This is a genomic window from Pseudomonas sp. P42 (assembly GCF_017973755.1).
Lineage (GTDB): Bacteria > Pseudomonadota > Gammaproteobacteria > Pseudomonadales > Pseudomonadaceae > Aquipseudomonas > Aquipseudomonas iridis.
Map to the genome: position 1 here is coordinate 401,353 of NZ_JACOPU010000005.1, position 57,671 is coordinate 459,023.

Here is a 57,671-nt window from a genome sequence, read left to right on the forward strand (position 1 = left end):
CATCCAGATCATGGACGCCGAGAACCGGCCGATGTTTGACTCGGGTTCCGCGCGCCTGAAACCTTATTTCGAAGACATCCTGCTGGCCATGGCCGACACCATCAAAGCGGTGCCGAACAAGATCAGCATCAGCGGTCACACCGACGCCAAGCCTTATATCGGCAGCGGCGACTACGGCAACTGGGAGCTTTCAGCCAACCGAGCCAACGCTGCACGGCGTGCGCTGATCGCGGGCAGTTATCCAGACACGCAAGTGGCGCGGGTGGTCGGTTACGCCTCGTCGGCGTTGTTCGACAAGGAAAAACCGTTCAACCCGATCAACCGTCGCATCGACATCGTGGTGCTGACCAAAAAGGCTCAGGCGGCCATCGAAGGTGCGCAAGGCCCCGACGCTGCGAAGCCGGCCGAACAAGGTCAGAACGATGCCGCGCCGGCAACCCCGGTCGACCCGAACGCCTTGCCAGCGGATCAGCAACCGGTGCCCGCGCACGAGCTGCGCGAGCGGCTGAACCTGTTCGACGACGCCGCGCCCAAACCGGCTGAGCCGGGGAGTTCGGCGCCGACAACGCCACCGGCCACTGCGCCGGCCCCCGCGCCGAAGTGACCGACAAAAAGCCACGTTGACCGTGGCTTTTTGTTTCTGCCTGCGTCGCAATGAGCAGTCGCAGTTTTCGCAATCACGGAAGATCAGTTATGGAAAGACTCAAAGCCTATTTTCAGCGGCACGGCAGCGCACCCTTCAAGTTCGGTGAGGGGAGGGTCAGCGGCTATATTTCGGCCACCCTCGGGCTATTGAGCTTGCTGGCGGTGTTATGCTTCCTGTTTCCCGAATGGCTGACCACAGCCGAATTGCGCAAGGTCTACGATGAGCAATTCGCGCGCACCACGCTGTTGCTCGGGCTGGTGGTGTCGTTCAGCCTCGGCACCCTGAATATCCTGCTCAATAAACGTAAACGATTGGGGATTACCGGGCTGGTTGCGTCGGGGCTGGCGGTGTTTCTCGGTGGCACCAATGTGCAGGTCAGCGAGATCGGGCAGACGCCGTATTCACTCGGTCTGGACTGGTTTGTCCTGGCATTGCTGGTGTCGGCCATCGTGTTCATTCCGCTGGAAAAACTTTATTCCAAAGACCCCGAGCAAAACATCCTGCGCCCGCACTGGCGCACCGATCTGACCTACTTTTTTGTCAGCCACATGCTGGTGCAGTTCATCCTGATTTTTATCACCGCCTCGTCGAGTTACATCGCCGGATGGGCGATGTCGCCGAGCTTGCAGACCAGCGTGCAAAGCCTGCCGCTGGTGGTGCAATTCCTGCTCGCCGTGATGGTCGCGGATCTTGGTCAATACTGGTTGCATCGGCTCTACCATGTGGTGCCATGGCTGTGGCGCATCCATGCGGTGCATCACTCCAGCACCCACATGGACTGGCTCGCAGGTTCGCGCGTGCACTTCATCGAAATCCTGCTGACCCGCACCGGCGTCCTGGTGCCGCTGATGCTGCTGGGCTTCGCGCCGCAAGCGTTGAACGCTTACGTGATTCTGGTCGGCGTTCAAGCGGTGCTGGCCCACGCCAATGTGCGGATCAACGGCGGCTGGCTGAATTACCTGATCGTCCTGCCGCGCTACCACCACTGGCACCACGCCCGGCACAAAGACTACATCTACAAAAACTACGCGATTCACACGCCTCTGGTGGACATGCTGTTCGGCACCTTCAAGCTACCGCCGAAAGAATGGCCAGTGCGTTATGGCGTGTTCGGCAAGGAATTGCCGGGCGGGATCGTGCGTCAGCATCTCTATGCGTTCAAGAAGCCTGAGCCGAAGTAGGGCGGGCGGATGCGAAAAAGCCGCGATGATCGCGGCTTTTTTGCGTCTGTTGTCTCGTCCTGAAAGTTGTTGTGTTCTTTCGATCTTCACGCTGCACGAAACCTGAGTTCGACTCGGTCTTTCACGTCGGCGTAACTCGAACATCCACCTCGGTCAGTCCCCTCTCCCTCTGGGAGAGGGCCAGGGTGAGGGCTTTCGAAGGCGATGCGCTTTCAGAACCCGCGCCGAATCCGGTTCTTCAATTGTTCGTGGAACATGTCGGCATCGCGTTTGTAGCTGCCCTTCACGGATTCACTTATCGACTCCAGTGACATCGACCGCTTGTTCGACACCTCCTCACGATACGCATCAATAAAGAAATCCAGATCACTTTCCGTGCTCAGCTTCGGCCATTTGTCCAGATACAGCGGCAACTCCGCTGGCCCGGTCCTGAAGGAACAGATCCGCCGGTTGCTGATGGTCGCTTCGCCGATTTCAAACGGCACCCACCACGACAACGCGGTTTTTTCCGAAACCACCGCGAGCAAGTGCGTGCATTCGGTGATGTTGCGCGTAATGACCCCGGTGATGTCATCGGTGGTCTGCGATTCCAGGTCCAGCACGTCAAGGTAGGTCTTGATGTTGGCCCTGATCAGGCGGCTGTTGATGGCCATCGCATAGGCGCGATCCATGTGGCGGTAGCTGATGAAGACTGGCATCAGAAATGTCCTTTGAGGGCGAGTTCGCGGTAATAGGCGCCAAGGGCCGTGAGGCGGCAGCCGGTCGAGTGGATGGCCGCGTAATACATATGCTCGGCGTCCATCGGTTCGATCAGGCTGTGGCGGTTGCACTTTTGCAGTTGGGCGAAGACTTCGCCGTGGTCCGGATTGAAAGTGGCTTCGGTGGGTTCGTAGCTGGGATCGAGCGGGAAAACTGACTCGGCTTCGGTAAACCATTCGGGGAGTTTGCGCAGGATTTCCTTGGGGATCAGCGGCGAGACTTCACGCAGGGAAATGAATTGCGACACGTTGGTCTTGAACACCGGGCGCTGTTCCCAGGCGTCGAGCGCATTGTCGACGAAGGAATAGAGGCTGCCGGGAGTGATCTTGCCGAGGATGTTGGCTGCGCCGCCATGCAGCGCCTGCAACAGCAGCCCGGTGAACACACCGTGTTGCGCGCCTTCCATGGCCGACTCTTCCTTTTTGCACGCGGTCAGGATGGTCATGCCTTCGCCGACCACGCTGCTTTCACTGCGCAAGGCCCGCGCCTCGCCGGCCGCGCCGCTTTGGCAGCAGTCGAGGATGATCACCTTGTTCTTGATCCTGGTGGCTTTGGTTGCCCAGTTGAGGATGTCGCTGATGCGGATGCCGTCCTTGGCGTTTCGGTAGTTCTGCGGCAACAGCATGCCTTCATCATTGTCATTGTCGAAGCCGCCATGCCCGGCGAAGTACAGCAGCGCGACGTTACAGTCGCCGGAAAACAGTTCGCGAATCTGGTCCTCGAGTTTCTCCCTGCTCAAGTGATCCTCGGCGGATGTCAGCACCACGTTCTTGAAGTTGGGGTCGCCATTGGCGTCGGTTTTCAGTACGGACGCCATGGCCATGGCGTCATTGCTGCACCCGCTCAAGCGCGGAATATGTTTGTAGTCGTTGATCCCGATAAACAGTCCCTTGCGCATGATTACACCGCCGTATGCAGACGAATCGCGCTGACAATGCTGTTGGTGTTCCACGCGCACTCGGCCTGTGCGGCGTTGCGCACCACGGTGGAAATCCGCTCGGCGCCAAACGGTTTGATCGCGATGATCACCTTGCCCATCCGCTTGGCGATCTCGATCTCCTTGTTGATCCACTTGCTGTAGGTCGAATACATCCCGGCCATGATCAGCACTGCCGAGCAGGGCCGGATCTTGTCTTCGATGGCCAGTTCAAGTTGCTTGTCGGTTTGCGCGCCCATGATCGGGTTGTGCGGCGGTACGGAAAAATTCTTGAACGTGAAATCCGCCTGAGCGCCGAGCAGGCGTACCAGATTGTCGTGGGCATGGGAGTAGTTCCACGAATGACTGATGAACAAATGGTAGGTTTGCATTGGGTTCCTCGGAGGTCGCGAAAGTGCGGACGAGGAACTGAATGTAGGCATCTGGGAGATGCCTACAAGATGTGTGCGGCAAAAGAGAAATGTCCTGCAAGCAGGCGTGTGCAGGCCTTACAGAAAATTCTGATGTTTAAAAAACAGGGGATTTGTAAGGGCGGATCCGACAACCGGCAGCACCCGAGACAGGCGCTGCCGACTTGGCTGTTTAATAGCCGCTTTCAGGCAGACTGGCGATGATCGAGCGATAGCTGTTCATCCGTTGCTGCTGCACGCGGCCATCTTCCAATGCCTTGAGCAGTGCGCAACCCGGTTCGCGATCGTGCTTGCAGTCGCGGAAGCGGCAGGTCCCGAGCAGGTCGTTGAACTCGATGAAGCCAGCTTCAACGTCGGCGCGGCTGACGTGGCCGAGGCCGAATTCGCGGATGCCCGGGGAGTCGATCAGTTCACCACCGCCGGGGAAGTGGAACAGACGCGCGGTGGTCGTCGTGTGCGTGCCCTGGCCGGAGAGCTCGGACAGCGGCCCGACGCGGGTTTCAACCTCCGGCAGCAGGCTGTTGACCAGCGACGACTTGCCGACGCCGGACTGGCCGACGAAGACGCTGATGCGCCCATCGAGCTGCTGTTGCAGTTGTTCCATGCCGTTGCCGTGGTGCGCGGAAACTTCCAGCACCGGATAGCCGAGCGTGCGGTAAACCGCCAACAGCGCGTTCAGCGCCGGGGCGTTCTGCTCGTCGATCAGGTCGAATTTGTTCAGCAGCAACAGCGGACGGATGCCGGCGTGTTCAGCCGCGACCAGATAACGGTCGATCAGGTTGGCATGCGGCTCGGGCAGCGGGGCGAAAACGATGACGATCATGTCAACGTTGGCGGCGACCGGTTTGAGCTGGCCACGGCTGTCCGGGCGGCACAACTCGGTGGTGCGCGGCAATTGCGCGACGATCACACCGATGCCCTGGTTGCCGGCACGCCAGACGACGGTGTCGCCGGTCACCAGCGCCGGCAGGTTGGCGCGTAGGTGGCAACGGAACACCTGGCCGGCGAGTTCGCCGTCCTTGGCCTCGACTTCGACCTGCACACCGAAGTGCGCGATCACCAAGCCGGTCTGTTCCGGGCCCAGGTCGCCACCTTCAAGTGCCTCGACAGCCGAGGACTCGCGTTTGGCGGCGCGTGCGGCGCGCTCGCCCTGAATTTTTTCGATGCGCCAGTTTTGACGTCGATTGAGTTGGCGTTTGGCCATGGGTGTTCCGTCTGAAGAATGCAGCGATTAGGTAAAACGGCCGCGAGTTTAGCACGCCCGGCCACCGGCCTAAGCTAAACTGCGCAGCATTGCCTAGGAGCCCGAATATGCAGAACCCGCAGAACTTGATCTGGATCGACCTGGAAATGACCGGTCTGGATCCGGAAAACGACGTCATCATCGAAATGGCCACTATCGTCACTGACAGCGACCTCAACACCCTGGCCGAAGGCCCGGTCATCGCCATCCACCACAGCGACGAAGTCCTCTCGCGCATGGACGAGTGGAACACCCGCACCCACGGCAACTCCGGCCTGACCCAGCGCGTACGCGAAAGCCGCGTCAGCATGGCCGAAGCCGAAGCCGAAACCATCGCCTTCCTCGAAAAGTGGGTGCCGAAGGGCAAGTCTCCGATTTGCGGCAACAGCATCTGCCAGGATCGTCGCTTCCTTTATACCCATATGAAGGCGCTGGAAAGCTACTTCCACTATCGCAACCTCGACGTCTCGACGCTCAAGGAACTGGCGGCCCGCTGGGCGCCGGACGTACGCGACAGCTTCAAGAAGGGCGGCACGCACCTGGCGCTCGACGACATCCGCGAGTCGATCGCCGAGCTGCAGCACTACCGCGAGCATTTCATCAAGTTCTGACATCGGAGGACTGCGCTGCTGCCCTCTTTTGGTGCCATGGCGAAGTGAGTAGACTGCGCGCCTTCCTGCAAGGATCGCCACCATGCTGCTAATGCTCTACCTCGTCGCCATCACCGCTGAAGCCATGACCGGCGCACTGTCTGCCGGTCGTCGTGGCATGGACTGGTTTGGTGTGGTGCTGATCGCCTGTGTCACGGCGTTGGGCGGTGGTTCGGTGCGTGATGTGCTGCTCGGGCATTACCCGCTGACGTGGGTCAAACATCCGGAATATCTGGTGCTGACCTCGCTCGCCGCGATGTTCACGGTGTTCACCGCACGCTGGATGCGCCACCTGCGCTCGCTGTTTCTGGTGCTCGATGCTGTCGGTCTGGTGGCCTTCACCCTGATCGGCTGCATGACCGCGCTGGAAATGGGCCACGGCATGTTGGTGGCTTCGGTCAGCGGCGTGATCACCGGGGTATTCGGTGGCATCCTTCGCGATATCTTCTGTAACGACATCCCGCTGATCTTTCGTCGGGAGCTGTACGCCAGTGTCTCGTTTGCGGCGGCGTGGTGCTACATGCTTTGTCTGTATCTAAACTTGCCAAATGAACAGTCTATTCTGATCACACTGTTTGGTGGTTTTCTGTTGCGCTTGTTGGCAATCCGTTTTCATTGGGAAATGCCCAAGTTTGTCTACAATGATGAGCATTGATGCTTGATAACATTGGTGTTGTTTTGAGTTGACAAGTAACTGCTTGTCGTTGAGTTATAAGTGCATGTTTCTTACATCTTTTGCTTTGCTGCTGATTTGACGGTCATGTTATTCCTTTGCTCAATAGCTTGTTCATTGGCTATTACGCCAAGTCACTATAACGCCAAAGGAACTGCAGCATGATTGAAAATATGGGTGAAGTGCAGAGTCAGCCAATTCTTTCGGGTGCCATGGACGGCATCACTAACTTCAGAGTTAAGTTTGACGCCGGTGAAGCCGCCCGAAGCAAGTCTCTGTTCGGCAATGGTCGTATGCAGGTGAAAGTGCAAGTTCTGGTCTCTGCAGCTGATATCAATGGCGATAGGGTGCCGGTACCGGCTGACGTAATGAATAGCATCGAACTTATTCATTACACCACTGGCAAACCGTTGCGTGATGGCTGGACCTCAAGTACTGAGCAAGGGCGCTTTACCCTTGAAGCGCCGAATTCGGGCATTATCGCGCCGGTTCTCGAGGAAGAGGAAGTGGAGGACTTGCTCCATCCGCAGGTCCGCACCTTCTGGGTTTCCTCGTCCGTTGCAGGCACGACCCAAGTGGCCGCGCGCCTGTCCCTGGCCGGGCAAACGATTCGTTCCAATGCAAGTACGCTTGCCAGTATCCACGACAGCAGCGTGACCCTGGAAGCACTTCCACCCTTGTCCTATGCCATTGAACAGTTTCGCTGGAAGGCGACCCGACGCGGTAATGAAGAGCCGGGCAATCGAATCTGGAACTATTATCTCGGACTGTATCCGCAAGGGCAGCAAATCAAACTGGTTGACTGGGTGGCCGACGTACGCGCTGATACTGATCCTCTTTTTGCTGCCGCCAACAAGCTTAATGAATATGAAACAAACTTTTTTACAGCTGTTTTGGTGCGCCCAAGAGAACACACGTTGAGTATCGGCCTGCCTTTCAATGGAAACTCTATAACTTACACCTTCACTGCGGATGCCATAACGCGGGAGAGAAAATTTTATCCCGTAACGGTGAATGATCGTGACGGCGAACTCACGGTGGTGCAAGGACTGTCTGTGTACTCGAGTTTGGAGCGCTCGTACAAAAATGGCAACGTATTCCATTTTCGCGCAATCGATCAACACGGGACGGAACATAAGCTGGCGATACGCACGGATTTCGTGACCCGTGCCTTGAATCTGGAGCGCGGGTAAGTTCAGTGTCTCTCAATTTTCATCTGATGGATGTGGTAGACAGATATACCGTTGCACAGCGTACATGCGGATAAGCTGAGCCCTCCAAACGTCAAGTATTCGATATTCGCGTACTTGTACCTATGTCATGCGTTGACCCCGTAGTAATGCGGGGTCTTTGCAATTGCACCTCAAGGATGAGAATTCATGGCTGGCAAACCGCCAAAGATCAAACCTGCACTCAGTAAAAATATCGACTTCAACGCTGGCATCCCGCATCGGCCTCCGCGTGTCGATCCGTCCTTGCCATCTGTGTCGCATCGCCCGGATCCACTGCTGTCTTACTGGAGGCCGGATTCTGCAGAAGCGGTGGAGGTCATCAGCGTAATCCCGAGCCTGATGCCGCCCGCTACGCCTGACGTCGGGAAACTCGTTGCGAAGTCGTCCTTGGAGGATTACTGGATACCCGCTTCGAATAACCTCGGCGAAGCCGACGCACTGGGCATTCGGGCGTTGAAGCAACGTCAATATGTCGCCGTGGATGAGGAGCATTTTGTACAAGTGGTCAGGGACGCCGAAAGCGGGATGTTTCGTGCGGCACTCACTCGAGAGCGCGAGGCTTCCGGCCCCTTACTCGCGCCGGACAGCGAAGGCAGATTCTGGTACCCGGTGGATAGCAACTCGGCGCATGGGCAAACGGCCGCACTGTTTCACCGCATGGGATATTCCATCTACGAGTTTTCCGAGGTCACGGTGGCACGCATTCTTGCAGTGAGTGGCTTTGATGACACGCTGGCACGCGCGGTTGACTCTCGTCTGCATCCTGGCGCGCTACTTCAGGACACCCTCCGGCGATTTCGCCTCGATCAGACAATGGGCCGCACGGAAAAACAGGATCGCGCCGCGCTCTTTCAGGCGCATGAGCGCGCATTCGAGCTCGACTGCGATGAAAACACATTGCAGTTGCGGCGAATTTTTCCTGAGTTGCCGAAAACCTTCGCCGAGGCGATATGGCGCACTACCAGCTCCGCCGAACGTTTGCATATGCACAACCAGTCAGGCATACCCCGGAGAGTGGCAGAGGAGGCGCTAATGGTCCTGAGAGAAATTCGCCTTGCCAGAGCAGTTGAAGGGATTTATTTGAACGCGGTCTCCCATCCGGACAGTGACCGGTTGGCGCTGCACATGGTCGGGCGTCTCGCGGATTGGCCGCAGCAGGTTCGAATCGAGATGCGCCAGGGCGCGTTCGGCGGACATCTTTTGAACGCTATCGGCGATGCTCGCTCGCCGGCTCGTCATGTACTGATTCGTCAGGATGCGGGTTATGCCGTGCAAAGCACGGGTAGTCCGTCACCTCAAACGGTGAATGACCTTCCCTCGGCAGTCTGGTCCGCTTTGTCGCCTTCACAGCGAAAGGCGCTGGGCATGACAGGGGGCTCGGGGGCGCCATTACTACAATTGATCCGTGCACAACCCTTACCCTCGCATCAGGCCGTAAGCGAAGTGTTGGGGTTGGCACCGTTGCCCTATATTTACGAGGCACCTTTCGCGCCGCACCGGCAGGCTGGCCATTTGCGGGGCGGAGCCGATCACCACCCGGCAGCGCCGAAGCCTGTTGCCGATCGGGTTCGTGATCTTTACCCGTCAATTTCGCAAGACGATGTGGCGACGTTTATAAATGAGCGTTTACGCAGCGATCCGCACGGCGTTTTGATTCGGCTGGAGAGAGAGCTCGCAGGGCTGCGCCAGGAATTGGCGAGGTGGAGTACCGAGGAACCTCCCCATCCGACGGGGGGCAAAGCATGGAGTGTCGACGCGCTTGCCGAGCAGGTACAGATGCGTCAGAAGTTCAGTGCGATGCTGCAAGATATCTGGCAACGCAAGTCAGTCTCGCAATGGGGTTACGGTGACTATCAATTTTTATCCTTCTTCGATTTTGCTGGTGAATTACCACGGTTATCAGCCAGATTCGAGTACGTAACAGAGTTAGTGTTGTCAGCGAAAAACCCTGGCGCGCAGATAGGTGCATTTCTCGACAGTTTCCCCAATGTTCAACAACTCATGGTCACTGGCGTCGAAATGAAGGTTTTTCCGCCAGGGATTTTTCAAATGCGTGAACTACGTCAGCTTATGCTGCGTAATTGCTCGCTCAGACTCTCTGAGGCAACGGCTGAGGGGTTGTCCAGGATAGAAACCATTACCTACCTGAGTCTTGAACATAATCCACTGACAGTTGCCCCGCATGTGGGCTACATGCACGGCTTGACGGAATTGATAATGCACGACGCCCATCTGTCGCAAATGCCTTCAGGAATAGGCGGGCTCAAGCAACTCAATGTGCTGTCGCTGGAGGACAACCTTATTACCGATGTGGGGCACGAGCTGCTCGATATCCCGGACACGCAAGCTCTATTTATCGACTTGACCGGCAACCCCTTGACTGACGTGTCGAGAAATCGCATCACCCAGTACCTGCAACAGGCCAGCATGGATCGGGAGATAAAAATCATAATCGAAGAGGTTTTTTCAGAGGCGGAGTCTGATTCTGACTCTTCAGAACGTGGATACTGGACGGACTCAGAAAGTTGACCGAGTATTAATGAAAGTAATCCCGAGGCTGGTTTCGCTAACCAGCCTTGATCAATATCCAATCGCTTTACGGTGCCCAAGGCGGAACGTCAGAAGCCTGCGATTCTGGAGTTCAAAGGTCCTGAAGACCGGCGGCATAAGCCATGCCATTAATTCTGCAGTTTTTGAATGTTTAAGCGATTGCTGTGATTCGTAAACTATTGTTTTCATATGTTTCGTAAGTTGTATTCTCTCACAGCTTGTCGAATGTCCGAGGTTCTATTGTTGTAGTCGTTGTGTGTCAATACTCCTGGCTGCCCCGAAAGGGGGCGCTTTATTAATTTATCCGGAGTTATTGTATGCGCGACGAGTCACTTAATATTTCTCGAATTGAAGTGAAGTTAGACTCCGCAAGGTCTGGCCGACACAAGACGCTCTACGCCAACGGTCGTATGCAAGTGCGCGTGTTGGTATTTATCCACGGCGTCGATAACGATGGAGACGGCGCTTCGCTGTATGGGCATCCCGCATTGCAGTCGCTGCGCTTGATTGCTTACAACGGCGGTCGGCCGCTTGACGGTGACTGGACCGCCGCCGTGCAGGAAAATCGTTACGCCCATGAAGTATCGGGTGGAGCACCGCGGGTTACGCAGATCCCGCGGGTGAGTGATAACCGCATCAGCGACGATGCTGATCCAGTGCAAATTTTTGAGTTTTGGGTTTCCGCTTCCAGGCCGGGCATTATGGAAGTGGCTGCCGAAATCGTCATTAATGGCGTGGTATTACGAAGCAATGGTGTTGGGTTTGACAGCAGCATCACGCTGGAAGCCATACCGCCGAAAGAGTATCCACTCAACAGTTTTACGTTGAATAAACACAATGATGCGCAGCAAAGGGCCCAATTTGATTCGGTTCAGATCTATCATATCGGTCTCCACGCCGAAGGCCGGCAAATACATCTCCTTGACTGGTATAGCAGTGAGGTGAAATTGCACGCCTATGATTCCGAAGATGCGGTGCGGGTTTACTTGTCCGGAAATATCCGCGGTACTGAAGATGGTCGCAGAAATATGTACGGTTATATGGCGCCGATTTATGGGCAGGTTGCGCGAGTTCGCAGTCCGCTCGGACCTATGACCGTGCCTATCAATGAAGTGCCCGGCAAATTAACGCTGATTAAATATATTTCTGCCGATGCTCAGGATGGGCGCGAAAACACCAGCGCATTTGAATTTGCAATCATCGATGAATTCGGTTCGGAGCACAGGCTGTCTCTCGATGGTGATAAAGAACTTCGCACTTTTATTCTGGGTCAATCCAAGCGATCGATGAAGCGGCTCAGCTGACTTGGTCATGGCTGATGAGAGATTTTTTCGCTGGTCAGCCTGATTGGGGATTATCCGGATATTGCAAACAGAGAGCGTTGTTCCATGAAAAGTAACTCATCTACCGCTGTTCATTCAAATGCGTTCAACTTTGGGGAGTTTGTTTCCGGAGGGGTTGATCCGCGTACCGGCATGTATACGTGCGCCCTGTCGCTGGGCAAGTTGCACTCGGCCGATCTCAATGGTCCCGCCGTAGCATTTTCACTGAGTTTCAATCCGCTCAATCAGGCGGATGTGGGTTTCGGTGTGGGTTGGTCTTTGACCATGACCCATTACGACTTGCGCAGCAAAGTCATGACGCTGTCCAACGGTGAGCGATATAAGGCTATCGAGACGTCTACCGGTCTGAAGTTCAAGGAAATGAAGCTGCAAACCGCCAAAGTATTAGTGACCGGGCCTGGACGCTACGAGGTCCGGTACAAGGACGGTCGGCGTGAGCTGCTGAAAGTAATGGCGGCCGCTCAAATCGCGGTAGTGGAGAAAATAGTCGCGGCGAATGGTGTGAGCATCACGCTCAAGCATGATGTGTTCAATCAGTTTCCCGTGTTGACCGAAATCAATGATGCAAAGGAATGCCTGCTGAGGATTGCGCGTAAGGCAGGTCAGGTGACATTGACCCGGCATCCTGATACTGCGTCCAGCTCCGATTACAAGTTGATCTTGAAAAACAGTCTGGTCACGGCCATCGAACTACCGGTCGGCAAAGGTTGGGACCTGGAATATGAAGTCATTGATGGTGCCCGTTATCTGCACCGCGTCGTCAACCCATTGCGCGCTGTCGAGATCATTCGCTACAAGCAGCAAGGTCATCACTTCGTCAATGGCGTGGAACGGACACTGCCGTTTGTCATCGCCCACGATGTTTACCCAGGGCGTGGTCAATCGAGGCTCTGCAAGGCGTATACGTACTCTGACCGAAACTTTCTCGGGCATGGCCTCATCCCCGCCAAAGATGACGACGGGGATCCGCTTTATCGAGCCCCTGGCACCTACGTCTACACCTCGGACGAGCGGTTGGTGGTCGGCGGCAAGTTGCACACGCTGATTAAACGTACCTACAACAAATTTCATTTGCTGGTCGCGCAAGTTACGACATGCGGTGACGCGCAGACCACTGTCGCCACCGAGTATCACTGTTCCGTCGTCAAGCCGTTCAATGAGCAGCCGGCGCAGTTCCGCATGCCCAAGGTCCATACAGTGACCTATCTTGATCGGCGCACCCACCAGCAGCGCAAGGAAACCACCGTCACCGAGTTCGACGGTGCAGGTAACTTGCTCAAGTATGTCGAGCCGAATGGGGTGACGACTGTATCGGAGTTCTATCCGGCAGCCGGCGGGGACAACTGCCCGGAGGACCCGCTGGGTTTCGCCAGATTCCAGAAAAAAAGTACGGTCACCGCTGCGGCAGCGGGTGGGCCCTCGACTGTCACGTACTACGACTATGTGTTGCATCCCGCACTGGCCGGTGCGGAACTGGCATCTGTCTTACCGATTGAGGAGCGTGATTTCGAGTTGGTGCAGGGCGTTGAGGTGCTGCGCTCGAAAACCGAGCGCAGTTACCTCGATACGCCAGACGATCCGCTCAAGCACGGCGCCACGAGAGAGCAAAGCGTCACCCGAAACGATAAAACAATCCGTACGGCATTTTCCTATGAGCTTGAGGGCACCAGACTGCGGGTGATTTCCAGCACACGTGGGTTTGATGATGCCCTGCAGACCAGCGAAAAAGTGCTTTCGACGCGGACCGGATTACCGTTGGCAGAAGTCGGCGTCGATGGCGAGCGTATCGAATATGAATACGACGCGATCGGCCGGGCACTGCGCAAGACGATCGCCGCCGGTACGATCTACGCCGCCTCTACCCAGTGGGCCTATCTGGCCGCCAGTAAGCAGCAGATGGCCACGATGGTGACCACGGATTCGTCTGGCGGTGAGCAAAGAGTGGCTTATGACGGCCTGGGGCGGGTTGTCACCGTTCAGGAAAAGGACTGCGACCATCCGGATAAGGAAGGGCTCATCCCGACTCGCACCCTTTATAGCGCCATGCATGATGCGGCTGGCAAGAAGGTCAGATCGACGCTGACCGACTGGCGCGATGGCAAGCAGTGCCCGGTTGTCACCCTCTACGAATTCGACGACTGGGGCCAAATCAGCAAGACGCTCCATGCCGATGGGCGCATCGAACATACCGTCGCCGATCCGGTTCTGCGCCAGCAAACGACGTGGCTGGAGGGGCTGGGCAAAACGGTGACCCTCGTCAACGAGTTCGGCAAACCGCTGAGTGTCGAGCGCTTCAGTCTCAAGGACAAGAGCCTTGGTAAAACCGTCTACACCTATGACGGGTCAGGACGCACAACCAGTCAGACCGATCCCGTCGGTAATACCACTCGATATGAGTACGACGCTTTTGACCGGTTGGTTCGCACTGTTCTGCCCGACGCAAGCGAGATGGTCACCGCCTACGCCGATCACAGCGACGAGGCGGTGCCGGTCAGCATTACTGTCGATGGTCGGGTGCTGGGCGAGCAGACCTATGACGGCTTGAATAGGCTGACGGCCAGTACCGTAGGCGGACGCAAATCCGAGGCCGGGTATGAAGCCGGTTTCACGCAGCCAAAGTGGTTCAAGGGTGCAGATGGCAATAAAACCGAATTCGGCTATCTGCGCGAGCTGGGTGGTGTGCTCATTGAGCGTAAGTCGGGAGCTCTGCTCAAGACCATGGCTTACGCCCCCGCTGATGGCCAACTCGTGAGCTGCAGCGAAAACGGCAGAAAGAATGAGTTCACCTATCATGCTTCCGGGCGCCTCAAGTCGGAAACGATTGCGTGCGGCGATATCGCCAAAACGACTTCCCATACCTATTCCTTCGCCGGGCTACCGATCAGTCATGTCGATGTTCTCGGATACGCAACCACCTCCGAATACGATCAACATGGCCGCCTCGTCGCAACCTTGCAGGGTTCGCTGAAGACCCAGTTCCACTACGGCAGCCAGACAGGGATACTGGAGTGGACGAAGACCGAAGAGACTGCACTCAAGCGTCAAGTGATCACGCGGTATGCCTATGATGATCTCGGTCGAGAAAGTTGCCGTACTGTCGAGTGCAAGGGGCAGCCAGACCAGACGCTGGCGTCGACTTATACGCTGGCCGGCAAGCTTGCGCGCAAAGTATCCAGACGTGGCACGCAACTGCTGCGCGATGAGCAATTTGCCTATGACGTGCGCGGGCGCCTGATCCAGTACGACTGCGTCGGCACCCATAAGCCGCGCGATCCCTACGGCAAGGAGATCTTTCAACAGACGTTTACGTTCGATGCCCTGGATAACATTCTTACCGTTAAAACGCGGTTTGCGCTGGGTGTGAATCTGACCACGTTCAGTTACGACAATCCGGATCCTGTGCAAGTCAGCGCAGTCAAGCATTCCCATGCCGACTATCCGGCGCCGGTAACGCTTGAATACGACGCCAACGGCAGGATGATCAAAGATGATCAGGCGCGAACCCTGGCTTATGACGCGTTTGGACGGCTTGAGACGCTGACCGACGTTCAGGGTTCGGTCATTCGTGGCTACCACTACGACGGCTTCGACCGTTTGGTTGAACTGGCGGAGCCGGGCACGCCAACGGCTCAACGTTATTACCATGGCGGGCGGGTAGCCAATGAAGTCAGTGGCCGGCATTCATCCAGCGTCGTGCGCCACGGAGGCCTGCTGGTGGGGCAGCAACAAGTCGGCCCGAACGCCGCCACGCAACTGTTCGGCACCGATCAACAACAGAGCGTATTGGTTGAGCTGGGCGATGGCGCTTTGACCGATTGCGCTTACAGCCCTTACGGGCATCGTCCTGCTGAAGGGGGGGTGTTCAGTCTGGCAGGGTTCAACGGCGAGCAACTGGATGGGGCGACTGGCCTTTATCTGCTGGGCAACGGGTACCGGGCCTATAGCCCGACTCTGATGCGATTTCTTTGCCCCGACAGCATGAGTCCATTCGGTGAGGGCGGGTTGAATGCCTACGCTTATTGCCTGGGCGATCCTGTCAATCGTGTTGACCCGACCGGGCATATGTCCTGGCAATCGATCCTGGGCATCGGCCTCAGTGTTCTCGGTGTCGTTGCGAGTGTGCTGACCATGGGCGTCGCGACGCCATGGGCACTGGCTAGCGTGGGGCTGGCCGTTGCATCTGGATTGGCGGGCATCGCCAGCGAGCTGGTCAATGAATTTGCGCCGGGCTCTCCAGCCGGAGAGGTGTTGGGCTGGGTCAGTCTGGGTCTTGGGTTGGCGTCACTGGGCACAGGTTTGACGGCAGGTGCAAAAGCAGCTGTGAATGTTGGCAGAAAGCTTTCGTCATCCTTTAGCCAGGGGCTCGCAGGAAAGGGCACCGCCAAAGCGGCAAAAGCCTGGGAAAAAGCAGCCAAGGCTGCGGCCCGCGATGCCAACACACCGGTGGAGTTGGCAGAGGATGCGCCTTGGCAATTGATCAGGGCGTCCGGTGCCGACGACGTATTGGCCGCCAACAACGCTCAAGGCAAGATCGCTCATGCGGACCGACTTTACGCGCTGATTGAAAGCGGCATCTCCCCAAGCGATGCAACCGCCCGAGTTGAAATGTTGTACACGCAGCTGAGGAGCTACGGCGGGACGAAGAGATTGATGCATGCTTATCTGACGTCGACGACGGGCCGTGGGGATCGTATATATATTCTGGAGGACAGCTCAGTAAGAGTAGCCAGAGTGCTCCAGTCAGGCGGTCATTGGAGTCCAGGCACAACCAGCAAATTTATAGCGTCGGCCAAAAACATGACAACGCCGCGCGCGTGAGCTACGAATTGAGCACTGTGCCTGCCAGTTACGCGTGCGCAGGCCTGGCGTGCTGTTCCAGCGCCCACTCCACATGCTCCCTGACCAGCTCCGACGGATAATCCCGTCGCGCCTTCAACGCTTCCAGCACCACAATCGTTGAAGGCGCATTGCCCAACCCCCCCCCCCCCCCAGATTGCGCAACCAGCGCTCATACCCGGCCCGGCGCAATGGCGAGCCCTCGGTGCTGCTCAAGAATTTCTCTTCATCTCACAAAAACAGCTCGGCCAGTCCGGCGTTGTCCAGGTTGTGCCGTGGCTTGAAATCGCTTTCCGTCGAGGGCCGCGCGAAGCGGTTCCACGGGCAAACGATCTGGCAATCGTCACAGCCGAACCCCCGATTACCGATTACCGATTACCGATTACCGATTACCGATTATCGATCAGCGGACGCAGTTCTTCGATATGGCGGTTTTCAGTTGCGCGTATTGATAATCCGTTCTAATTGGGGAATACCATGGTTTGTTATAATGATGAGGCGTAGTTAGAGGTGTTGATGTTTGTTGATAACTTTGCGTGAGTATTTAATGGCGGTCAAGTAACTGTCGAATATAATTTCTGTAATGATTGTAAGTTTGACTTGGTCTTTTTGGTGGGTGAATGTAGTTGGTATTCAGTGTCGTCAATCTAGATGGCTCTGAATTCTTAATGGTATTCACTCAAGGAACGATTATGTTTAATTCAAACGGTTGTGCTGATATTGGAAGTCCTTTTCCCTGTATTGTCAGCGATGCTTCTAGGATTTCGGCGGTCGAAGTTGGTTTTGATAATGATCCCAATATTCGAATTAAAAGCCTTTACGCAAACGGTCGTATGCAAGTTCAAGTGATCGTGCTGATGACAGTAGCGAACGATGATGGCGAACCGGTCGAAATGCCGCCTGAAGTTTTGGCATCGGTAAAGCTTGTTCACTACAACGGAGGCGAAAACCTTAAAGGTGGCTGGCGAGCCGTTGATACTGAAAACGAATACCTGCACGACCTACCCGGGAATGCATTGCTGGCCAAGACCAGTTCACACCATAGCTCCACGGCTACCACTGCGGTTCCCCGTTCGTTCGCAAAAAAAATAGTTTTCTGGGTTTCTGCCAGCGCTGTCGGTTCAACCCGGATCGCTGCACAAGTCAAAATTGGCGAAACCGTCTTCACGACCAATGGGACATCGCCAGGCCGGCATGACAAAAGCGTCACTCTTACCGCGCTGCTACCAAACGCATACTCCCGTGAAAACTTTCATTTTGATTTAGTACGTGGGGGCAAACCTTGGGATGGTGTACGTATTCACAAATACTATGTCGGTCTCTATCCAATCCGAGATGGTGGGATTCAAACAAAGCTGTTGAATTGGTCGTCTACCAATAATGCAGCGGGCGCTAGTGTCGAGTTTTTTCAAGTTTTTGACCAAGATAAATACAAGAATTTGCCCCACGCTGTCGGATTCATGGTGGATAAATCCATTAACGAGTTTTCTTGGACCAGTTTGGCCAATGGAGGGCGCTATAAGACGACGGTAAACGAGCGCGACGGTATGCTGACCGTAGTGCAGATGACTGTTAACTATGCCGGTCGAGACAGTTACAAGCAGGAGGTATTCCCTTTTTCTGTATTCGATGCTTATGGTACCGAGCATAGGTTGCGGATTCGTACTGATCTCGGTCGCGATAATGTGACGCCAGATACAGAACATGAGTATTTTGTGAACTTCATTATGGAGCGAAATTGATGTCGTTAAATACTTCAAATATCGCGCCTATTCAATCGGCTGCGTTCAACTTCAAAGATTTCATTACTGGCGGCGTAGATCCGCGCACCGGATTTTACAGTTGTGCCCTTACGTTTGGTGATATTCAATCCGCAGGACTTAACGGTCCGGTCGTGCCCATCCGTTTGCTATTCGATCCTTTAAGCCAAACCGATCAGGGTTTCGGTCGAGGCTGGTCGCTGCCGCTGACTTGTTATGACGAACGTTCGCGCAATCTGGTCCTTTCCAGTGGGGAGCGTTATCAAGCCACCGAAACTCCGCAGGGGCTGAACTTCAAAGAATTGAAACTCAATACGCTGAGGGTCCTCAAGACTGCGGCGGACCAATTCCATGTCATCCACAAAAACGGTTTGCGCGAGGAACTCCAATTCTTTGGATCGAGCGGGATCGCGGTGCCGATACGCCAAGTATCGCCCAATGGGGCCGCGGTGAGTCTCACCTACCAATCGCAAGACGGGATGCCTGTATTAACAGGGATCAAAGACGCCGAGCGCCAATTGTTGGTAGTAGATCGTCAAAGTAGCGTTATTGTTACGCTGTACCCCGGTACGGAGTGCGAGGCGGTATTCCGTCTGATCCAGAGCAGCGGGGAAACCATCATCCGCTTGCCTAGCGGCGATGAGTGGGCTCTGGAGTTTGAGCGGATCGGCACAATGAACTGCGTGACTTCCGTGCGCTCCCCGCAGGGAGGTCTGGAAACGATAGTCTACAAAGTTGACGGGCATCGCTTACCTGAACGGGCGCCTGTTGCCACTTTGCCTTGTGTGAGCGCTCACACACTGTTTCCTCGCCTTGGCCAACCGGCCATCACCCGCTATTACGATTTCTCGGAACGGAATTTTTTGGGCGGCGGCTCAGGGCTCGAATGGTCTAACGATGGCGACAATCTCTATCGTGCCGCTGCTGATTTTCAGTACACCTCAACTGAACGGCTGGTGGCGGGTACTAATGTTCACAGTCGCACAGTACGCACCTTCAACCGTTTCCATCTGCTGCTCTCGCAGGTTACCGATTGTGCAGGGAAGATCAGCGCCCAGAAAACCGTATACCACTTGGAGCAGGGTGCCGATCTTGAGCATCAACCTGCACAATTCCGGTTGCCGAGGATTCAGACGCAGCGCTATGAAAGCCATGGGAAATGGCGCGAGGAATCACTACGCACTGAATATGACGATTATGGCAATCTGATTATGCAAGTCGAGCCCAGTGGCGTGACCACCGTTTGTGAGTTCTATGCGGCTTCGGGCGAGCAAGGTTGCCCGGCTGATCCGCTCGGATTCAAACGGTTTGAAAAACAGCGAACGGTGACTGGTGCGGCGGGTTTGCCCGGCGCTGCGAGCACCGTCACCCGCTACCAATATCAATTGCAGAGAGGGCTTGAAGGCGCCGCCACCGCTGACGTTGTGCTCAGCCGAGCGGTGATGCATGAGATGACGTCGAGCGAATCAATCCTGCGCTCGACAACCGATTCGACTTATTACGACATGCCACTCGATAGGCTGCGGCATGGGCGGTTGAAGACGCGGACAGTACTCAACACGAACCTGTCGACATGCAGCGAGTTTATATATACCCAGGAGGGCACAGCGCTTAGTCAGCGGACAATTGTCAGCGGCTTTGATGGAACGACCAAGACTTCCAGGCTGGACCTGTCGATTATCAATGGCGCCAAGCTACGCGAAGAGAATGAAGATGAAGGGACGCTTGTATTCAAGCACGATGCGTTGGGTCGTGTGCTCAGTGAAGTAGTAGCGCCCGGCACCAGGTTCATGGCCGAGCGCGAAACCCAGTATCTGTCTGCCGACATGGCGAAAGCGCAACCCGCCGCTGTGATCACTACTGACGTTAATGATCGCAAGCAGAAAACTGTCTACGACGGCATGGGTCGAGTGATCGCAATTGAAGAGCTGGGCGGCGACGGTGCGTTCTGCCAAGTTTACGCAGCGCAACATGATGCATTGGGTCGCAAGGTCCGCGAAGTACGCACCGACCATTGGCCCGGCCAGAAGCGCGAACTCACGACCACGTTCCTTTTCGATGAGTGGGGAGAGGTCAAAACCACCCGCCATCCCGATGGCCGCGTGGAACATCGCAGTTACGACCCGATTTCCTTGACAGAAGAGAAATGGATCGAAGGTATGGGCAAGGTCGTTACGGTCAATAACGACTTTGGCAAACCCGACACGGTCGAAGCGTTCGATCTTGCCGGGCGCAGTCTGGGGAAAACTAGCTACTGGTACGACGGCCTGGGACGTGGATTGCTGCAAACCGATCAGATGGGAAACTCGACCTCGTTTGAATACGATGTTTATGACAGGCTGATCCAGACGACATTGCCCGACGGCCAACGCGTCCAGACCGAATACGCCGTGCACAGTACCTCGGCATTACCGGTGCAGGTTAAAGTCGGTAGCCGTAGCGTAGGTGAGCAAGCGTTCGACGGTCTGGGTCGACTGACCCGCAGCGTTGCTGGCAAGCATGTGCAGACCAACGGTTATCTCGCGGGGTTGAGTCAACCGGCATGGACTCAGATGCCGGATACAACCCGGGTGGAGTTCAGCTATGAACCGGCGCTAGGTTCCAGCATCACCCAGCGCAAGTTCGTCGGCACACAGCAAGAGCTGCGCGCCAGTTATGCCTATGATGCTCGCCTCGGTTTACCGGTCGATTGCACAGAGGCAAACCACAACCGACGTTGCGAATATGACGACTCGGGCCGTCTCATGTCCGAAATCCTGACCCAGGATGGGCAGGTACGGCGCAGCCAATATACTTACTCGCTAAGTGGCCGCCCGCTGACATGTGTCGATGTGTTGGGCAATAAACACACCACGGAGTACGATACGGTCGGTAGGCCATTGTCGTACGAGCACGATACGGTTAAAGCGACCTTTGCCTACAACAGTCTCAGCCAACTGGTGCGCGTGAATGCGCAGGACAAGTCCACCGGGCGAACACTGATCACTTTGTTGGAGTACGACGATCTGGGTCGCGAAACCTCGCGGCATTTCCAACTCGAGGATCGTCCAACCCGAGTTCTTACGTCGAGCTATACCCTGGCCGGCAAGCTGGCGCGAAAGCGTTTGGCCGAAGCCAGTTCGGTCATGCGCGACGAAGGCTTTACTTACGATTCGCGCGGTCGTCTCGAGCACTACGTGTGCTCGGGTAGTGAATGCCCGCGTGACCCTTATGGCAAGGAAATTCGCAGCCAGCGTTATACCTTCGACGCGCTGGACAACATCCTCACGCTGACCACCGAATTTCCCGGCGGCAGTAATGTGGCCTCCTACACTTACGACGGTGACGACCCGACCCGACTGATCGAAATCAGGCACAGCCACAAGGATTATCCGGCGCCGGCGTCATTGCTGTACGACGTCAACGGCCGCCTGATCAAGGATGAGCAGTCGCGGTCGTTGACGTATGACGGCTTCGGTCGCCTGACTCGGGTCGCGAGCGCGGTCGGTGAACTGATCCGTGGTTATCACTACGATGCGACGGATCAGCTAATCGCGTTGTCACAAGCCAAAGGAGCACCCGTTCAGCGTTTTTACCGCGACGGCCGAGTGATCAACGAAGTGCGTGGCGAGGAGAGCCGTACCTGCCTGCGTCAGGATGAGCAATTGATCGGCGAGCAACGCGTTGGTGCGGCAGCTGTCACGCATTTATTTTCAGCCGACCAGCAGCAAAGCATCTTGCGTTCGCTCAAGGCTGGCGAGCAGCAAAATATCGCCTACACGCCGTATGGCAGCCGCCCGGTCACGGAGGACGCGTTTGCCTTACAAGGTTTTGCCGGTGAACAGCTTGATCCGATGACAGGACTTTATCTGCTCGGTAATGGTTACCGTCCTTACAGCCCGACACTCATGCGCTTTCTGGTGCCTGACAGCCTCAGCCCGTTCGGTGCCGGTGGCCTGAATCCCTACGCTTACTGTGCAGGAGACCCGATCAACCGGGTAGACCCGACCGGGCATTTCTGGAAAGCCTTGCTTGGGGTGGTGCTAGCAGTCGTCGGTGTTGTTGTCAGTGTCTTGACCGCCGGTGCAGCAACGCCGTTGGCAGTCCTTGGTGTCGGTCTTGCCGTCACCTCGGGTGTCGTGGGCTTGGCGGATACGATTATTCAGACGGTCGCACCGCACCTGGATCCTAACGGAGTCCTGGGATGGGTAAGCTTCGGGTTTGGCATCGCATCGATGGGCGCGGGTTGGGTGAACTCTGCAACCAAAGGCACTGGGCTGTTTTTGTCCAAGGTATCCAATGGGCTTACCAAAGGTATTAGCGCAGCAGGCGGTTACAATCTTCTGAGTGCGGGCTATGCGCTGGTCGGCAGCTTGGGAGGGTTTGACGCTCAAGACTCGAGCGGTGTGAGTTCGGCTATCGGGCGAAGTCATGCGTCCCCGTCTACAGCGCCTTCGGTGGCTCTCAATGTCAACTGGTCGTTGTCTGCGCGCATCAACGGCGATGCAAGCGAAGGTCGAACTGGCGTTACGGGCAGTTCCGTCGTCGAGCGCTCAGACAATCTGAAGGTACGCATGACAATGAAAGACCGGTTAGCCGTTCGCGCTGCGTTCTAAATGTCGTGAGTCGCCTGGCGGCGGGCATGTTCATTTAATGCCCACTCGACATGCTCGCGCACCAGTTCTGAAGGATGCTCACTCCGCGCCCTCAACGCTTCCAGCACTGGAATCGTTGAGGGCGCATTGCCCAATCCTACCGCCAGATTGCGCAACCAGCGCTCATACCCTGCCCGCCGCAACGGCGAGCCCTCGGTGCTGCTCAAGAACTTGTCCTCATCCCACAAAAACAGCTCGGCCAGTTCAGCATTGTCGAGATTGTGCCGTGGCTTGAAGTCGCTTTCTGCGGTCGGCCGGGCGAAACGATTCCACGGGCAGACGATCTGGCAGTCATCGCAGCCGAACACGCGGTTGCCGATCAACGGCCGCAAATCTTCGGGGATAGCGGTTTTCAGCTCGATGGTCAGATACGAAATGCAACGCCGGGCGTCTAGCACATACGGGCCGACGAAGGCATTGGTCGGGCAGATATCGAGACATGCAGTGCAGCGGCCGCAGTGTTCGGTGCTGTGCGGCTCGTCCACCGGCAGCGGCAGATCAACAAACAGTTCGCTCAAGAAGAAATAGCTGCCCGCCTTGCGATTCAACACCAGCGTGTTTTTACCGATCCAGCCCAGCCCAGCCTGCTCGGCGATGGCTTTTTCCAGCACCGGCGCGCTGTCGACGAAAGCGCGAAAACCGAACCGGCCGATCTCGCCTTGAATCCTGTCCGCCAATTGTTGAACACGTTTACGGATCAATTTGTGGTAATCGCGGCCCAAGGCATAACGCGACACGTAAGCTTTTTCCGGTTCGGCCAGACGTTTGGCCATCTCGGTGTCGCCTGGCAGGTAGTCCATGCGCAGGGAAACCACACGCAATGTACCGGGCACCAGTTCTTCGGGATGCGAACGCTTGCTGCCGTGGGCGCCCATATAATCCATTTCGCCGTGGTAGCCGGCCTCGAGCCAGCGCTGCAGGTGCTGCTCATGCTCGGCCAGATCGAGGCCGCTGATGCCGACTTGTTGAAAGCCCAACTCCCGGCCCCAATCCTTGATCGATTGGGCCAGGGCGGGCAGGTCTGTGGTGATGGCGGACATGAGGCGAGAGAAACCGGAGCTGAGGTGCGTATAATTCTGCCAGACATCGGAGCCCGAAGACGCATGCCGCACACGAAAGATGAATTACCCGACGCGCTGTATGGCGCCGCACAGGTGCGCGAGATCGACGCACGGCTGATTGCCGCGGGCACGCCGGGCTTCGAATTGATGCAGCGCGCCGCGTATGCGACCTGGCGGGCGTTGGTGCGGCAATGGCCGACAGCCGATGAAATGACTGTGCTTGCCGGCCACGGCAACAATGCTGGCGACGGTTATTTGCTCGCCGCAATGGCCCATCGGGCGGGTTGGCGGGTGCGCGTGCTGGCGGTCGGCGATGCGCAGCGCCTGCAAGGTGATGCCGCACTGGCGCACGCCGAAGCGCTCGCCGAGGGCGTCAGTGTGCTGGGCTGGGCCGGTCAAAACGAATTGCGCGGGGTCATTGTCGATGCCTTGCTCGGCACCGGCCTGACCGGTGACGTACGCGAGCCCTATCGCACGGTCATCGAGGCGATCAACGCCAGCGGCCTGCCGGTAACGGCAGTCGATATTCCTTCCGGACTGTCCGCCGACACCGGGCATGCACTGGGTACTGCCGTTTGCGCCGACCTCACCGTCACCTTCATCGCCTTGAAAGTCGGCCTGTTCACCGGTGATGCGGCGGATCATGTCGGCGAGCTGGTGTTTAATGATTTGCAGGCGACGGCCGAAACCTGTGGTGACATTCCCGTCAATGCCAGGCGCCTGCACGCGGCTAATCTTCCTCGGCTGGCGCCACGTCGACCCGGTTCCCACAAAGGACGCTTCGGGCATGTGCTGCTGATCGGCGGCGATCACGGTTTTGGCGGGGCGATCCTGCTCAGCACCGAAAGTGCCTTGCGCAGCGGTGCCGGCATGGTTTCGCTGGCGACTCGCCCGGAACATGTGCCAGCGGCATTGACCCGCATTCCGGAAGCCATGGCCCTGGGTGTTTCCTCGGCCAATCAATTGATGGGCCTGCTTGAAAAGGTTTCCGTGCTGGTGGTCGGGCCGGGGCTGGGGCAGGCTGGCTGGGGGCGGGCGCTGGTGTCGGCGGCAGCCAATGCGCCACTGCCACAGGTGTGGGACGCTGATGCATTGAACCTGCTGGCCGAAGGGTTTGTCAGCTTGCCCAGGGATTGCGTGATCACGCCGCATCCGGGTGAGGCTGCTCGGTTGCTGGGGATCAGCACCGCGCAGGTGCAGGCCGATCGTCCTGCCGCTGCGTTGGCGTTGAGCAAAAAATATACAGCGGTTGTGGTGCTCAAAGGCGCCGGTAGCCTGATCGCCCATCCCGATGGGCGTCTGGCGTTGTGTCATCAGGGGCATCCGGCCATGGCCACCGCCGGGCTCGGCGATGTGCTGGCCGGTTTGACCGGCGCGCTGCTGGCACAAGGCATGGATGGCTTCGATGCCGCGTGCCTGGCGGTCTGGCTGCACGCCAATGCCGGGATGCACCAAGGAAAATTCGGCCGTGGGCTGGCGGCCAGTGATCTGATTCCAGCCATTCGTCAGTTGTTGGAGGAGCATGCACCGTGTCTGAAGTAACCCTGTACCTGGCCGATGAACAGGCCATGAGCGACTTTGGCACACGGATCGCCCGCGTGACCCAGGGCCATGGCCTGATTTTTCTTGTTGGCAACCTGGGCATGGGCAAGACCACGCTGTCGCGAGGGATCATTCGCGGGCTGGGCCATGTCGGAGCGGTAAAAAGTCCGACCTTCACATTGGTCGAGCCCTACGAAATCGGTGACATCCGCGCCTTCCATTTCGACCTGTATCGCCTGGTTGATCCGGAGGAACTGGAGTTTCTCGGGATCCGCGACTACTTCGACGACGACGCCCTCTGCCTGATCGAGTGGCCCGATAAAGGTGCAGGCTTTTTGCCAAAGCCTGACCTGACCATTACCATTAGCCCGCAAGACAGCGGGCGTTCGCTGAATATTTTGTCCCAGGGCTCGCGTGGCGAGGCCTGGTGTGCCGCTTTGGCATTGGAAACCAATTAGATGATGGGGTTAGGTATGCGCTTTCGCGCGTTGGTGGCTGCCGCAGGACTGATGTTGATGGCAGTAACCGTCACCGCTGTGGCCGATTCAAAGGTCAACAGCGTGCGCCTGTGGCGGGCGCCGGATAACACGCGACTGGTCTTTGACCTGAGCGGCCCGGTGCAGCACAGCGTTTTCACCCTGACTTCACCGGATAGACTGGTGATCGACATCAATGGCGCCACCCTCGGCGCGCCATTGAATGTGCAGACCGCGAACACGCCGATCACCGCGATGCGCTCGGCTCAGCGCACGCCGTCCGACCTTCGGGTGGTCATCGACCTGAAAAAAGCCGTCACCCCGAAGAGCTTCTCGCTGGCGCCCAACGCGCAATACGGCAATCGTCTGGTGGTCGATCTGTTCGACAACCCGGCCGATGCCGCTCCGCCGCCTGCACCTGCGCCGCGGGTTGCGACGGTGCCGGCCGTGCCGGTCACCCCGACCGAACCGACCATCAAGCTGCCGCCAGCCCCGGCCGGCAAGCGCGACATTATTGTGGTGATTGACGCTGGCCACGGTGGCGAAGACCCGGGTGCGTCCGGCTCGCGCGGGCAGCGTGAGAAAGACGTGGTGCTGCAGATCGCCCGTGAATTGCAGCGTCAGCTCAATGGCATGAAAGGCTTCCGCGCTGAACTGACCCGTACCGGTGACTACTTCATTCCGTTGCGCGGGCGTACCGAAATTGCCCGTAAGAAGGGCGCCGACCTGTTCGTCTCGATCCACGCCGATGCCGCGCCATCTGCGGCGGCTTTCGGTGCTTCGGTGTTTGCCCTGTCTGATCGCGGTGCGACGTCCGAGACCGCTCGCTGGTTGGCCGACAGTGAAAACCGTTCCGACCTGATCGGCGGTGCGGGCAACGTCAGCCTCGACGACAAGGACCGCATGCTCGCGGGCGTGCTGCTTGACCTGTCGATGACGGCGTCGTTGACCTCCAGCCTCAACGTCGGGCAGAAAGTCCTGACCAACATCGGCCGGGTCACGCCGCTGCACAAACAGCGTGTGGAGCAAGCCGGGTTCATGGTGCTGAAGTCGCCGGACATTCCGTCGATCCTGGTCGAAACCGGGTTTATCTCCAACGCCAACGAAGCGAACAAGCTCTCGGCGTCGAGCCACCAGCAAGCGCTGGCGCGTTCGATCAGCAGTGGCGTGCGCCAGTTCTTCCAACAGAACCCGCCGCCGGGTACCTACATTGCCTGGCTGCGTGATTCCGGCAAGATTGCCCAGGGCCCGCGTGATCACCGAGTCAATCCGGGCGAAACCCTGGCGATGATCGCCGTGCGTTATCAGGTCTCGCCGGCAGCGGTGCGCAGCGCCAACAACCTGAAAAGCGATGACCTGAAAGCGGGTCAGCACCTGACCATTCCTGGCACCGAACTGGCGTCCAAAGAATGACTCAGGTCCTGAACATGGCCCGCATCGAGCTGCTCAGCCCACGGCTGGCGAACCAGATCGCCGCCGGCGAGGTGGTCGAGCGCCCGGCGTCGGTGATCAAGGAGTTGCTGGAAAACAGCCTCGACTCCGGTGCCAAGCGCATTGATGTCGACGTCGAGCAGGGCGGCGTCAAGCTGCTGCGGGTGCGCGACGATGGCAGCGGCATTTCTGCCGATGACCTGCCACTGGCGCTGGCCCGGCACGCCACCAGCAAGATCCGCAATCTGGAAGACCTGGAGCAGGTGATGAGCCTGGGCTTCCGCGGTGAAGCCCTGGCCTCGATCAGCTCCGTGGCGCGCCTGACCCTGACTTCGCGCACCCGTGATGCCGATCAGGCCTGGCAGGTCGAAACCGAAGGTCGAGACATGGCGCCTCGCGTGCAGCCGGCCGCGCATCCGGTGGGCACTTCGGTGGAAGTGCGCGACTTGTTCTTCAATACGCCGGCACGACGCAAATTCCTCAAGACCGAAAAAACCGAATTCGATCACCTGCAAGAGGTGATCAAGCGGCTGGCACTGGCGCGTTTCGACGTGGCTTTCCATCTGCGCCACAACGGCAAGACCATCCTCAGCCTGCACGAGGCCCACGATGATGCGGCCCGCGCCCGGCGCGTGGCGGCGATCTGCGGCTCGGGTTTTCTTGAACAGGCGCTGCCGATCGAGATCGAACGCAATGGCTTGCACCTGTGGGGCTGGGTCGGTTTGCCGACCTTCAACCGCAGTCAGGCGGACTTGCAGTACTTCTTTGTGAACGGCCGTGCGGTGCGCGACAAACTGGTGGCGCACGCGGTGCGCCAGGCTTATCGCGACGTTCTGTTCAACGGTCGCCACCCGACGTTTGCGCTGTTTTTCGAGGTTGATCCGGCTGCTGTGGACGTTAACGTTCACCCGACCAAGCACGAAGTGCGTTTCCGTGACGGGCGCATGGTGCATGACTTCCTTTACGGCACGCTGCACCGGGCGCTGGGCGATGTGCGTCCGGAAGATCAGCTTGCCGGTTCGGTCACCACTGCCGTGGTCCGCCCGACAGGGCTTGATGCCGGTGAGTTCGGGCCGCAGGGCGAAATGCGTCTGGCGGCCAATGCGCTGCTGGAGCAACCGCAGGCACAACCGGCGTTCAACACGTCGTCGGGCGCCAGTGCTGGCGGCGCTTATCAGTATCAATACACGCCGCGTCCGCAATCCGCTGTGCCGCCGGTCGCTGAGGCTCAGGCCGCCTATCGCGAGTTTTTCGCGCCCTTGCCAGAAGCCAATGCCAACGCATTGCCGGCCGGTCAGGAAGACATTCCGCCGCTCGGCTACGCATTGGCGCAGTTGAAAGGCATCTACATTCTGTCCGAGAACGCCCAAGGCCTGGTGCTGGTCGACATGCATGCTGCCCACGAGCGGATCATGTATGAGCGCCTGAAAATCGCCATGGCCAGCGAAGGCCTCAGCGGCCAGCCGTTGCTGGTACCGGAATCGCTGGCGGTGAGTCAGCGTGAGGCTGATTGCGCTGAAGAACACGCTGCGTGGTTCCAGCGCCTGGGCTTTGAATTGCAGCGTCTGGGCCCGGAAACATTGGCGATCCGCCAGATTCCAGCACTGCTCAAGCAGGCTGAGGCTAACCGTTTGGTTGGCGACGTGCTGTCGGACCTGATGGAGTACGGCACCAGCGACCGGATTCAGGCACACCTGAACGAACTGCTCGGCACCATGGCCTGCCACGGCGCAATCCGCGCCAACCGGCGCCTGGCCCTGCCGGAAATGAACGGCCTGCTGCGTGACATGGAAAACACCGAGCGCAGTGGTCAATGCAACCATGGCCGACCGACCTGGACCCAATTGGGCCTGGACGATCTGGACAAACTGTTTTTGCGCGGTCGTTGATGAGCCAGCTTCCTCCAGCGATTTTCCTGATGGGCCCGACCGCTGCGGGCAAGACCGATCTGGCTATCGAGCTGACCAAAGTGTTGCCGTGCGAGCTGATTAGTGTCGATTCGGCGCTGGTCTATCGCGGCATGGACATCGGCACCGCCAAGCCCTCAAAAGAGCTTCTCGCCGAATATCCTCACCGTCTGATCGATATTCTCGATCCAGTTGAAGCCTATTCGGCTGCGGATTTTCGTCGCGATGCCCTGCAAGCCATGGCTGAAATCACCGCGCGCGGAAAAATTCCGCTGCTGGTGGGCGGCACGATGCTCTATTACAAGGCTTTGGTCGAAGGTCTGGCGGATATGCCAGCAGCTGACCCCGAGGTGCGCGCGCAGATCGAAGAAGAGGCTGCAAGCCTTGGCTGGCAAGCCCTGCACGATCAATTGGCGGTGATTGATCCGGTGTCCGCTGCCCGGATTCATCCGAACGATCCACAACGCTTGAGTCGCGCGCTGGAAGTCTATCGGGTCAGTGGTCGGAGCATGACTGCGCTGCGTGAGCAACAATCTGCGCAAAGTACTGAAGCAGCCGCTTCGGGACTGCAACAATTGCCCTATACTGTCGCGAACTTGGCCATTGCCCCGGCGAATCGTCAGGTACTGCACGAGCGCATTAAACAAAGATTCACAAATATGTTGGAACAGGGATTCATCGACGAGGTCGTAGCCCTGCGTAAAAGAAGTGACCTGCATTCGGGGTTGCCGTCTATACGTGCGGTAGGCTACCGCCAAGTCTGGGACTACCTGGATGGCAAACTGACATTGGCTGACATGCAGGAGCGCGGCATCATCGCCACGCGCCAATTGGCCAAGCGCCAGTTCACCTGGCTACGCAGCTGGGAAGATTTACATTGGCTGGACAGTCTTGATTGCGACAATCTGCCACGCGCCTTGAAATACTTAGGGACCATCTCCATATTGAGCTGAGTCCTTGCAATTGCCGTCTATCCTTGGGGGTGTGACGGCTAAAGCCATCTGAATTACCTATTTTTATTATTGAATCCTTAAAGGAGTGCGGCACATGTCAAAAGGGCATTCGCTACAAGACCCTTACCTGAATACTTTACGTAAAGAGAAAGTTGGGGTTTCCATCTACCTGGTCAACGGTATCAAACTGCAAGGCACGATCGAGTCGTTCGACCAGTTCGTGATCCTGCTGAAAAACACCGTAAGCCAAATGGTTTACAAACACGCTATCTCGACAGTCGTGCCGGTTCGTCCAATTCGTCTGCCTAGCGCAACCGAATCCGAAGCAGGTGACGCTGAGCCAGGTAACGCCTGATAGGAGTCTCCTTTGTTCTTTGAGCGCCACGGTGGTGGTGAGCGAGTAATCCTCGTTCACTTGGATGGACAGGACCCTGAGGCGCGCGAAGATCCGCAGGAGTTTCAGGAACTGGCTAATTCGGCAGGCGCCGAGACCGTTGCGTTTTTTAACGTGCCGCGTCATCGGCCAACTGCCAAATTCCTGATCGGCAGCGGCAAGGTCGAGGAACTGCGCGACCTGGTCCATGCCGAAAAGGCCGATCTGGTGATTTTCAATCACATCCTCACGCCCAGTCAGGAACGTAACCTCGAACGTGTTTTCGAGTGTCGCGTGATCGACCGTACCGGTCTGATTCTCGATATTTTCGCTCAGCGCGCCCGTACCCATGAAGGCAAGCTCCAGGTCGAACTGGCCCAGCTTGACCACATGAGCACGCGGCTGGTTCGTGGCTGGACTCACCTTGAGCGTCAGGGTGGCGGTATCGGCATGCGCGGTCCGGGTGAAACCCAGCTTGAAACCGACCGTCGTCTGTTGCGGGTTCGCCTGCGGCAGATCAAGGGCCGGCTGGAAAAAGTGCGCAGCCAGCGCGAGCAGTCGCGGCGCGGCCGTTCGCGTGCGGATATTCCTACCGTGTCTCTGGTGGGCTATACCAACGCCGGTAAATCCACGCTCTTCAACAACGTGACGAAATCCGACGTGTACGCGGCTGATCAATTGTTCGCCACGCTGGACCCGACCTTGCGCCGTCTGGAGCTGGACGACCTGGGGCCGATTGTCCTGGCCGACACGGTAGGTTTCATTCGTCACTTGCCACACAAGCTGGTCGAGGCTTTTCGGTCTACGCTCGAAGAGTCGAGTAACTCCGACCTTCTGCTGCACGTTATCGACGCGGCCGAACCGGATCGCATGTTGCAGATCGAGCAGGTGATGGTGGTGTTGGGCGAGATTGGCGCCCAGGACTTGCCGATCCTCGAGGTCTATAACAAACTCGATTTGCTTGAAGGCGTTGAGCCGCAAATCCAGCGCGATGCCGATGGCAAACCGCAACGGGTCTGGTTGTCGGCGCGTGATGGCAGTGGTCTGGAATTACTTGAACAAGCCATTTCCGAGTTGCTGGGCGGTGATTTGTTTGTGGGTACATTGCGCTTGCCGCAACAATTCGCTCGACTGCGTGCGCAGTTTTTCGAACTCGGTGCGGTGCAAAAAGAAGAGCACGACGAAGAAGGCATCAGCCTGCTGGCCGTTCGCTTGCCCCGGGTCGAGTTGAATCGACTGGTAAGCCGCGAAGGATTGCAGCCGATGGAATTCATCGAGCAACACACTTTGCAATAAAAGCCTGACAAAGCGGTTGTGCCGCAACGTCAGGCATTCTGTAGCATTGGTCGGCGCGCCGTGGGTGCGTCTTTGCTTTATCAGATGGAGAGCGCTATGGCTTGGAATGAGCCGGGTGGCAACTCGAATAATCAGGATCCTTGGGGTGGCAAGCGCCGCAATAACGGCGACCGCAAGGGGCCACCGGATCTCGACGAGGCCTTCCGAAAGCTGCAGGAAAGCCTGAACGGATTGTTCGGTGGTGGCAAGAAACGTGGTGATGACGGCGGTGGTTCGAGCAAGAGCGGCGGCGGTTTCGGCGGTCTGATCGGTATTGCCCTCGTTGTGCTGGCGGCTGTCTGGCTGTACAGCGCGGTTTACGTGGTGGACGAGCAGGAGCAAGCCGTAGTGCTGCGCTTCGGCAAATACTACGAAACCGTCGGCCCGGGTCTGAACATCTACTTCCCGCCGATCGATAAAAAGTACATGGAGAACGTCACGCGTGAGCGTGCCTACTCCAAGCAGGGCCAGATGCTGACCGAAGACGAGAACATCGTCGAAGTGCCGCTGACCGTGCAGTACAAGATCAGCAACCTGCAGGACTTCGTACTGAACGTCGACCAGCCGGAAATCAGCCTGCAGCACGCGACCGAAAGTGCGCTGCGTCATGTGGTGGGTTCCACCGCGATGGATCAGGTGCTGACCGAAGGTCGTGAGCTGATGGCCAGCGAAATCAAGGAACGTCTCCAGCGTTTCCTCGATACCTATCGCACCGGTATCACCGTTACTCAGGTCAACGTACAGAGCGCCGCTGCACCGCGTGAAGTACAGGAAGCCTTTGACGACGTGATCCGCGCCCGTGAAGACGAGCAGCGTTCGCGTAACCAGGCAGAAACCTACGCCAACGGCGTGGTGCCGGAAGCTCGTGGTCAGGCCCAGCGTATCCTCGAGGATGCCAATGGTTACCGCGACGAAACGGTCTCGCGCGCCAAGGGTGAGGCGGATCGCTTCACCAAACTGGTTGCCGAGTATCGCAAGGCGCCTGAAGTCACCCGCCAGCGTCTGTACCTGGACACCATGCAGGAAGTCTTCAGTAACACCAGCAAGGTACTCGTGACCGGCAACAAGGACGGCCAGAGCAATCTGCTTTACCTGCCGTTGGACAAAATGATCCAGAACAGTTCGGGCAACGCACCGGTAACCGGTTCGGCCGCCGCCAGCAGCAACACGGACGTCACGCCGCATGTCACTGACGTGCCGCAGTCGCGTACAAGGGAGACCCGCTGATGAGCAATAAATCGCTGATCGCCCTGATCGTTGGCGTCGTTGTCGTACTGGTGGGCTGGAACTGCTTCTACATCGTGGCTCAGACCGAGCGTGCGGTGTTGCTGCAGTTCGGTCGTGTGGTTCAGGCCGATGTCCAGCCGGGTCTGCATGTGAAAGTGCCTTACGTCAACCAGGTGCGCAAGTTCGACGCCCGCCTGCTGACGCTGGATGCACCGACGCAGCGCTTCCTGACCCTGGAAAAGAAGGCCGTGATGGTCGATGCCTATGCCAAGTGGCGCGTGAAAGATGCCGAGCGCTTCTACACCGCGACTTCCGGCCTCAAGCAGATCGCCGACGAGCGTCTTTCCCGTCGACTGGAATCCGGTCTGCGTGACCAGTTCGGTAAGCGAACCCTGCACGAAGTCGTGTCGGGCGAGCGTGATGCGCTGATGGCTGACATCACCGCGTCGCTGAACAAGATGGCAGAGAAAGAGCTGGGTATCGAAGTCGTCGATGTCCGGGTCAAGGCCATCGATCTGCCGAAAGAAGTGAACCGCAGTGTGTTCGAGCGTATGAGCACCGAGCGTGAGCGTGAAGCTCGCGAGCACCGCGCCAAGGGTAACGAGCTGGCTGAGGGCATCCGTGCCGACGCCGATCGTCAACGACGCGTGCTGCTGGCTGAGGCCTATCGTGAATCTGAAGAGGTTCGCGGTGATGGTGATGCTCAGGCCGCTGCGATCTACTCCAAGGCCTATGGTCAGGATCAGGAGTTCTACGGTTTCTACCGTAGCCTGCGCGCCTACCGTGAAAGCTTCGCGAACAAATCCGACGTCTTGGTCCTCGACCCAAGCAGTGACTTTTTCCGGTACCTGGAAAAGTCCAAGCCTTGATACGGCGTTGACCTGAATCATTCCGCCCGGCGGCTAAAACCTCGGGCGGGGTGATCCTTTGGGAAAACGTGTGTATGATGCGGCAGCCGGGAAATTCCCGGCTTTTTTGCGTCTGCACGTTTGATTGCTGTTTTTACTGCAGAACATCGAGTTGAATGGCTCGACAGTTTTTCGAGGAAAGTGATGGGCGAAGCCGGTTAGAGGCCTTTCGCTGCGTCGTTCATGCGCGTGCGTTTTGAACGGGCCGGTCATTTTCTGCTTCACTCAAGGCTCGCCCTAGTGCTGGCCGCCCGGATCAAAGGGGAATGGCGTAATGGCAACGGTAGACCGCTGGCTGCTGCCAGATGGCATCGAAGAAGTACTGCCACCAGAAGCGGCGCGCATTGAAGTCGCGCGTCGTCAGGTGTTGGATCTGTTCCAGAGCTGGGGTTACGAGTTTGTCGTGACTCCCCATATCGAGTACCTGGAATCCCTGCTGACCGGTGCAGGCTCGGACCTCGATCTGCGTACCTTCAAGGTCATCGACCCGCAGTCGGGGCGGCAGATGGGTTTCCGTGCCGACATCACGCCGCAAGTGGCGCGCATCGATGCGCACACCCTGCGTCGCGAGGGCCCGAGCCGTCTGTGCTACGCCGGCAGCGTATTGCACGCCCAGCCGCGTGCATTGTCGTCGTCGCGCAGTCCGATCCAGTTGGGCGCCGAGTTGTACGGCGATGCCAGTCCGAGCAGCGACGTTGAAGTGATCAGCCTGATGCTGGCCATGCTGCAACTGGCCGATGTGCCGGACGTGCACATGGATCTCGGTCATGTGGGTATCTACCGTGGTCTGGCGCGCGCCGCCGGTCTGTCCGGCGAAGTCGAACAGCAGTTGTTCGATGCGTTGCAACGCAAGGCCATCGACGAGGTCATTACCTTGACCGAAGGCTTGCCGGCCGACCTGTCCGGCATGCTCCGTGCGCTGGTTGACTTGTGCGGCGGCCGTGAAGTGTTGAGCGCTGCCCGCGAGCGTCTGGCCAATGCGCCGGCGCCGGTGCTGGAGGCACTGGAAGATTTGCTGGCGATAGCCGAGCGCCTGTCGGCTCGCTTCCCGGAGCTGCCGCTGTATTTTGATCTGGGCGAGTTGCGCGGTTATCACTACCACACGGGTGTGGTGTTCGCGGTGTTCGTACCGGGCGTTGGCCAATCCATCGCTCAGGGCGGCCGTTACGACGACATCGGCGCCGACTTCGGTCGCGCCCGTCCGGCGACTGGCTTTTCCACCGATTTGAAAACCCTGGTGACCCTGGGGCGTGCTGAGATCGAGTTACCGTCTGGCGGTATCTGGATGCCTGACAGTACGGATGCAGCACTCTGGCAGCAGGTTTGTCAGTTGCGCAGTGAGGGTCAGCGTGTCGTTCAGGCATTGCCTGGGCAACCTTTGGCCGCCGCCCGTGATGCGGACTGCGACCGGCAATTGATTCAGCAGAACGGGCTTTGGCAAGTATCGCCACTGGCTTCTTGAGTTTTCCTGCCGGCCATCGCCGGCACCAAGTTTGCGCGAATGAGGACAAGTGTTATGGGTAAGAATGTCGTAGTCCTGGGCACCCAATGGGGTGATGAGGGCAAAGGCAAGATCGTTGATCTGCTGACCGAACATGCTGCCGCCGTAGTGCGCTACCAAGGTGGCCACAACGCTGGTCACACCTTGGTGATCGACGGCGAAAAAACTGTCTTGCACCTGATTCCGTCGGGCGTGCTGCGCGAAGGCGTGCAGTGCCTGATCGGCAATGGGGTAGTGGTTGCACCTGACGCCCTGCTGCGCGAGATCACCAAGCTGGAAGAGAAGGGCGTACCGGTGCGCGAGCGCCTGCGTATTAGCCCGTCCTGCCCGTTGATCCTGTCCTTCCACGTAGCGCTGGACCAGGCTCGCGAAAAGGCCCGTGGCGAGCTGAAGATCGGTACCACCGGTCGCGGCATTGGCCCGGCTTATGAAGACAAGGTTGCGCGTCGTGGCCTGCGTGTGGGCGACCTGCTCAACATGCCGCGCTTTGAAGACAAGCTGCGTGAATTGGTGGATTACCACAACTTCATGCTGGTTGGTTACTACAAAGAGCCTGCCATCGAGTTCGAAAAAACCCTGGCCGAGTGCAAGGAATACGCAGAACTGCTTAAGCCGCTGATGCTCGACGTGACGGCCGAGCTGCACGACCTGCGTCGCGCCGGCAAAGACATCATGTTCGAAGGCGCCCAGGGTTCGTTGCTCGACATCGACCACGGTACCTATCCGTACGTGACCAGCTCCAACACCACCGCGGGTGGCGTGGCGACCGGTTCGGGCGTTGGCCCGATGTTCCTGGACTACATCCTGGGCATCACCAAGGCTTACACCACTCGCGTAGGTTCGGGCCCGTTCCCGACTGAGCTGTTTGACGAAGTGGGTGCGCACCTGGCCAAACAAGGTCACGAGTTCGGCGCTACCACCGGCCGTGCCCGTCGTTGCGGCTGGTTCGACGCCGTTATTTTGCGTCGCGCTATCGATGTGAACAGCATTTCGGGCATCTGCCTGACCAAGCTGGACGTACTCGACGGCCTGCAAACGATCAACATCTGCATCGGCTACAAAGATGCCGATGGCAAAGACGTTGCCCCGACAGACGCTGACAGCTACGTTGGCCTTCAGCCTGTGTACGAAGAAGTGCCGGGCTGGACCGAATCGACCGTGGGTGCCAAAACCCTGGAAGAGCTGCCAGCTAACGCTCGTGCCTACATCAAGCGCGTTGAAGAGTTGATCGGCGCGCCGATCGACATTATTTCGACGGGCCCGGATCGCAACGAAACCATCGTTCTGCGTCATCCGTTTGCTTGATAAGTCGTTGATGTAAATAACAAAGGCCCCTTAATCGGGGCCTTTGTCGTTTATGTCTGTAGGACGGCATGACCTTTGCTGTGAATCTTCCTACAAGAGTGCCATCAATTTAATGGCGTCAGAAGTAGAGGGATTCATAGTGTCAGCCGTTCTCTCACTGTTACAAAGCCGTCTGTTGCGGCCCGTGTTCGTTACCCTTGGTATCGCCCTTTTGGTGCAGGTGTTGGTGGCCGTTGCCCTGACGCGGAGCACGGTCACGGCACTGGAAGCGGATCTGGCGGTGCGCCTCGGTGCCGACAGCCAGAAACTCTCCGGGGAACTGGAGCAGGCAGGGCGTGAAGTCACGTCGAGTCTCGACGCCTTGTCCGCCAGTACCCGACAGCGTCTTACCGCCGGTTTGTCTTCTCGACTGAAGGACGAACAAACGCAATTGCGTGCGACGCTGGAAAAGGATTTGAAGGATTCGGCCAATGACATGGCCCAATTGCTGGCTTCGGTCGCACCCCGCGCCATGTGGGACAGCGACGTGCCGACCCTGTCCGAGTTTGCCCGGCGCGCCCAGCGCAATCCCAATGTGCTGTTCGTGGTCTACGACGACGCTACGGGCCAGCATTTGACTCGTTACCTCAATCGCGAAAACCCGATCAACAAGGCCTTGCTGGAGAAGGGGCAGGGCGAACGTGCGCTGGATAAAGTGCTGGATGCGGCAAAGAACGATCCTTCGGTTTATTACCTTGAAGCGTCGATCAGCCCTAACGGCGTTGAAATCGGCAAGGTGCTGATGGGCGTCTCCACGGCCTCGGTAGAGACCGATCTGGCTGCGCTCGACAAGCGTTTCCTGGCATTGATCGCCAGCAGCGATCAATTGGTCGGTGACAGCCTCAAAGGTGCCGCAGCCGATAGCGCCACTGCGATGCGCGCGCGTCTGCAATCGGCACAATCCACCGCTACCGAGATGAAAGCCAATACAGCCAGCACAGTGCAGGACGCTGCCGCGACCTTGCGTTGGCGCATCGGTATGGGCCTCGCGCTAGTCGGCTGCGGCGTGCTGTTGCTGCTGGCTGTGGTGCTTGGTCATCGCGTGGTCAACCGCTTGAAGATGCTCAATGCAGCGATGGACGACCTTGCAGCGGGCGAGGGTGACCTGACCAAACGTGTGCAGATCAACAGCAAGGACGAGATCGGTGATATGGCTGCAGCGGTCAACCGCTTTGTCGACAAGTTGCAGCCGATCGTGCGTGAGGCGGGTGATGTGGCCCAGCGCACTGGCGTGGAAATCGGCGCGATGACCCTGCGCAATGCCGGTGCCGATGCGGCGGCCGGGATGCAGCGTGACGAAGTCGCGGAAAGTCTGCGGGCGCTTTCGCAAATGGCGGACGAGGCCCAATCGGAAAGCCATGCGATGCAGGCCGCGTTGAAGCAGGTGGTTGATATTCGTCAGGCCACTGATGAGAACACCCGCACGTCGGCCAAGGTCGGCAGTCTGATCGAGGCGCTGGCGGGGCAGGTCGACACGGGGGCGAAAGTCATCGAGCGGCTCGCGCAGCAGAGTGAACAGATTGAAGTGGTACTGACGGTCATTCACGGGATTGCCGAGCAGACCAACCTGTTGGCATTGAACGCTGCGATCGAAGCGGCACGGGCAGGCGAAACCGGGCGAGGGTTCGCTGTTGTGGCAGACGAAGTTCGGGCGCTGGCGAGCAAGACACAAAGCTCTACCGGCGACATCCAGGCGCACATCGTCGCGTTGCAGCAAGGCGCGCGTGAGGCGGTGGAAGCGATCGGGCAGGCCGGACGTCAGGCCAGTGAAGGTTTACTGGTGCTGCGCGACAGTGCGCGGTTGCAACAGTCGGTGCAGGCTTCGGTCGAGCAGGTGCATGCAGCGATTGGTCTGGCAACGCAGGCGGCAGCGCATCAGGCTGCGGGTGCGCAAGCGGTGCGTGGGCGCGTCGAAACGATCCACGCGCAGGCCGAGAAAGCGGCCCAGGCTGTGGTGGAAACCACGGCCAGTGGCAAGGTGCTGGATGGCTTGGCTGCGCAGCTTAAGGCGAGCCTTGGGCAGTTCCGGGCCTGAAGATCAGAAGATCGCAGCCTGCGGTGGCTCCTGCAGGGAAACGCAAAATCCTATGCAGGAGCCGTCGCAGGCTGCGATCTTTTTGCTTTTTCAGCGGCTCAGATACATCCGGGTAGTCAGCAAATAAACAGGCAATCCCGAGACCAATATCAACAGCGCCGCATAAGGCGCCGCCGCTGCAAACTCGACATTCGCGGTATGCGCCCAGACTTCGGTCGCCAACGTATTGAGTCCGGTCGGACTCAATAGCAAGGTCGCCGTCAGCTCTTTCATCGCATCCAGAAAAACCAACGCAAACGCTGCGCCCAATGCCGGGAAAATGATCGGCAGCGTCACCCGGCAAAATGCCGTGAACGACGATGCGCCCAGCGTGCGCGCTGCTTCTTCCAATTGCGGTGCAGCCTTATTCAGCGCGGTGCGAATCGGTGCCTGAGCCAGCGGCAGAAATAGCAGCGCATAAGCAATCAGCAGCAAACCAGATGTCTGGTACAGCGCCGGCACGTAATGCAGGGCGAAATACACCAGCGTCAGTGCGATCACCAGACCTGGCAGCGCATGCAGCAGATAGGGCAGGCGCTCGGCCCAGATCGCCAGTTGACCTTTGTAACGCACCACCAGCAGGCCGACCGGCACCGCCAGCAGCAGGCACAGCGCTGCGCCACCCAGTGATAATGCCAGCGACGACAGCAGCGCTTCGGTAATTGCCGCGACCGGGAATGCCGCCGATGACCCGACGGCCAGCCAATACGCCAACATGCCCAGCGGAATCCCGCTGCCGATAATCGCCAGCGTCAGGCAATAGACTTGACCGACCGCGGCCCAGGGTCCCAGCCTGACTTGCTCGGCCTGACGCGCCGCGCCCTGGCCGGTGCGTACGTGTCGGCCCTTGCCGCGTACGCGCAGTTCCAGCCACAACAGCACCAGGCACAGCGCTAGCAATACCGCAGAAAGCATCGCCGCATTAGCGTTGCTGAACTCCAGTTCGAACTGCTGATAGATCGCTGTGGTGAAGGTTTGCAGGCCGATGATCGACAGCGCGCCGAACTCCACCAGCATGTGCAAGGCTATCAACAGCGAACCGGCCAGCAGCGATGGCCAGAGCAGGGGCAGGGTGACGCGAAAAAACACCCCCCAACGGTTCTGGCCCAGGGTACGGGCGGATTCTTCAAGGGATGGATCGAGATTGCGCAGGGTTGCGGCGACAGGCAGGAAGATCAGCGGGTATTTCGACAGGCTCATCACCAGAATCGCACCGCCAAGGCCTTCGAACTGTGCGCTCAACGACACCCAGGTGAAGCTGCTGACAAATGCCGGCACCGCGAACGGCAGGCATAAAATCACGCCCCATAGACGTCGTCCCGGCAAATTGCTGCGTTCCAGCAGCCAGGCCAGCGACAGACCAATCACGCCGCAGGTGACGGTCACACCGACCATCAATGCCAGGGTGTTGCGCAGCAGGCCGAAAACGTAAGGGCGCCACAACAAGTGCAGCGCTTCGGCCCAGCCGGCCTGCCAGGTTTTCAGCCCGACATATGCCAGCGGCAGCAGGCTCATCACCACCAGCAACAACACGGGTAGCAACAGCCAGATCGACGGCCGCTTGCGTCGTGGCACGTAACCCCCGCGCATGGCGGGGGTGGCTAACGATGCAGTCATCAGTTCAAGCCAACTTCGCGTTCCAGCTCCAGCGCTTCTTCAGCATTGCCCAGGTCGGCCGGGGTGACGTTCGGCGCTTCCAGTTCGCTGAACGGCTTGAGGCCGCGATCAGATTCCATTCCTTTATGCAGCGGGTATTCGGCGGTGGTCTGAGTGATCACCCGTTGACCTTCTTCGCTGGCCATATAGGCGAGGAATTGCTGGGCTTCTTTTGGGTGTTTGCTGGATTTCAGCACGGCGGCACTGGAGACGGTGATCAAGCTGCCGACGTCGCCGCCAGTGAAGTAGTGCAGTTTCGAATCCAGTTTGCCTTTCTCGCGTTGCAGGGCGAACCAGTAGTAGTTGTTCACCAGCACGGTGGCGACTTCGCCGTTTTCCACCGCTTTGAGCGCGACCATGTTGTTGCTATAGGTCTTGCCGAATGCGCGCAGACCGGTCAGCCATTCTTCGGCGGCGTCGCGACCGTGCATCTTGATAATGGCCACGGCCTGTTCCTGGAACGCGCCGCTGGTTGGCACGAAGCCGACCTTGCCTTGCCATTGCGGATCGGAGAACTCCATCACCGATTTCGGCAGGTCTTTCTCATCGATCAGTTTCGGGTTGTAGGCAACCACACGGACCCGGGCGGTCACCCCGATCCAGGTGCCGTTACTCGCGACGTATTTTTCCGGCAGCACGGCCAGCGTGGCGTCATCGGCCTTGGCCAGCAGGCCTTGCTCGCCAAGTTTGTTCAGTGGTGGGGATTCTTCGGTGTAGATCACGTCGGCAGGGGAGCGATCGCCTTCTTCGACGATCTGGCTGGCAAGCTGATTGCTGCTGCCCTTGCGGACATTGACGTGTATGCCGGTCTTGGCTTCGAAGGCTTTGGCGATCGCATCGCCGACTTCCTTGTGCTGGCCATTGTAGAGAGTCAGGGAAACCGCATCGGCAGCCTGGGTGAGGGGAGTGGCGAGTGCCAGGCCGAGAAGGGTGAAGGTCAAGCCTCGGCGCAGGGTATTTCGAAACGTCATTCTCAGGGTTCCTCACTGTCGCATTGCAAAATCTTGCAACAATGATAAACGATATTGTTTCTCAAGTGCGCCTTGCGGGGCTGGACGGGGTCTGATACTGCAGTTGTTGCTCGTTCTGTAGGAGCTGCCGAAGGCTGCGATCTTTTGATCTTGTTTTAAAAGCAACATCAAAAGATCGCAGCCTTCGGCAGCTCCTACAGGGGTGCAATCGAATTTTGAGTAGGTCGCTTGGATTTCAGGAAGGCAGAAACGCAAAAACCCGCTTTCGCGGGTTTTTGAGAAATTCAGGGTCGTAACCTTGAATTTGAATTGGTGCCCAGAAGAAGACTCGAACTTCCACGACCTTGCGGTCACCAGCACCTGAAGCTGGCGTGTCTACCAATTTCACCATCTGGGCAATCATCGCAAGCGTTGCCGCTGTTGATGTGGCGCACTATACGGAGCGCTTTTTGATCTGTAAACCCCTGATTTAATTTTAATAAATCGGTTTTAACAAATCCTTTCCTTAGAATGCAAAAAACCCGCTTTCGCGGGTTTTTGTGTGAGTCTTGAAACTGATCTAGTCTCAAACTCGAAATTGGTGCCCAGAAGAAGACTCGAACTTCCACGACCTTGCGGTCACCAGCACCTGAAGCTGGCGTGTCTACCAATTTCACCATCTGGGCAGTATCGCCAGCGCTTGCGCGTCGTCGATGGCGCGCACTATACGGAGCGTCTTTTTAACTGTAAACCCCTGCTGCCAAATATTTTGATTTTTTTACCAGCGGTGTTCAAAACCGCTTTAAAACGGCGATACAGTGCTTTAGATGGGCCTTTATAGTCTGAAATTTCCCGTTTGATGGCGCCTATGCCAAACTAACCCGTATATAGACAAGGTGAAAACTCTCTAATGGCCGATTGGCAGTCCCTCGATCCCGAGGCCGCTCGTGAAGCGGAAAAATATGAAAACCCTATTCCAAGCCGCGAACTGATCCTTCAGCACCTTGCTGATCGAGGTTCGCCAGCTGCCCGCGAGCAACTGGTCGAAGAGTTTGGTCTGACCACAGAAGACCAGATCGAAGCCCTGCGTCGCCGTCTGCGCGCAATGGAGCGCGACGCTCAATTGATTTACACCCGTCGTGGCACTTATGCGCCGGTGGATAAACTCGACCTGATCCTGGGCCGCATCAGCGGGCACCGTGATGGTTTCGGTTTCCTGGTGCCGGACGACGGCAGCGACGACCTGTTCATGAGCCCGGCGCAAATGCGTCTGGTGTTCGACGGTGACCGTGCGCTGGCCCGTGTCGCCGGCCTCGACCGTCGCGGTCGCCGCGAAGGCATGATCGTCGAAGTGGTCTCGCGTGCTCACGAGACCATTGTCGGCCGCTACTTCGAAGAGGGCGGTATTGGTTTCGTCGTCGCGGACAATCCGAAGATCCAGCAGGAAGTGCTGGTCACGCCGGGCCGTAACGCCAACGCCCAAATCGGTCAATTTGTCGAAGTGAAGATCACTCACTGGCCGACACCACGCTTCCAGCCGCAAGGCGATGTGGTTGAAGTCGTGGGCAACTACATGGCGCCGGGCATGGAAATCGATGTCGCCCTGCGCGCTTACGATATCCCGCACGTCTGGCCTGAAGCGGTCTTGAAAGAAGCCGCCAAGCTCAAGCCTGAAGTCGAAGAAAAAGACAAAGAGAAGCGCATCGACCTGCGCCACTTGCCGTTCGTGACCATCGACGGTGAAGACGCTCGCGACTTCGATGACGCGGTCTACTGCGAAGCCAAACCTGGCAAGTTGCGCCTGTTCTCCGGCGGCTGGAAGTTGTACGTGGCCATTGCCGACGTCTCCAGCTACGTGAAGATCGGTTCGGCGCTGGACAACGAATCTCAGGTTCGCGGCAACTCGGTGTACTTCCCCGAGCGCGTCGTGCCGATGCTTCCTGAGCAACTGTCCAACGGCCTGTGCTCGCTGAATCCGCACGTCGATCGCCTGGCCATGGTTTGCGAGATGACAATCTCCAAATCCGGCGAGATGACCGACTACTGCTTCTACGAAGCGGTGATTCATTCCCACGCTCGCCTGACCTACAACAAGGTCAGTGCAATGCTGGAAACGCCGAAACTTACCGAGGCGCGTCAGCTGCGCGGCGAGTACAACGACGTTCTGCCGCACCTCAAGCAGCTTTATGCGCTGTACAAGGTTTTGCTGGCCGCTCGTCACGTACGTGGCGCCATCGATTTCGAAACGCAGGAAACCCGGATCATCTTCGGGACCGAGCGCAAGATTGCCGAGATCCGTCCAACCGTTCGCAACGATGCGCACAAGCTGATCGAGGAATGCATGCTGGCGGCCAACGTGGCCACCGCTGAATTCCTGAAGAAGCACGAAATACCTGCGTTGTATCGCGTTCACAACGGCCCGCCGCCGGAGCGTCTGGAAAAACTTCGCGCGTTCCTCGGTGAGCTTGGTCTGTCCCTGCACAAAGGCAAGGAAGGCCCGTCGCCGAAGGATTACCAGGCACTGCTGGCCAGCATCAAGGACCGTCCGGATTTCCATCTGATCCAGACCGTGATGCTGCGTTCGCTGAGCCAGGCGGTGTACAGCGCTGACAACCAGGGCCACTTCGGTCTGAATTACGAAGCTTATACCCACTTCACTTCGCCGATCCGTCGTTACCCGGACTTGCTCACGCACCGCGCCATCCGCAGCGTGATCCATTCGAAACAGGACACTCCGCACGTTCGTCGTGCCGGTGCGATGACCATTCCGAAGGCGCGCATTTATCCGTACGACGAGGCAGCGCTGGAGCAGCTCGGCGAGCAATGCTCGATGAGCGAGCGCCGTGCCGACGAAGCCACTCGTGACGTAGTGAACTGGCTCAAGTGCGAGTTCATGAAGGATCGCGTGGGCGAATCGTTCCCGGGCGTGATCACTGCCGTGACCGGTTTTGGTTTGTTCGTCGAGCTGACCGATATCTATGTCGAAGGTCTGGTCCATGTCACCGCACTGCCGGGCGACTACTACCACTTCGACCCTGTGCATCACCGCCTGGCGGGCGAGCGCACCGGTCGCAGCTTCCGTCTTGGCGACACCGTTGAGGTGCGCGTCATGCGTGTCGATCTCGACGAGCGCAAGATCGACTTCGAGATGGCCGAAAAAACCATCAGCGCACCGATTGGTCGCAAGAAGCGTGGCGCCGAAACTGCTGCGCCCGCTGCCAAGACCGCGGCAGAACCGGCTCCAGCGAAAACCGCTGGCCGTCGTCCTGCCAAGGAAAAGGTCAGTGACGCCTATCGCCCAAGCGATGCCGTGGCGAAAAACGCCGAGCTGCGCAAAAGCCGTGAAATGAAGCAGGCTTTGCTCGCCGATGCAAAAAACGGTGGTAAAGCGGCGTCCGGGGGAAAGACCGGACGGTCGGCGCCTGAAAATGCGACCGGCGGCAAGCCAGCCAAACCGAGCAAACACCGTAAAGGCCCGCCGAAAGCGGGTTCGGCTCCAGCCAAAAGTGGCGGGGCACGTAAACCGAAGGCGAAGTCATGAGTCAGTTGGAAAAAATCTACGGCGTTCACGCGGTAGAAGCGTTGCTGCGTCACCACCCCAAGCGCGTCAAACAGATCTGGCTGGCTGAAAGCCGCAACGATCCGCGCGTGCAGACCTTGATCGAACTGGCTAACGAGAATCGTGTCCAGGTGGGTCAGGCCGAGCGTCGCGAGATGGACGCCTGGGTTGAAGGCGTGCACCAGGGCGTGGTTGCGGACGTCAGTCCGAGCCAGGTCTGGGGCGAGGCAATGCTCGACGAATTGCTCGATCGCACCGACGGTGCGCCATTGTTGCTGGTGCTCGATGGCGTGACCGATCCGCACAACCTGGGCGCCTGCCTGCGTTCGGCAGATGCTGCCGGTGCGTTGGCAGTCATCGTGCCAAAAGACAAGTCAGCCACCCTGACACCTGTCGTGCGTAAAGTGGCCTGCGGCGCGGCGGAAGTGATTCCGCTCGTTGCAGTGACCAACCTGGCGCGCACTCTGGAAAAGCTCCAGCAACGCGGTCTGTGGGTTGTCGGCACGGCGGGCGAGGCCGAGGTCAGTATCTATGACCAGGATCTGACCGGCCCGACCATCCTGATCATGGGTGCTGAAGGCAAGGGCATGCGTCGCCTGACCCGTGAGCATTGCGACTATCTGGTGAACCTGCCGATGGCTGGTAGCGTCAGCAGCCTCAACGTTTCGGTGGCAACCGGTGTGTGCCTGTTCGAGGCGCAGCGTCAGCGCGGTGCCAAGGCCAAGGCTTCCGCGAAGAAGTCCTGAGTCGTACACGGCTCAAATGTGGGAGCGAGCCTGCTCGCGAAAGGGGAGTGTCAGTCGACGTAAATGTTGCCTGACAGACCGCATTCGCGAGCAGGCTCGCTCCCACAATGTTTTGTGGTGTGGCATGAATCGGTGATTGTTCAAATAATCACCAATTGCCTTGCACCTCTTCAGTCCCTTCTCTACAATTGCGCCCCTTGCTGTGACGGCAGGCACGCATGTGCCCCGCGCCAGCAAGTCCATAAGTGTCATTCACTCCTTGTCTGACCGTTTTTGAGCGGCAGGCTACAACCCGTAAGGAGCATTCATGCGTCATTACGAAATCATCTTTTTGGTCCACCCGGATCAAAGCGAGCAAGTCGGCGGCATGGTAGAGCGTTACACCAAGCTGATCGAAGAAGACGGCGGCAAAATCCACCGTCTGGAAGATTGGGGCCGTCGTCAACTGGCCTACGCAATCAACAATGTTCACAAGGCTCACTACGTGATGCTGAACGTTGAGTGCACTGGCAAGGCCCTGGCCGAGCTGGAAGACAACTTCCGCTACAACGATGCAGTGATCCGTAACCTGGTCATCCGTCGCGAAGAAGCCGTTACCGGCCAATCCGAGATGCTCAAGGCTGAAGAAAACCGCAGTGAGCGCCGTGAGCGTCGCGACCGTCCTGAGCACGAAGGCGCTGATAGCGCTGATAGTGATGACAGCGACAACAGCGATAACGCTGACGAGTAATCCACGGACCTTTTAAGGAGCCTATCAAATGGCACGTTTCTTCCGTCGTCGTAAATTCTGCCGCTTCACTGCTGAAGAAGTGAAAGAGATCGATTACAAAGATCTCAACACTCTGAAAGCCTACGTATCCGAGACCGGCAAAATCGTTCCAAGCCGCATCACCGGTACCAAAGCTCGTTATCAGCGTCAGCTGGCCACCGCTATCAAGCGCGCCCGCTTCCTGGCCCTGCTGGCCTACACCGACAGCCACGGCCGCTGAGACCGGGCAGTCGACAAGTAGCAAAGGATTGAATGCATGCGTGCCATAGCTGAGTTCATTATGCGAGGCCGTATGCAGGCCACTCTCGTAGTGGCCGGATGTGCAACATTGCCGTTGTTGTATTGGTTGGGTGCTGCCGCCGGGAGCCTTGTGCTTCTGCGGCGCGGATTGAAAGACGCTCTTGGCGTTCTTTCACTGGGGCTGCTGCCAGCGTTGATCTGGTGGTTGTATGCCGATGACCCACGGGCACTTCTGGTGCTTTTGGGGTCTTCGGGGCTTGCGTTGGTTTTGCGCGCAAGTGAGTCCTGGGTTCGTACGCTGCTGGTCAGCGTAGCCGTTGGAGTGGTGTTTTCAGTGGTGCTCGGGGCGGCGTTTGCGGCCCAGATCGAGATGCTCGCGCAGGCCCTTATAAAGGTCATGCCAGCGCTTCTCGGTGAGACCTACAAGCAATTGTCGGTTGATGAGCAAGCGCGTTTCGCGTCCCTGATTGCGCCAGTCCTGACCGGACTGATTGCGGCTTTGTTGCAGATCGTCAGCGTGCTGAGCCTGATTGTCGGGCGTCATTGGCAGGCGTTGTTGTACAACCCGGGTGGTTTTGGTCGCGAGTTTCGCGCCATCCGGATCCCGCTGGGGCCGGCGATGTTACTGCTGGCGTTGATGCTTCTGGGCCCGAATCTCGGTGCACAGATGGCCATGTTGACGCCGTTGTGCAGTGTACCGCTGGTGTTCGCCGGACTTGCCTTGATTCATGGGCTGGTCGGGCAGAAGCGACTGGCCGGTTTCTGGCTGGTGGGGTTGTACGTCACGCTGTTGCTGTTCATGCAGCTGATCTATCCGTTGCTAGTGGTCTTGGCCATTGTCGACAGCCTGATTGATTTTCGCGGTCGTCACGTGTCGAAAGACACCGACAGCGCGAACGGTGAAGGTTAAAAGTTAGAGGATTTTCACATGCAACTGATCCTTCTGGAAAAAGTCACCAACCTGGGCAACCTGGGTGACAAAGTAAACGTTAAGGCCGGTTACGGCCGTAACTACCTGCTGCCTTACGGCAAGGCTACCGCAGCGACCCCAGCGAACATCGCTGCGTTCGAAGAGCGTCGTGCCGAGCTGGAAAAAGCTGCCGCAGACCGTAAAGCATCGGCTGAAAGCCGTGCTGCCCAACTGGCCGAGCTGGAAGTGACCATCACTGCCACCGCTGGCGACGAAGGCAAGCTGTTCGGTTCGATCGGTACTCACGACATCGCTGACGCACTGACCGCTTCCGGCGTTGAAGTGCAGAAGAGCGAAGTTCGTCTGCCGAACGGCACCATCCGCAACGTAGGCGAATTCGACGTAGCCGTGCACCTGCACGCCGAAGTTGAAGCCACCGTACGCGTTGTAGTGGTAGCAGCTTAAGCAACACCTGATCGGCTGGCGGCTTGTACGTCAGACGGTTAACATCGGGCACGATCCTGTTTACAGGTCGTGCCCTTTGTCTTTCTGCATTTCCTGTTTTTACTAAACAACTCAAGTGGCCATGAACGATATCTCCGCTCCCGAGCAATACGATCTGCAAACTGCTGCCCTGAAGGTGCCGCCGCATTCCATCGAAGCCGAACAGGCTGTTCTCGGTGGTCTGATGCTGGACAACAACGCCTGGGAACGCGTGCTCGATCAAGTCTCCGACGGCGATTTCTATCGACATGACCACCGCCTGATATTCCGTGCGATCGCCAAACTGGCCGATCAGAACTCCCCGATTGACGTCGTGACCCTTGCCGAACAACTGGACAAGGAAGGTCAGACGTCTCAGGTTGGCGGTCTCGGTTACCTGGGCGAACTGGCGAAAAACACGCCGTCCGTCGCCAACATCAAGGCCTATGCGCAGATCGTTCGTCAGCGCGCGACATTGCGCCAACTGATCGGTATCAGCACCGAGATCGCCGACAGTGCCTTCAACCCCGAAGGCCGCACTGCCGAGGAAATTCTCGACGAAGCCGAGCGCCAGATCTTCGCAATTGCCGAGGCCCGGCCTAAAACCGGCGGCCCGGTAGGTGTGAACGAGTTGCTGACCAAGGCCATCGACCGAATCGACACGCTGTTCAACACCGACAACGCCATTACCGGCCTGTCGACCGGTTACACCGACCTCGATGAGAAGACCAGCGGCCTGCAGCCGGCGGACTTGATCATCGTTGCTGGCCGTCCGTCGATGGGTAAAACCACCTTCGCGATGAACCTGGTGGAAAACGCCGTACTGCGCAGCGACAAGGCCGTTCTGGTGTACTCCCTCGAGATGCCAGGCGAATCGCTGATCATGCGTATGCTCTCGTCCCTCGGCCGGATCGATCAGACCAAGGTGCGTTCTGGTCAGTTGGAAGATGATGACTGGCCGCGCCTGACCTCGGCGGTCAACCTGCTCAATGATCGCAAGCTGTTCATCGATGACACCGCCGGCATCAGCCCGTCAGAGATGCGTGCCCGCACCCGGCGGCTGGCGCGTGAACACGGTGACATCGGCCTGATCATGATCGACTACCTGCAACTGATGCAGATACCAGGTTCCGGGGGCGACAACCGGACCAACGAGATTTCCGAAATCTCGCGTTCCTTGAAAGCCCTGGCCAAGGAATTCAATTGCCCGGTGGTCGCACTGTCCCAGCTCAACCGCTCCCTGGAGCAACGCCCGAATAAACGCCCGATCAACTCCGACCTCCGGGAATCCGGAGCGATCGAGCAGGATGCCGACGTCATCATGTTCGTTTACCGGGACGAGGTGTATCACCCGGAGACCGAGCACAAAGGCATCGCCGAAATCATCATCGGCAAGCAGCGTAACGGCCCGATCGGCTTTATCCGGCTGGCGTTTATCGGTAAATACACGCGCTTCGAAAACCTCGCACCTGGCAGCTACAACTTCGACGACGACGAATAAAGGCTGGCCGCAATCGCGCTCGGCCAGCCTCGTGGGGCAATGGCGTCAGGCCGTTGTGCCTGCCGCCTCCTCAACGGTGCTGCCGGTTGGATACCCGGCCAGCTCCTGGCGGGTCAGGGTTTCGATCAGCGCGCTTTCCGCAACGATCCATGACGCTTGCAGTGAATTGGACTGCGTCTGGTAATCATCCGGCGCCAGTTCGTTGGCCGCATGCAAATCGTCGAGCGCTGCCTGGCGATCCTGAAACGGTTGCCGCTGCGTTTCAAAATCCACCTGGTACTTGTTGGTGATGAATTTCTGCCAGAACTCCCTGGCCACCAGCGCCTGGAACTCTTGCACGGAGTTGTCCAGCGCCAGCACGCTCTGGTGAGCCGCATTCACATGCTCATCTGAAACATTGACCAGGCGACCGAAGCCCATGCGCTCAGGTTGCCCGGGCAATAGCAGGCGGTCGCGCAGGGCGTGGCGATAGAACAGTCTGATTTCCACCTCTTCCGGTATCTGCGGCGCGGGCAGCCTACGCGCCTCTTCAGGCGTCCTGGACTCGGCGATTGCGGCCTCGCGTTGGGCAATATCGGCCGCCGCGAGGGTGTCGACCTCGTGTAGCCGGAACAGGGCTCTGGACAGTTGGAACAGTGCTGGCCCCTGTTCCCTGTCGCCAGCCTGGGCGAGCGCGTGATGCATCATGACTCTGGTTTCGAGATTGGCGAAAGTGAATGCCGCACGATCACAGCAGGTGGCTTCTCCCGCCCGATCGAACACTTCCCGGCGCAAGTTTTCGGATCGCTCGCTGTTTTCGCTGATGCTGTCGATCAGTTTCCACACCCGCTGTTGCAGGTCGGCGCGGCCGGCACTCTCTGGCAACAAAAGGCGTTCAAGGGTATCGAACAGGCCGCCCGAGCCTTGCTGAGCCTCCAGGGCCTGCCATTGAATCCTTCTGGCCTGCACGTCATCGGCGGCCATCCCCTTGGTCCAGCGCGCCATTGGATCGGCAGCGATCGCATGGTTGGCCGCAGGAACATGACCTCGTGCCGTGTCGACCAGATTATTCGGGCCCGACAGCGGTGTCTCGGCCTGAAGCAATCGTTCGTTGTACTGGTTGATGCGCGCTAGCGTGGCATCGGACAGGAGATTGTTGCGTACGTTGGTGACATTGTTGATGCGCACGGTATGCGGGAGGCGCTCGTTCGTTGGCGCGATGACGGCGTCGGGGATGTCGACGATGCGGTTGTTGCTCAGGTCGAACGTGTCCAGTAGTGGCTGATCGACAATGCCGGCGGGGAATGTATCGATGCCGGTATTGGCCAGGTCGAGATGGCGCATGTCGGTGATGCGGCTGAAGTCCGGGCAGATGCCCAGCCGCGGATTGTCCTGCAGATTCAGCGCTCTTAGTGTCGTGCGCTCGGACAGTACGCGGGCAGTCTCGGCGGTCAGGGACAGTTGATTGTTATCCAGCGACAATCGCGTCAGCCCGTGCATCTCTCCAATGGCCGGCGGCAGTTCGCGCAGTTGATTGCGCGACAGATACAGCCAGCGCACATGGCGGAAGCGCGTCAGAAAACCTTCCGGGGAAGCCCTTAGATCCATATTGTTCAGTTTGAGCGAGCCGACGTGGCTGAAGTCGACGTCGATGTCCGGCAGGCTGGGCAGCCTCAGGCCGCTCAGGTCCAGTTCGAGCCCGATTGGCGTGCGGTCGAAGGCGAGTTTTTGCGGCGTCTCCTGGCGCCAGCAACTGATAATCCGCTCGCTGGCCTTCAGACGGTCGCGCCGCGAGTTGGCGTTGGCTGCCAACTGATTGGCCGGAATGTATCCCATGAGGTTGCCTGCTCCGGAGTAAACCCAATCGTTGAGCTGACGTTTCAGGCCGCTGAAGTCCTGTTCAAGGCCAGTGAGCCGGGCGGACGCGGCATCTTCTTCCAGACTCCACAGGTATTCCCTGCACTGTTTGATGTTTTTGCGCGGATACAATCGGCGATACCGTTGTGCCTGGGAATTTTCACTGTCAAAAATGACGTCATCGGGGCCAGAGGTCAGCAGTTCCGGGTCCACTTCGTTCACCCGCCGCCAGTAGTCGTCGAACCTGCGCCAGTAGTTGGACGGGAAGTCGTTGCCATCGAGCGCGGTGACGCTGTTGATCCGGGCAATGGTCAGCAATTGCTCAGGCGCGGGGTCGAGGAACTGCGCTGGCACCTCGTTCAGGCTGTTATTACGCAGGTCCAGCCGTTTCAGCGCTGTTTTGTCGTGCAGTCCGCTGGGCCAGCGATTGAGCCCTGTGTCGGACAACAGGAGATATTCCAGCTGCGTCATGGCGCTGAAGTCGGGGATCACGTCCAGCGGATTGGCGGACAGGTCGAGGGTCGTCAACCGGCTCAGACCACTGATTCGCGCAGCCGCTTGTTCATCAAGAACGAGAGTGTTCGAACTCAGATCCAGTTGGGTCAGTTTGCTCATTTCACCCACGTTGTCGGGCAGGGACTTGAGGCCGCAATGGGTGATGGATAACGATTCCAGGCTGGTGAAGCTGCGCAGGAACATGTCGCCGGCATCCGACCAGTCAACGGTTCGCAGCACCAGTGCCCTGACGTGGCTGAAGTCCGCCTGCAATGCCGGGAGTGGCCCGAGGGCCTTGGGCAGTGTCAGCGTGTCTGCGGATTTGTCGAGCCAGCATTGCCTGAGCGTTTCAACGACCTCTTGCCTCCAGAGCTTGAATCGCGGATGGGCCGTGGACGCGTTCTCAACGTATTCCTTCAGCTGCACGTCGATGCGCTCCAACGCTTCCACCCGCCCGGCCAGCCCGTAACGCGTTGCTTCATCCAGCCCCATCAGGTAAACCCTGGCCGTCTGGGCATCCTTGTCGGGGTGCAGTCGACGTATCAGGCCCACCTCTGGAATGTCAGCGTCGAGCCGAAACGCGGCCGGGTGAGCGCGGCTGACCAGTTCTGGATGATCGGCGCCGACCCGCTCCCAGAAGCCCTCGAGGGATTTCCAGCAGTCCGCTGCAAAACGGTTGCCTTCCAGCCGCGTAACGCCGTTGATCCGGGCGCGAGCCGGCAGTTGATCCGCTGGCGGATTGAGCACTGCTTCAGGCACTTCACTCAGTTGGTTGTGCCGTAAGTCGACCAGCGTGAGGCCTGATTGCCGGTGCAAACCTGTCGGCCATTGTTCGATGCCGGTGTTGCTCAGGTTCAAGGTCTGCAATTGATCCATCGCAGCAAAATCCGGCGTTCGCCCTAGGGGGTTGCCCGACAGGTCGATATGCCGCAGTCGTTGGAGCCCGGCCAGACGCGCGGCGGATCGTTGATCGAGGCGGATCTGATTGCCGCTCAGATCCAGCGTGATCAGGTTGCGCATGGCGGTGTTGGCCACAGGCAGCTTGTCCAGCGTGGAACGGTTCACGACGAGTCGAGACAGGTCGCTGAACCGGTTGAGAAAGGCGTCGGCGGCGTCCGACCAGGTGAGGGAGTCCAGCTCGAGGGTGCGCACGTTCGCCAGGTCGACCGTGAGCCGTGGCAGCGTCGGATGTTCGTCTGCAAAGACGATTTTCAGCGCGGCGGTTTCCTGTCTCCAGCAACGCTTTATGTCATTGGCTACAGAGGCCATCCATTCTGGGCCGGAACCCTGGGTCGATGTTGCGGTGCTGTCACGTGACCACGCGGCCAACTCGTTTTTCAGCGTCCGGTAATCGGCTTCCTGACGAGTCAGCAGCGTTGCGGCCTCAGTGCCAAACGATCGGACCAAGGCAGTCACTTGCGCCTCGGTCAAGGCTGGATACAGTTTGCGCACGCGCGCCGCCGGACTTTTCAGGCGATTGAGCGCCGAGCTGAAATGATCCTTCCAGCTGGAGGGCTGAGAACTTTGCCCTCGCTGCATGCCACCCGCGCCGGGCACGTTGACGCCCAACCAACCGTCCACCGCGTCGAACACGATGGCTTGCGACCTGCCTGGGCGCGTGGCGACATAGCGGTTGTCGGTAGCGCTGGCCACCGGGTCTTCGGTACGGACAATCCGCATCACCGGTGTGAGTGCCGTCGATGCGTCGAGGTCGTGCAGGGTTTGGTAGGCGTGATTGTCGATTACTACGTAGAGCTTGCCGTCCAGGCGGAAAAGTCCGTCGTCACCGGGGGGGATACCGGTGAAATCCAGCGCTGTGCGAAATCCCTGCAGGCGCGCTGCGCTCAAGGCGAAAGTGATGGGCTCAACCTCCAGTGGCTCCCACAGGTGGCTGGTCGGATCGCGCACCAGCACCGGGCCGGAAGGGTGCAGCTCGCTCGGCAGGCGGGCGCGAAGCTGGCCTGTGGCAACAATCGGCGCCACTTCGACAATGCCTCCCTCGGCGACATCCACGTACTGCCGACCTTTGTGGATTCTGACCCCGTGTTCGTTGGCAGGCGCCAAGGTGATGTCCTCGCTGATCCGGTAATGCGCCAGTGGCATTGACTCAGTGGTTGGCCGGGCAGCAGCAGTTTCCGTGGGTTTGATAGTCAACACCGGTGCAGGCGTGATCGCGTCCAGGCCGGCCTCATCGAGGGGCATGCCGTGGCGCAAGGTAACGGTTGGCGATAGCGCGTCGTCAGGCCCCGCATGGGTGCGCGTGGACGCATCGCGCCGTTGCGCTGCCGCGAGGTCAGGTTCGTCAGGCCGTGCGTGGATATCGACAGTGATTTTGCCTCTGACAGGCTGTTTGGGTGACATGCGTTCATCCTTGAAGGTTTGTCATTTCATGGGTGACCCGGTCGGGTCGGTTATCGCGCTGGTCTGTCAGCGCGGGCTGGCGGGCGTCGCGGCCGCGAGGTCGAATATCTTGCGTGCGGTCTTGCCATCAAACGTCTCGCGCCAGATGCTCAGGTGCGGGCGTCCGGCCCCGGCATCCCGGCGCTGGGATTCGAGGCCCAGCCGGCGTTGCTCAAGCGTCTTGAGATGGCCGCCCTTGACCCGGAAGTTCAGCGCCGGGCTGTGCTCGTTGTCATAGTGAAAGTGCGCCTCCCACAAGGGCGCCTGGCCGGTACGATCCTGGAGGCTGTAGACGTCCAGAAAAGACTTCTTGCTGCCCTTGCCCAATGGTTTGCGAACCACGGTTCGTGTCGCCGTCAGCTCGGCGTTATCCAGCAGGAAATTCAGGCGCATGATGTCCAGCACCTGCCTGTTCTTGTACATCCTGACCTGTACGGTATGTCCGCCGCGAATCAGTGCCGCCCCGGCCGCCCGCAAACGTCTGGACAGGCTGGTCATGACCGGATCCTCGGAGGCACCGGGGCTGTTTTCCAGCGCAGTGGCCTGATCGCTGCAGCGATCGGCGTGCTCGCCGAGGTATCGGATGATTTCGCCGGGGTACTCATTCCTGGCTTCTTTCGCCTTTGCTTCGGCCAGGTGTACCTCAACGTCATCCAGCAACCGGTTGGCTTCGCGGATCAATTCCGGCCTTGAGGCAGGGGCGACTGCAGGCCGCACAGGCTGCCATTCGCCTTGTCTTTTTTCGTATCGCTGAGGCAGTGCATCCGGGCTGAACAGGTCCGGAACATTGATCGTAACGTTGCCGTCGGGCGCCGTTTCGGTCTCGCCGATCAACACCTTGTAGGCACCGTGCTGACGGGTGCGGAACATTTTGCGTGGCAGCGGCGGCGCGGCGGTTTCGCTCGTCGCTGGCTGGCGCGGAACAAAGTCGAAGTCGATGTCCTGATCCAGACCTGGCAGCTCCGTATCACCGCCCCACGATTCATATTGCTGGTTCAAGCGGCTTTCGATGCGCTGCTCGAACGGCTCGATCAGCGCCAGGATTTCCCTGATGTAGCCGGCCTTTTCCGGGCTGCTGGAGGTCGCCAGCGATGCGATGTGCAACTTGTCTTCCTTGAGGCAATCAAGCGCGTAGATCAGGGCAAAGGGATGTTCTGCCTCGGGAATGCTATCGATATCGGCGGTCAGCAGCTTGATCGCATGCAGTGACTGAGTCCCGACCTCCGGCGGGTGTTCAGGGTTGTCCGACAGCAGGCGCAGATAGAGGGTCAGCCTGTTACCGTTGACCTGATCGTGGCCGGGCACTGTCTTGTTGAGTTCGATGATTTCATCGGCGGAATCGCGTGAGTCCTTGAGGATTTGATCGATCACGGTCTGACGCTCATCGAGCAACTTGAGCTTTTTGTTCAGGTGGGTGAGGGACCGCCTGAAACTGTCGAACGTAAGCGCCGCGATCGTGGGCCGTACCCGCAAGTCCATCACCACCATGAGCCGGTTGAGGCTTTGCACCCTTTCTTTGCGGAAGGTATGCAGTTCCTGTCTGTACAGCCCACTGGTCTTCAGGTGAATCAGCCATTCCCTGTTATCGACGCAGGACTGTACGAAGTCAGCCTCTAATTTGATGTGTTTGAGCAAGTGCACTTCCAGGCCGATCAAGGCCCTGGTTTTTTCATCGCTGGCATCCGGCAATTCACGCGCCTTGCTCCAGAGCTGCTCGTAGGTTGCGTGTGATTGACTCATCACCTGAAAAGCCTCACTGATTGGACGGTACCGCTCCAGCAGCAGGTCTTTGGTGAGCCTGGCCTGCGCACTGCGACGCATGCCGCCCTGCAGACCCACCGCGACGCCAACCCAGGTGTCAGCGGACTCTCGAGTCACGGCCAGGCTCACGCCAGCGCGGCTGGCGTGATAGATGTTCGTGCTATCGGCGGCCACCGGATCGGCTGCCTTGACGATGCGCAGGACAGGCTGCCCGGGCGTGGAAGCTTCGAGATCCTGCAGCGCCTGATACGCCCCTTTGTCGATGATCACGTAGCGTTTGCCGTCGTGATGCCACAGACCGTCACTGCCGGGCTCGACCCCGCTGAAATCCAGTTCGGTGCGAAAAGGCTGCAGGCGTGCCTCGGTCAGAGGGAATGTCGCGGTATCGGCGTCAGTCAGCGGATGCCAGACCCGGGTGTGAGGGTCGCGCCGCAGCAGCGGGCCGGACGCGATCCGCTCGCTGGACCGGGTGGCTCGGTACAGGCCAGTGTCCACATCCACTGCAACCTGCGTCACGCCTCCGCCATGCAGGTCGGCGTAATGGCGCCCCTTGTGCAGGCGCAAATCGTTTGCGTCGAGCGGCACGTGGGTGGGTGTCGCGTTGATCCGGTACTGCTCCAGCGTCAGGGGCGTCTGCGTATGGGGCGGTATTGAGGCCGTGGTAGTGCCCATTTTCCCCACCGTCAGTGCTGGCACATGATGAATCGCATCGACGTCCACGGTGTCAGGCGTCACGCCTGGCCTTGCCGGTCGTGGCGCATGAGTATTCGACGAGTCACCGTCCTGACGATGCGCGGTGCTGCCATCTGCGGTGTGCCGAGGCGGCGTGTGGACATCGACCGAGACGGTGACGCGGGACGGGGTTTTGGTTCCCATTGTGTTCATCCTTGAGTGGTTGCTCCATCAGCCCTGCGGGTACAAGGGCTGATGGGGGAAGGTGTGCTGGCGGGGACGGGCGAGTCATCACTGCGCAACATCGAAAATCTTCTGCGCGGTCCTGCTGTCGATTGCTTCACGCCAGATCGGGACGTGCACCCGCCCGGCCTGTTGATCCCGGCGTTGGGAGGCCAGACCCGAACCGCTCTGTTCGAGGGTTTTCAGGTGGCCGCCCTGAACGGTGAAATCACCGGCGGCGCTGTCTGCCTTTGCGTAATGAAAATGTGCATGCCAGAGCGGCTCGCCAGTGCGCCTGTCATTGAGCGAGTAGATATCCAGATAGTGTTTGTTGCTGCCCTTGCCCCGTTCGAGCCGGGTGTGGGTCTTCATGGCGACGATCTGGTTCTGGCCGAGCAGGTAAGCCACTCGGCTGGCACTCAGGAACGACTTGTCCTTGTAGAGCCGCACGCGGATGTCCTCACCTTCATGGCGCAGTCGCTGGC

At 58.5% G+C, this 57,671-nt stretch carries 39 protein-coding genes, 2 tRNA genes and 1 pseudogene (2 of these 42 only partly in view); 29 read left to right on the forward strand and 13 right to left on the reverse strand.

Annotated features, from left to right (window positions below; all coding sequences use genetic code 11):
• Window positions 1–604, forward strand: partial view of a flagellar motor protein MotB gene (gene motB, locus H8B20_RS18565; protein ID WP_210624143.1) — the 3' portion only. Its footprint begins 464 nt before the window's first position; the window shows 604 of its 1,068 coding nt (coding positions 465–1,068); the start codon falls outside the window, past its left edge; the stop codon is at window positions 602–604.
• Between the two features lie 89 nt (window positions 605–693).
• Window positions 694–1,827, forward strand: a complete 1,134-nt coding sequence (locus tag H8B20_RS18570; RefSeq protein WP_210624144.1) for a sterol desaturase family protein — start codon at window positions 694–696, stop codon at window positions 1,825–1,827.
• Window positions 1,828–2,039: 212 nt separating this feature from the next.
• On the opposite strand, the gene H8B20_RS18575 is transcribed toward H8B20_RS18570, so the two are convergent.
• The 4 genes from H8B20_RS18575 to rsgA all read right to left on the reverse strand — a co-directional run bounded on the left by H8B20_RS18575 (window position 2,040) and on the right by rsgA (window position 5,137).
• Window positions 2,040–2,525 carry a toll/interleukin-1 receptor domain-containing protein gene (locus H8B20_RS18575; protein ID WP_210624145.1) on the reverse strand — a complete coding sequence of 162 codons (486 nt, stop codon included), beginning with the start codon at window positions 2,523–2,525 and terminating at the stop codon, window positions 2,040–2,042.
• Entirely contained in the window at window positions 2,525–3,484 is a 960-nt protein-coding gene (locus H8B20_RS18580) for a caspase family protein (protein ID WP_042557372.1), read from the reverse strand. Before H8B20_RS18580 ends, H8B20_RS18575 begins: the two co-directional genes overlap by 1 nt.
• Window positions 3,485–3,486: 2 nt before the next feature.
• On the reverse strand, window positions 3,487–3,894 hold the full coding sequence (locus tag H8B20_RS18585) for a TIR domain-containing protein (protein WP_150594028.1): 408 nt from the start codon (window positions 3,892–3,894) through the stop codon (window positions 3,487–3,489).
• Window positions 3,895–4,105: 211 nt separating this feature from the next.
• Window positions 4,106–5,137 (reverse strand): small ribosomal subunit biogenesis GTPase RsgA, encoded by a 1,032-nt coding sequence (gene rsgA / locus H8B20_RS18590; RefSeq protein WP_042557374.1) that lies wholly within the window; start codon window positions 5,135–5,137, stop codon window positions 4,106–4,108.
• Between the two features lie 107 nt (window positions 5,138–5,244).
• Between rsgA and orn the strand changes: the two genes are divergently transcribed.
• From orn to H8B20_RS18620, 6 genes are all read left to right on the forward strand, one after another.
• Window positions 5,245–5,787 (forward strand): oligoribonuclease, encoded by a 543-nt coding sequence (gene orn / locus H8B20_RS18595; RefSeq protein WP_042557375.1) that lies wholly within the window; start codon window positions 5,245–5,247, stop codon window positions 5,785–5,787.
• Window positions 5,788–5,869: 82 nt separating this feature from the next.
• Entirely contained in the window at window positions 5,870–6,481 is a 612-nt protein-coding gene (locus H8B20_RS18600; RefSeq protein ID WP_150594030.1) for a trimeric intracellular cation channel family protein, read from the forward strand.
• Between the two features lie 179 nt (window positions 6,482–6,660).
• Window positions 6,661–7,692, forward strand: a complete 1,032-nt coding sequence (locus H8B20_RS18605; RefSeq protein ID WP_210624146.1) for a hypothetical protein — start codon at window positions 6,661–6,663, stop codon at window positions 7,690–7,692.
• A gap of 186 nt (window positions 7,693–7,878) precedes the next feature.
• Window positions 7,879–10,260 carry a leucine-rich repeat domain-containing protein gene (locus H8B20_RS18610; RefSeq protein ID WP_210624147.1) on the forward strand — a complete coding sequence of 794 codons (2,382 nt, stop codon included), beginning with the start codon at window positions 7,879–7,881 and terminating at the stop codon, window positions 10,258–10,260.
• A gap of 338 nt (window positions 10,261–10,598) precedes the next feature.
• Window positions 10,599–11,585, forward strand: coding sequence for a hypothetical protein (locus H8B20_RS18615; RefSeq protein ID WP_210624148.1), 987 nt, complete (start codon window positions 10,599–10,601; stop codon window positions 11,583–11,585).
• An 84-nt stretch (window positions 11,586–11,669) separates the two neighbouring features.
• Window positions 11,670–16,442, forward strand: coding sequence for an RHS repeat domain-containing protein (locus H8B20_RS18620; RefSeq protein ID WP_210624149.1), 4,773 nt, complete (start codon window positions 11,670–11,672; stop codon window positions 16,440–16,442).
• 28 nt (window positions 16,443–16,470) lie between these two features.
• Here H8B20_RS18620 and H8B20_RS18625 read toward each other — a convergent pair.
• Window positions 16,471–16,832, reverse strand: a pseudogene (locus tag H8B20_RS18625) (tRNA epoxyqueuosine(34) reductase QueG); the annotation flags it as partial.
• A 320-nt stretch (window positions 16,833–17,152) separates the two neighbouring features.
• Between H8B20_RS18625 and H8B20_RS18630 the strand changes: the two are divergent.
• A complete protein-coding gene (locus tag H8B20_RS18630; protein WP_210624150.1) occupies window positions 17,153–18,202 on the forward strand; it encodes a hypothetical protein in 1,050 nt (349 codons plus the stop codon).
• Entirely contained in the window at window positions 18,202–22,815 is a 4,614-nt protein-coding gene (locus H8B20_RS18635; RefSeq protein ID WP_210624151.1) for an RHS repeat domain-containing protein, read from the forward strand. Before H8B20_RS18630 ends, H8B20_RS18635 begins: the two co-directional genes overlap by 1 nt.
• Here H8B20_RS18635 and queG read toward each other — a convergent pair.
• Complete coding sequence (queG, locus tag H8B20_RS18640; RefSeq protein WP_210624152.1) at window positions 22,812–23,894, reverse strand: tRNA epoxyqueuosine(34) reductase QueG; 1,083 nt, start codon at window positions 23,892–23,894, stop codon at window positions 22,812–22,814. The two genes, H8B20_RS18635 and queG, sit on opposite strands and share 4 nt — an antisense overlap.
• A 63-nt stretch (window positions 23,895–23,957) precedes the next feature.
• On the opposite strand from queG, the gene H8B20_RS18645 reads away from it, so the two are divergent.
• The 12 genes from H8B20_RS18645 to H8B20_RS18700 all read left to right on the forward strand — a co-directional run bounded on the left by H8B20_RS18645 (window position 23,958) and on the right by H8B20_RS18700 (window position 38,947).
• Window positions 23,958–25,457, forward strand: a complete 1,500-nt coding sequence (locus tag H8B20_RS18645) for an NAD(P)H-hydrate dehydratase (RefSeq protein WP_210624153.1) — start codon at window positions 23,958–23,960, stop codon at window positions 25,455–25,457.
• Window positions 25,445–25,915, forward strand: coding sequence for a tRNA (adenosine(37)-N6)-threonylcarbamoyltransferase complex ATPase subunit type 1 TsaE (gene tsaE / locus H8B20_RS18650; RefSeq protein WP_042557383.1), 471 nt, complete (start codon window positions 25,445–25,447; stop codon window positions 25,913–25,915). Before H8B20_RS18645 ends, tsaE begins: the two co-directional genes overlap by 13 nt.
• Window positions 25,916–27,346 (forward strand): N-acetylmuramoyl-L-alanine amidase, encoded by a 1,431-nt coding sequence (locus H8B20_RS18655; protein WP_042557384.1) that lies wholly within the window; start codon window positions 25,916–25,918, stop codon window positions 27,344–27,346.
• Entirely contained in the window at window positions 27,343–29,253 is a 1,911-nt protein-coding gene (gene mutL, locus H8B20_RS18660; protein WP_047299490.1) for a DNA mismatch repair endonuclease MutL, read from the forward strand. Before H8B20_RS18655 ends, mutL begins: the two co-directional genes overlap by 4 nt.
• Window positions 29,253–30,224: a tRNA (adenosine(37)-N6)-dimethylallyltransferase MiaA gene (miaA, locus tag H8B20_RS18665; RefSeq protein WP_210624154.1), complete on the forward strand. Its 972-nt coding sequence runs from the start codon at window positions 29,253–29,255 to the stop codon at window positions 30,222–30,224. Before mutL ends, miaA begins: the two co-directional genes overlap by 1 nt.
• 94 nt (window positions 30,225–30,318) lie before the next feature.
• Window positions 30,319–30,579: an RNA chaperone Hfq gene (gene hfq / locus H8B20_RS18670; RefSeq protein ID WP_007902656.1), complete on the forward strand. Its 261-nt coding sequence runs from the start codon at window positions 30,319–30,321 to the stop codon at window positions 30,577–30,579.
• 12 nt (window positions 30,580–30,591) lie between these two features.
• Complete coding sequence (gene hflX / locus H8B20_RS18675) at window positions 30,592–31,893, forward strand: ribosome rescue GTPase HflX (protein WP_042557387.1); 1,302 nt, start codon at window positions 30,592–30,594, stop codon at window positions 31,891–31,893.
• Window positions 31,894–31,989: 96 nt separating this feature from the next.
• Window positions 31,990–33,159 (forward strand): FtsH protease activity modulator HflK, encoded by a 1,170-nt coding sequence (hflK, locus tag H8B20_RS18680; RefSeq protein WP_042557388.1) that lies wholly within the window; start codon window positions 31,990–31,992, stop codon window positions 33,157–33,159.
• Window positions 33,159–34,028: a protease modulator HflC gene (gene hflC, locus H8B20_RS18685; RefSeq protein ID WP_042557389.1), complete on the forward strand. Its 870-nt coding sequence runs from the start codon at window positions 33,159–33,161 to the stop codon at window positions 34,026–34,028. The genes hflK and hflC overlap by 1 nt, the downstream gene beginning before the upstream one ends.
• Window positions 34,029–34,341: 313 nt before the next feature.
• The gene (locus tag H8B20_RS18690) at window positions 34,342–35,529 is read left to right on the forward strand and encodes an ATP phosphoribosyltransferase regulatory subunit (protein WP_150594042.1); all 1,188 of its coding nucleotides are present in this window, start codon (window positions 34,342–34,344) and stop codon (window positions 35,527–35,529) included.
• 54 nt (window positions 35,530–35,583) lie between these two features.
• On the forward strand, window positions 35,584–36,873 hold the full coding sequence (locus H8B20_RS18695) for an adenylosuccinate synthase (protein ID WP_210624155.1): 1,290 nt from the start codon (window positions 35,584–35,586) through the stop codon (window positions 36,871–36,873).
• A gap of 139 nt (window positions 36,874–37,012) precedes the next feature.
• A complete protein-coding gene (locus H8B20_RS18700; protein ID WP_210624156.1) occupies window positions 37,013–38,947 on the forward strand; it encodes a methyl-accepting chemotaxis protein in 1,935 nt (644 codons plus the stop codon).
• Window positions 38,948–39,037: 90 nt separating this feature from the next.
• Here H8B20_RS18700 and H8B20_RS18705 read toward each other — a convergent pair whose 3' ends face one another.
• The 4 genes from H8B20_RS18705 to H8B20_RS18720 all read right to left on the reverse strand — a co-directional run bounded on the left by H8B20_RS18705 (window position 39,038) and on the right by H8B20_RS18720 (window position 42,278).
• Entirely contained in the window at window positions 39,038–40,603 is a 1,566-nt protein-coding gene (locus H8B20_RS18705; RefSeq protein ID WP_047299493.1) for an ABC transporter permease, read from the reverse strand.
• A complete protein-coding gene (locus tag H8B20_RS18710; protein ID WP_210624157.1) occupies window positions 40,603–41,613 on the reverse strand; it encodes an extracellular solute-binding protein in 1,011 nt (336 codons plus the stop codon). Before H8B20_RS18710 ends, H8B20_RS18705 begins: the two co-directional genes overlap by 1 nt.
• Window positions 41,614–41,923: 310 nt before the next feature.
• A tRNA-Leu gene (locus H8B20_RS18715) sits at window positions 41,924–42,010 on the reverse strand.
• A gap of 181 nt (window positions 42,011–42,191) precedes the next feature.
• Window positions 42,192–42,278: transfer RNA gene (locus H8B20_RS18720), tRNA-Leu, on the reverse strand.
• 224 nt (window positions 42,279–42,502) lie between these two features.
• Between H8B20_RS18720 and rnr the strand changes: the two genes are divergently transcribed.
• The 7 genes from rnr to dnaB all read left to right on the forward strand — a co-directional run bounded on the left by rnr (window position 42,503) and on the right by dnaB (window position 49,800).
• Window positions 42,503–45,133, forward strand: a complete 2,631-nt coding sequence (rnr, locus tag H8B20_RS18725) for a ribonuclease R (RefSeq protein WP_210624158.1) — start codon at window positions 42,503–42,505, stop codon at window positions 45,131–45,133.
• Window positions 45,130–45,897 (forward strand): 23S rRNA (guanosine(2251)-2'-O)-methyltransferase RlmB, encoded by a 768-nt coding sequence (gene rlmB, locus H8B20_RS18730; protein WP_042557396.1) that lies wholly within the window; start codon window positions 45,130–45,132, stop codon window positions 45,895–45,897. Before rnr ends, rlmB begins: the two co-directional genes overlap by 4 nt.
• A gap of 307 nt (window positions 45,898–46,204) precedes the next feature.
• Window positions 46,205–46,627: a 30S ribosomal protein S6 gene (gene rpsF / locus H8B20_RS18735; RefSeq protein WP_003236224.1), complete on the forward strand. Its 423-nt coding sequence runs from the start codon at window positions 46,205–46,207 to the stop codon at window positions 46,625–46,627.
• A 28-nt stretch (window positions 46,628–46,655) separates the two neighbouring features.
• The gene (gene rpsR, locus H8B20_RS18740) at window positions 46,656–46,886 is read left to right on the forward strand and encodes a 30S ribosomal protein S18 (protein WP_003171373.1); all 231 of its coding nucleotides are present in this window, start codon (window positions 46,656–46,658) and stop codon (window positions 46,884–46,886) included.
• A gap of 36 nt (window positions 46,887–46,922) precedes the next feature.
• Complete coding sequence (locus H8B20_RS18745; protein ID WP_047299496.1) at window positions 46,923–47,816, forward strand: hypothetical protein; 894 nt, start codon at window positions 46,923–46,925, stop codon at window positions 47,814–47,816.
• 18 nt (window positions 47,817–47,834) lie between these two features.
• Window positions 47,835–48,281, forward strand: coding sequence for a 50S ribosomal protein L9 (gene rplI, locus H8B20_RS18750; RefSeq protein WP_042557398.1), 447 nt, complete (start codon window positions 47,835–47,837; stop codon window positions 48,279–48,281).
• Between the two features lie 121 nt (window positions 48,282–48,402).
• Window positions 48,403–49,800 carry a replicative DNA helicase gene (gene dnaB / locus H8B20_RS18755; RefSeq protein WP_042557399.1) on the forward strand — a complete coding sequence of 466 codons (1,398 nt, stop codon included), beginning with the start codon at window positions 48,403–48,405 and terminating at the stop codon, window positions 49,798–49,800.
• Window positions 49,801–49,845: 45 nt separating this feature from the next.
• On the opposite strand, the gene H8B20_RS18760 is transcribed toward dnaB, so the two are convergent.
• The 3 genes from H8B20_RS18760 to H8B20_RS18770 form a co-directional block, all read right to left on the reverse strand.
• Window positions 49,846–54,492, reverse strand: coding sequence for an NEL-type E3 ubiquitin ligase domain-containing protein (locus H8B20_RS18760; RefSeq protein WP_228732709.1), 4,647 nt, complete (start codon window positions 54,490–54,492; stop codon window positions 49,846–49,848).
• Between the two features lie 66 nt (window positions 54,493–54,558).
• Window positions 54,559–57,168, reverse strand: a complete 2,610-nt coding sequence (locus H8B20_RS18765) for a hypothetical protein (RefSeq protein WP_210624159.1) — start codon at window positions 57,166–57,168, stop codon at window positions 54,559–54,561.
• A gap of 87 nt (window positions 57,169–57,255) precedes the next feature.
• Window positions 57,256–57,671, reverse strand: partial view of a hypothetical protein gene (locus tag H8B20_RS18770; protein ID WP_210624160.1) — the end only. 2,158 nt of this gene lie beyond the right edge of the window; 416 of the gene's 2,574 nt are visible here — the last part of the coding sequence; its start codon lies off the right edge, out of view — the gene reads right to left on this strand; its stop codon occupies window positions 57,256–57,258.

Coding starts and splice junctions, on each gene's coding strand:
- H8B20_RS18570 (WP_210624144.1), top strand. CDS start 694: ATGGAAAGACTCAAAGCCTATTTTCAGCGGCACGGCAGCGCACCCTTC.
- H8B20_RS18575 (WP_210624145.1), bottom strand. CDS start 2,525: ATGCCAGTCTTCATCAGCTACCGCCACATGGATCGCGCCTATGCGATG.
- H8B20_RS18580 (WP_042557372.1), bottom strand. CDS start 3,484: ATGCGCAAGGGACTGTTTATCGGGATCAACGACTACAAACATATTCCG.
- H8B20_RS18585 (WP_150594028.1), bottom strand. CDS start 3,894: ATGCAAACCTACCATTTGTTCATCAGTCATTCGTGGAACTACTCCCAT.
- rsgA (WP_042557374.1), bottom strand. CDS start 5,137: ATGGCCAAACGCCAACTCAATCGACGTCAAAACTGGCGCATCGAAAAA.
- orn (WP_042557375.1), top strand. CDS start 5,245: ATGCAGAACCCGCAGAACTTGATCTGGATCGACCTGGAAATGACCGGT.
- H8B20_RS18600 (WP_150594030.1), top strand. CDS start 5,870: ATGCTGCTAATGCTCTACCTCGTCGCCATCACCGCTGAAGCCATGACC.
- H8B20_RS18605 (WP_210624146.1), top strand. CDS start 6,661: ATGATTGAAAATATGGGTGAAGTGCAGAGTCAGCCAATTCTTTCGGGT.
- H8B20_RS18610 (WP_210624147.1), top strand. CDS start 7,879: ATGGCTGGCAAACCGCCAAAGATCAAACCTGCACTCAGTAAAAATATC.
- H8B20_RS18615 (WP_210624148.1), top strand. CDS start 10,599: ATGCGCGACGAGTCACTTAATATTTCTCGAATTGAAGTGAAGTTAGAC.
- H8B20_RS18620 (WP_210624149.1), top strand. CDS start 11,670: ATGAAAAGTAACTCATCTACCGCTGTTCATTCAAATGCGTTCAACTTT.
- H8B20_RS18630 (WP_210624150.1), top strand. CDS start 17,153: ATGTTTAATTCAAACGGTTGTGCTGATATTGGAAGTCCTTTTCCCTGT.
- H8B20_RS18635 (WP_210624151.1), top strand. CDS start 18,202: ATGTCGTTAAATACTTCAAATATCGCGCCTATTCAATCGGCTGCGTTC.
- queG (WP_210624152.1), bottom strand. CDS start 23,894: ATGTCCGCCATCACCACAGACCTGCCCGCCCTGGCCCAATCGATCAAG.
- H8B20_RS18645 (WP_210624153.1), top strand. CDS start 23,958: ATGCCGCACACGAAAGATGAATTACCCGACGCGCTGTATGGCGCCGCA.
- H8B20_RS18655 (WP_042557384.1), top strand. CDS start 25,916: ATGATGGGGTTAGGTATGCGCTTTCGCGCGTTGGTGGCTGCCGCAGGA.
- mutL (WP_047299490.1), top strand. CDS start 27,343: ATGACTCAGGTCCTGAACATGGCCCGCATCGAGCTGCTCAGCCCACGG.
- miaA (WP_210624154.1), top strand. CDS start 29,253: ATGAGCCAGCTTCCTCCAGCGATTTTCCTGATGGGCCCGACCGCTGCG.
- hfq (WP_007902656.1), top strand. CDS start 30,319: ATGTCAAAAGGGCATTCGCTACAAGACCCTTACCTGAATACTTTACGT.
- hflK (WP_042557388.1), top strand. CDS start 31,990: ATGGCTTGGAATGAGCCGGGTGGCAACTCGAATAATCAGGATCCTTGG.
- hflC (WP_042557389.1), top strand. CDS start 33,159: ATGAGCAATAAATCGCTGATCGCCCTGATCGTTGGCGTCGTTGTCGTA.
- H8B20_RS18690 (WP_150594042.1), top strand. CDS start 34,342: ATGGCAACGGTAGACCGCTGGCTGCTGCCAGATGGCATCGAAGAAGTA.
- H8B20_RS18695 (WP_210624155.1), top strand. CDS start 35,584: ATGGGTAAGAATGTCGTAGTCCTGGGCACCCAATGGGGTGATGAGGGC.
- H8B20_RS18705 (WP_047299493.1), bottom strand. CDS start 40,603: ATGACTGCATCGTTAGCCACCCCCGCCATGCGCGGGGGTTACGTGCCA.
- H8B20_RS18710 (WP_210624157.1), bottom strand. CDS start 41,613: ATGACGTTTCGAAATACCCTGCGCCGAGGCTTGACCTTCACCCTTCTC.
- rnr (WP_210624158.1), top strand. CDS start 42,503: ATGGCCGATTGGCAGTCCCTCGATCCCGAGGCCGCTCGTGAAGCGGAA.
- rlmB (WP_042557396.1), top strand. CDS start 45,130: ATGAGTCAGTTGGAAAAAATCTACGGCGTTCACGCGGTAGAAGCGTTG.
- rpsF (WP_003236224.1), top strand. CDS start 46,205: ATGCGTCATTACGAAATCATCTTTTTGGTCCACCCGGATCAAAGCGAG.
- rpsR (WP_003171373.1), top strand. CDS start 46,656: ATGGCACGTTTCTTCCGTCGTCGTAAATTCTGCCGCTTCACTGCTGAA.
- H8B20_RS18745 (WP_047299496.1), top strand. CDS start 46,923: ATGCGTGCCATAGCTGAGTTCATTATGCGAGGCCGTATGCAGGCCACT.
- rplI (WP_042557398.1), top strand. CDS start 47,835: ATGCAACTGATCCTTCTGGAAAAAGTCACCAACCTGGGCAACCTGGGT.
- dnaB (WP_042557399.1), top strand. CDS start 48,403: ATGAACGATATCTCCGCTCCCGAGCAATACGATCTGCAAACTGCTGCC.
- H8B20_RS18760 (WP_228732709.1), bottom strand. CDS start 54,492: ATGTCACCCAAACAGCCTGTCAGAGGCAAAATCACTGTCGATATCCAC.
- H8B20_RS18765 (WP_210624159.1), bottom strand. CDS start 57,168: ATGGGAACCAAAACCCCGTCCCGCGTCACCGTCTCGGTCGATGTCCAC.